The 57,671-nt window shown below is 57.2% G+C and carries 47 protein-coding genes (1 of these 47 running past the window's edge); 17 read left to right on the top strand and 30 right to left on the bottom strand.

Annotation, left to right across the window (positions count from 1 at the left end; translation table 11 throughout):
• The 6 genes from dmsA to lrp all read right to left on the bottom strand — a co-directional run.
• Positions 1-2,441 (bottom strand): dimethylsulfoxide reductase subunit A (gene dmsA, locus E0L20_RS03965; protein ID WP_131632821.1); only part of this gene is annotated, 2,441 nt, incomplete at its 3' end.
• Between the two features lie 210 nt (positions 2,442-2,651).
• Positions 2,652-3,944, bottom strand: a complete 1,293-nt coding sequence (gene serS, locus E0L20_RS03970) for a serine--tRNA ligase (RefSeq protein WP_010429208.1) — start codon at positions 3,942-3,944, stop codon at positions 2,652-2,654.
• Between the two features lie 92 nt (positions 3,945-4,036).
• Positions 4,037-5,380 (bottom strand): replication-associated recombination protein RarA, encoded by a 1,344-nt coding sequence (gene rarA / locus E0L20_RS03975; RefSeq protein WP_131632822.1) that lies wholly within the window; start codon positions 5,378-5,380, stop codon positions 4,037-4,039.
• Positions 5,381-5,389: 9 nt separating this feature from the next.
• A complete protein-coding gene (gene lolA / locus E0L20_RS03980; protein WP_131632823.1) occupies positions 5,390-6,001 on the bottom strand; it encodes an outer membrane lipoprotein periplasmic chaperone LolA in 612 nt (203 codons plus the stop codon).
• Between the two features lie 128 nt (positions 6,002-6,129).
• A complete protein-coding gene (locus E0L20_RS03985; RefSeq protein WP_131632825.1) occupies positions 6,130-9,822 on the bottom strand; it encodes a DNA translocase FtsK 4TM domain-containing protein in 3,693 nt (1,230 codons plus the stop codon).
• A gap of 135 nt (positions 9,823-9,957) precedes the next feature.
• Positions 9,958-10,452 carry a leucine-responsive transcriptional regulator Lrp gene (gene lrp / locus E0L20_RS03990; RefSeq protein ID WP_002439523.1) on the bottom strand — a complete coding sequence of 165 codons (495 nt, stop codon included), beginning with the start codon at positions 10,450-10,452 and terminating at the stop codon, positions 9,958-9,960.
• Between the two features lie 544 nt (positions 10,453-10,996).
• On the opposite strand from lrp, the gene trxB reads away from it, so the two are divergent.
• The 5 genes from trxB (at position 10,997) to infA (ending at position 16,821) form a co-directional block, all read left to right on the top strand.
• Positions 10,997-11,965, top strand: a complete 969-nt coding sequence (gene trxB / locus E0L20_RS04000; RefSeq protein WP_131632828.1) for a thioredoxin-disulfide reductase — start codon at positions 10,997-10,999, stop codon at positions 11,963-11,965.
• 114 nt (positions 11,966-12,079) lie between these two features.
• Positions 12,080-13,846, top strand: a complete 1,767-nt coding sequence (cydD, locus tag E0L20_RS04005) for a heme ABC transporter permease/ATP-binding protein CydD (protein ID WP_131632830.1) — start codon at positions 12,080-12,082, stop codon at positions 13,844-13,846.
• The gene (cydC, locus tag E0L20_RS04010) at positions 13,846-15,567 is read left to right on the top strand and encodes a heme ABC transporter ATP-binding protein/permease CydC (RefSeq protein ID WP_131632831.1); all 1,722 of its coding nucleotides are present in this window, start codon (positions 13,846-13,848) and stop codon (positions 15,565-15,567) included. The genes cydD and cydC overlap by 1 nt, the downstream gene beginning before the upstream one ends.
• Before the next feature lie 46 nt (positions 15,568-15,613).
• The gene (aat, locus tag E0L20_RS04015) at positions 15,614-16,318 is read left to right on the top strand and encodes a leucyl/phenylalanyl-tRNA--protein transferase (RefSeq protein ID WP_131632832.1); all 705 of its coding nucleotides are present in this window, start codon (positions 15,614-15,616) and stop codon (positions 16,316-16,318) included.
• 284 nt (positions 16,319-16,602) lie between these two features.
• The gene (gene infA / locus E0L20_RS04020; protein WP_002211347.1) at positions 16,603-16,821 is read left to right on the top strand and encodes a translation initiation factor IF-1; all 219 of its coding nucleotides are present in this window, start codon (positions 16,603-16,605) and stop codon (positions 16,819-16,821) included.
• A 71-nt stretch (positions 16,822-16,892) separates the two neighbouring features.
• On the opposite strand, the gene E0L20_RS04025 is transcribed toward infA, so the two are convergent.
• The 3 genes from E0L20_RS04025 to clpS form a co-directional block, all read right to left on the bottom strand.
• Positions 16,893-17,345, bottom strand: coding sequence for a hypothetical protein (locus tag E0L20_RS04025; RefSeq protein ID WP_131632834.1), 453 nt, complete (start codon positions 17,343-17,345; stop codon positions 16,893-16,895).
• A gap of 428 nt (positions 17,346-17,773) precedes the next feature.
• Entirely contained in the window at positions 17,774-20,053 is a 2,280-nt protein-coding gene (gene clpA, locus E0L20_RS04030; protein ID WP_131632835.1) for an ATP-dependent Clp protease ATP-binding subunit ClpA, read from the bottom strand.
• A 27-nt stretch (positions 20,054-20,080) separates the two neighbouring features.
• The gene (gene clpS, locus E0L20_RS04035) at positions 20,081-20,401 is read right to left on the bottom strand and encodes an ATP-dependent Clp protease adapter ClpS (RefSeq protein WP_006174393.1); all 321 of its coding nucleotides are present in this window, start codon (positions 20,399-20,401) and stop codon (positions 20,081-20,083) included.
• Between the two features lie 267 nt (positions 20,402-20,668).
• Between clpS and cspD the strand changes: the two genes are divergently transcribed.
• On the top strand, positions 20,669-20,890 hold the full coding sequence (gene cspD, locus E0L20_RS04040) for a cold shock-like protein CspD (protein WP_006174390.1): 222 nt from the start codon (positions 20,669-20,671) through the stop codon (positions 20,888-20,890).
• Positions 20,891-20,960: 70 nt separating this feature from the next.
• Here the strand turns inward: cspD and macB are convergent, their stop codons facing one another.
• Together macB and macA are read right to left on the bottom strand one after the other, a co-directional pair.
• Complete coding sequence (gene macB / locus E0L20_RS04045) at positions 20,961-22,901, bottom strand: macrolide ABC transporter ATP-binding protein/permease MacB (RefSeq protein WP_131632836.1); 1,941 nt, start codon at positions 22,899-22,901, stop codon at positions 20,961-20,963.
• The gene (macA, locus tag E0L20_RS04050; RefSeq protein ID WP_131632837.1) at positions 22,898-24,013 is read right to left on the bottom strand and encodes a macrolide transporter subunit MacA; all 1,116 of its coding nucleotides are present in this window, start codon (positions 24,011-24,013) and stop codon (positions 22,898-22,900) included. Before macA ends, macB begins: the two co-directional genes overlap by 4 nt.
• A gap of 159 nt (positions 24,014-24,172) precedes the next feature.
• Here macA and E0L20_RS04055 point away from each other — a divergent pair, with 159 nt between their 5' ends.
• Positions 24,173-25,129 (top strand): VirK/YbjX family protein, encoded by a 957-nt coding sequence (locus E0L20_RS04055; RefSeq protein ID WP_131632838.1) that lies wholly within the window; start codon positions 24,173-24,175, stop codon positions 25,127-25,129.
• On the opposite strand, the gene E0L20_RS04060 is transcribed toward E0L20_RS04055, so the two are convergent.
• Complete coding sequence (locus E0L20_RS04060) at positions 25,126-26,784, bottom strand: ATP-dependent endonuclease (protein ID WP_131632839.1); 1,659 nt, start codon at positions 26,782-26,784, stop codon at positions 25,126-25,128. The genes E0L20_RS04055 and E0L20_RS04060 overlap by 4 nt on opposite strands.
• A gap of 291 nt (positions 26,785-27,075) precedes the next feature.
• On the opposite strand from E0L20_RS04060, the gene aqpZ reads away from it, so the two are divergent.
• From aqpZ to hcr, 4 genes are all read left to right on the top strand, one after another.
• Positions 27,076-27,771, top strand: a complete 696-nt coding sequence (gene aqpZ / locus E0L20_RS04065) for an aquaporin Z (protein WP_131632840.1) — start codon at positions 27,076-27,078, stop codon at positions 27,769-27,771.
• Between the two features lie 176 nt (positions 27,772-27,947).
• Entirely contained in the window at positions 27,948-28,847 is a 900-nt protein-coding gene (locus tag E0L20_RS04070; protein WP_131632841.1) for a LysO family transporter, read from the top strand.
• A 144-nt stretch (positions 28,848-28,991) separates the two neighbouring features.
• Positions 28,992-30,644: a hydroxylamine reductase gene (gene hcp / locus E0L20_RS04075; protein WP_131632842.1), complete on the top strand. Its 1,653-nt coding sequence runs from the start codon at positions 28,992-28,994 to the stop codon at positions 30,642-30,644.
• Positions 30,645-30,654: 10 nt separating this feature from the next.
• A complete protein-coding gene (hcr, locus tag E0L20_RS04080; RefSeq protein ID WP_131632843.1) occupies positions 30,655-31,623 on the top strand; it encodes an NADH oxidoreductase in 969 nt (322 codons plus the stop codon).
• Positions 31,624-31,713: 90 nt separating this feature from the next.
• Here the strand turns inward: hcr and E0L20_RS04085 are convergent, their stop codons facing one another.
• Positions 31,714-32,148 (bottom strand): DoxX family protein, encoded by a 435-nt coding sequence (locus E0L20_RS04085; protein ID WP_131632844.1) that lies wholly within the window; start codon positions 32,146-32,148, stop codon positions 31,714-31,716.
• A gap of 152 nt (positions 32,149-32,300) precedes the next feature.
• Here E0L20_RS04085 and poxB point away from each other — a divergent pair, with 152 nt between their 5' ends.
• The 4 genes from poxB (at position 32,301) to E0L20_RS04105 (ending at position 37,728) form a co-directional block, all read left to right on the top strand.
• Positions 32,301-34,019, top strand: a complete 1,719-nt coding sequence (poxB, locus tag E0L20_RS04090) for a ubiquinone-dependent pyruvate dehydrogenase (protein WP_131632845.1) — start codon at positions 32,301-32,303, stop codon at positions 34,017-34,019.
• A gap of 154 nt (positions 34,020-34,173) precedes the next feature.
• Positions 34,174-35,175: a low-specificity L-threonine aldolase gene (ltaE, locus tag E0L20_RS04095; RefSeq protein WP_131632846.1), complete on the top strand. Its 1,002-nt coding sequence runs from the start codon at positions 34,174-34,176 to the stop codon at positions 35,173-35,175.
• Positions 35,176-35,185: 10 nt separating this feature from the next.
• A complete protein-coding gene (locus E0L20_RS04100) occupies positions 35,186-36,622 on the top strand; it encodes an SDR family oxidoreductase (protein WP_131632847.1) in 1,437 nt (478 codons plus the stop codon).
• A 92-nt stretch (positions 36,623-36,714) separates the two neighbouring features.
• Complete coding sequence (locus tag E0L20_RS04105; RefSeq protein ID WP_131632848.1) at positions 36,715-37,728, top strand: NAD-dependent epimerase/dehydratase family protein; 1,014 nt, start codon at positions 36,715-36,717, stop codon at positions 37,726-37,728.
• A 120-nt stretch (positions 37,729-37,848) separates the two neighbouring features.
• On the opposite strand, the gene E0L20_RS04110 is transcribed toward E0L20_RS04105, so the two are convergent.
• The 15 genes from E0L20_RS04110 to gspC form a co-directional block, all read right to left on the bottom strand.
• Complete coding sequence (locus tag E0L20_RS04110) at positions 37,849-39,675, bottom strand: chitinase (RefSeq protein WP_131632849.1); 1,827 nt, start codon at positions 39,673-39,675, stop codon at positions 37,849-37,851.
• A gap of 134 nt (positions 39,676-39,809) precedes the next feature.
• Positions 39,810-40,250, bottom strand: a complete 441-nt coding sequence (gene iagB, locus E0L20_RS04115; RefSeq protein ID WP_131632850.1) for a type III secretion system invasion protein IagB — start codon at positions 40,248-40,250, stop codon at positions 39,810-39,812.
• A 109-nt stretch (positions 40,251-40,359) separates the two neighbouring features.
• The gene (locus E0L20_RS04120) at positions 40,360-43,044 is read right to left on the bottom strand and encodes a glycosyl hydrolase family 18 protein (protein ID WP_131632851.1); all 2,685 of its coding nucleotides are present in this window, start codon (positions 43,042-43,044) and stop codon (positions 40,360-40,362) included.
• Positions 43,045-43,300: 256 nt separating this feature from the next.
• A complete protein-coding gene (locus E0L20_RS04125) occupies positions 43,301-44,098 on the bottom strand; it encodes a prepilin peptidase (protein ID WP_131632852.1) in 798 nt (265 codons plus the stop codon).
• On the bottom strand, positions 44,095-44,580 hold the full coding sequence (gene gspM, locus E0L20_RS04130) for a type II secretion system protein GspM (RefSeq protein ID WP_131632853.1): 486 nt from the start codon (positions 44,578-44,580) through the stop codon (positions 44,095-44,097). Before gspM ends, E0L20_RS04125 begins: the two co-directional genes overlap by 4 nt.
• Positions 44,577-45,710, bottom strand: a complete 1,134-nt coding sequence (gspL, locus tag E0L20_RS04135) for a type II secretion system protein GspL (RefSeq protein ID WP_131632854.1) — start codon at positions 45,708-45,710, stop codon at positions 44,577-44,579. The genes gspM and gspL overlap by 4 nt, the downstream gene beginning before the upstream one ends.
• Before the next feature lie 15 nt (positions 45,711-45,725).
• Entirely contained in the window at positions 45,726-46,736 is a 1,011-nt protein-coding gene (gene gspK / locus E0L20_RS04140; RefSeq protein ID WP_131632855.1) for a type II secretion system minor pseudopilin GspK, read from the bottom strand.
• Positions 46,733-47,356 (bottom strand): type II secretion system minor pseudopilin GspJ, encoded by a 624-nt coding sequence (gene gspJ, locus E0L20_RS04145; protein ID WP_131632856.1) that lies wholly within the window; start codon positions 47,354-47,356, stop codon positions 46,733-46,735. The genes gspK and gspJ overlap by 4 nt, the downstream gene beginning before the upstream one ends.
• The gene (gene gspI, locus E0L20_RS04150; RefSeq protein ID WP_131632857.1) at positions 47,353-47,733 is read right to left on the bottom strand and encodes a type II secretion system minor pseudopilin GspI; all 381 of its coding nucleotides are present in this window, start codon (positions 47,731-47,733) and stop codon (positions 47,353-47,355) included. The genes gspJ and gspI overlap by 4 nt, the downstream gene beginning before the upstream one ends.
• A complete protein-coding gene (gene gspH / locus E0L20_RS04155) occupies positions 47,726-48,211 on the bottom strand; it encodes a type II secretion system minor pseudopilin GspH (RefSeq protein ID WP_131632858.1) in 486 nt (161 codons plus the stop codon). Before gspH ends, gspI begins: the two co-directional genes overlap by 8 nt.
• The gene (gene gspG / locus E0L20_RS04160; RefSeq protein ID WP_131632859.1) at positions 48,211-48,660 is read right to left on the bottom strand and encodes a type II secretion system major pseudopilin GspG; all 450 of its coding nucleotides are present in this window, start codon (positions 48,658-48,660) and stop codon (positions 48,211-48,213) included. Before gspG ends, gspH begins: the two co-directional genes overlap by 1 nt.
• Before the next feature lie 3 nt (positions 48,661-48,663).
• Positions 48,664-49,872: a type II secretion system inner membrane protein GspF gene (gspF, locus tag E0L20_RS04165; RefSeq protein WP_131632860.1), complete on the bottom strand. Its 1,209-nt coding sequence runs from the start codon at positions 49,870-49,872 to the stop codon at positions 48,664-48,666.
• Positions 49,872-51,350 (bottom strand): type II secretion system ATPase GspE, encoded by a 1,479-nt coding sequence (gene gspE, locus E0L20_RS04170; protein WP_131632861.1) that lies wholly within the window; start codon positions 51,348-51,350, stop codon positions 49,872-49,874. The genes gspF and gspE overlap by 1 nt, the downstream gene beginning before the upstream one ends.
• A 15-nt stretch (positions 51,351-51,365) precedes the next feature.
• Positions 51,366-53,291: a type II secretion system secretin GspD gene (gene gspD / locus E0L20_RS04175; RefSeq protein WP_131632862.1), complete on the bottom strand. Its 1,926-nt coding sequence runs from the start codon at positions 53,289-53,291 to the stop codon at positions 51,366-51,368.
• Positions 53,292-53,304: 13 nt separating this feature from the next.
• On the bottom strand, positions 53,305-54,036 hold the full coding sequence (gspC, locus tag E0L20_RS04180) for a type II secretion system protein GspC (protein ID WP_131632863.1): 732 nt from the start codon (positions 54,034-54,036) through the stop codon (positions 53,305-53,307).
• Positions 54,037-54,336: 300 nt separating this feature from the next.
• On the opposite strand from gspC, the gene E0L20_RS04185 reads away from it, so the two are divergent.
• Together E0L20_RS04185 and E0L20_RS04190 are read left to right on the top strand one after the other, a co-directional pair.
• On the top strand, positions 54,337-55,902 hold the full coding sequence (locus E0L20_RS04185; RefSeq protein ID WP_131632864.1) for an ExeA family protein: 1,566 nt from the start codon (positions 54,337-54,339) through the stop codon (positions 55,900-55,902).
• Positions 55,902-56,534, top strand: coding sequence for a hypothetical protein (locus E0L20_RS04190; RefSeq protein ID WP_131632865.1), 633 nt, complete (start codon positions 55,902-55,904; stop codon positions 56,532-56,534). The genes E0L20_RS04185 and E0L20_RS04190 overlap by 1 nt, the downstream gene beginning before the upstream one ends.
• On the opposite strand, the gene E0L20_RS04195 is transcribed toward E0L20_RS04190, so the two are convergent.
• Both E0L20_RS04195 and E0L20_RS04200 read right to left on the bottom strand, forming a co-directional pair.
• A complete protein-coding gene (locus E0L20_RS04195; protein WP_131632866.1) occupies positions 56,535-57,158 on the bottom strand; it encodes a helix-turn-helix domain-containing protein in 624 nt (207 codons plus the stop codon).
• 269 nt (positions 57,159-57,427) lie between these two features.
• Positions 57,428-57,671 carry the 3' end of an N-acetylmuramoyl-L-alanine amidase gene (locus E0L20_RS04200; protein WP_131632867.1) on the bottom strand. 587 nt of this gene lie beyond the right edge of the window, so the window shows 244 of its 831 coding nt (coding positions 588-831); its start codon lies off the right edge, out of view — the gene reads right to left on this strand; the stop codon is at positions 57,428-57,430.

Consider the following 57,671-nt stretch of genomic DNA (forward strand, 5'->3'; position numbering starts at 1 on the left):
ACCTTTTCAACCTGAACGAGGTTCGTGTGGGACGGGTTGCCCTTCGCCAGAGGCGACGGACGCTGCGTGGTCAGTACGTTAATACTGCCTGCCTGGTCGATGCGGTTTGCATCCGGGCTGTACCAGGCCCCTTCCCCCAGCGCGACTACGCCAGGCATCATGCGCGGTGTAACTTTGGCTTCGATGTGCACCTCACCACGACCGTTGAAGATACGTACGCGGTCACCGTTGCTGATGCCACGCGCTTTTGCATCCATCGGGTTGATCCACATCTCCTGACGGCACGCTGCTTTCAGCACGTCAACGTTGCCATAGGTCGAGTGCACGCGCGCTTTATAGTGGAAACCGGTCAGCTGCAGCGGGAATTTGTCCGCCAGCGGATCGTTATAGTTTTCGAAGCCAGGCGTGTAGATTGGCAGCGGATCGATAACGTCCCCTTCCGGCAGCTCCCAGGTAGAGGCGATTTTCGCCAGCTCTTCGGAGTAGATCTCAATCTTGCCCGACGGCGTGGTGAGCGGATTCGCCTGAGGATCTTCACGGAACGCCTTGTACGCCACGTGATGCCCTTCCGGATCGCGCTGTTTGTACATGCCCTGCTTGCGGAAGGTATCGAAGTCCGGCAGCTCCGGAACGGCCTTACGGGAGAGTTCATGCAGATAGCGCATCCACCCTTCCTGAGTACGCCCCTCGGTAAACTGCTGTTCAACGCCAAGACGTTTTGCCAGCTCAGAGGTCATCTCATAGATGGTTTTACACTCGAAGCGCGGCTTAATGGCCTGATCGGTGAAGATGACGTAGGACATATTTCCGCAGGAGGCATCCAGGGCGAAATCCATCTGCTCGGAGGCGGTGCAGTCCGGCAGCAGAATATCGGCATATTTCGCCGAGGAGGTCATGTGGCAGTCAATCACCACAATCATTTCGCACTTCTTGTCATCCTGGAGGATGTCATGAGTACGGTTGATTTCGGAGTGCTGGTTGATAAGACAGTTACCGGCATAGTTCCAGATCATCTTGATCGGCACGTCCAGCTTGTCTTTGCCGCGCACGCCGTCGCGCAGCGCGGTCATTTCCGGGCCGCGTTCAATCGCATCCGTCCACATAAACATGGAGATGCTGGTTTGAACCGGGTTGTCCAGCGTCGGCATACGTTCAAACGGCACTTCATACGAGCCTTCGCGCGCGCCGGAGTTACCGCCGTGAACACCGACGTTGCCGGTCAGTATGGAAAGCATTGAGATAGCACGGGTCGCAATCTCGCCGTTTGCATGACGCTGCGGTCCCCAGCCCTGGCTGATATAGGCGGGTTTCGCCGAGCCGATTTCGCGCGCCAGCTGGACAATACGCTCGACCGGAATACCGGTGATAGTAGAAGCCCACTCCGGCGTTTTCGCTACGCCGTCGCTGCCCTGACCGAGAATATAGGCTTTGTAGTGACCGTTAGCCGGCGCGCTGGCCGGCAGGGTTTTCTCGTCATAGCCGACGCAGTACTTATCGAGGAACGGCTGATCGACGAGGTTCTCGGTGATCATCACCCACGCCAGAGCGCTGACGAGCGCGGCGTCCGTCCCGGGACGGATTGGGATCCACTCATCTTCACGCCCTGCACCGGTGTCGGTGTAGCGCGGATCGACGATAATCATGCGTGCGTTCGATTTGGCGCGTGCCTGTTCGAGGTAGTAGGTTACCCCGCCGCCGCTCATGCGGGTTTCGCCCGGGTTGTTGCCGAACAGTACCACCAGCTTACTGTTTTCGATATCAGACGGGCTGTTGCCGTCCGCCCAGCCGCCGTAGGTGTAGTTCAGGCCAGCGGCAATCTGCGCAGACGAATAGTCGCCGTAGTGATTGAGATAGCCGCCGCAGCAGTTCATCAGGCGCGCAACGAGCGTTTTTCCCGGCGGCCAGGAGCGGGTCAGCGTGCCGCCAAGCGTTCCGGTACCGTAGTTCAGGTAGATGGACTCGTTGCCGTACTCTTTGATCAGGCGCTGCATATTGGTCGCGATGATATCGTAGGCTTCATCCCAGCTGATACGCTCGAACTTCCCTTCCCCGCGCTTACCCACGCGTTTCATCGGATACTTCAGGCGGTCGGGGTTATAAACGCGGCGGCGCATTGAGCGCCCGCGCAGGCAGGCGCGAACCTGATGTAACCCTTCGTAGTTATCGTCGCCGGTGTTATCGGTTTCGACATATTTGATTTCACCATCCACCACGTGCATACGCAGCGGACAACGGCTGCCGCAGTTTACGGTGCAGGCGCTCCACACCACTTTTTCCGCTGCCGCAGCCGGGGACAGTGCATCCGCAGCCGACGCCAGACGAGAAAAAGGGAGCGTGAAGGCGCTGCTGGCAACAGCCAGACCGCCAATAGCCGTGGTTTTCATCAACCCACGGCGAGTGACCTCGGCAGCCATTAACGCATCAGGCGCTTTGATTTTCATAAAAACTCACTTTGGTTGCTCACAAAGAAAAGAGAGGCGGCACAGACCGCTATGTAGTTTTATATATAACGAATGAGTTCGTTATCAGATTTTTATGCTAACTTTCGTGGGAGGAAGTATTACTACTTTGGAGGGATGGGTTATTGCTTCGCATCAATTCACAGGCATAAAAAAGCGCCCTGAGGCGCTTTTTTGTTTTAAGGCAAATAATTAACCGATGAACTGCTGGCCTTTCATGTACGGGCGCAGGACTTCCGGGATCTCAATACGGCCGTCAGCCTGCTGGTAGTTTTCCAGCACGGCAACCAGCGTACGACCCACCGCCAGACCAGAGCCGTTCAGGGTATGCACCAGACGGGTTTTCTTGTCCGATTTGCTGCGGCAGCGTGCCTGCATGCGGCGCGCCTGGAAATCCCAGACGTTAGAGCAGGAGGAGATTTCACGGTAGGTGTTCTGCGCAGGCACCCACACTTCCAGGTCGAAGGTTTTGCAAGCGCCAAAGCCCATGTCGCCGGTGCAGAGCGCCATACGGCGGTACGGCAGGCCCAGCAGCTCCAGCACTTTCTCAGCGTGACCGGTCATCTCTTCCAGCGCGTCCATAGACTCTTCCGGACGAACGATCTGCACCATCTCAACCTTGTCGAACTGGTGCATACGGATCAGGCCACGGGTGTCGCGACCGTAAGAACCGGCTTCAGAACGGAAGCACGGAGAGTGTGCCGTCAACTTGATTGGCAGATCGTCTTCGTCGATGATCTCATCGCGCACGAGGTTGGTCAGCGGCACTTCCGCGGTTGGGATCAGCGCGTAGTTGCTGCTGTCGGCTTCCTCGTCCAGCGGACGGGTATGGAACAGATCGCCGGCAAATTTTGGCAGCTGGCCGGTACCGTACAGCGTATCGTGGTTAACCAGATACGGAACGTAGGTTTCGCTGTAGCCGTGCTGCTCGGTGTGCAGATCCAGCATGAACTGCGCCAGCGCACGGTGCAGATGGGCAATCTGGCCTTTCATCACCACGAAGCGAGAACCGGTCAGCTTAACCGCAGCGGCAAAGTCCAGGCCCGCGTGCATTTCGCCCAGCGTCACGTGATCGCGCACTTCGAAGTCGAACTCGCGAGGCGTGCCCCAGCGTTTCACTTCAACGTTGTCGTTTTCATCTTTGCCGACGGGTACGCTGTCGTCAGGAATGTTCGGGATAGCCAGGGCGATATCGCGAATTTCGGTCTGAAGAACGTCCAGTTCAGCTTTCGCCTGATCCAGCTCTTCACCCAGCTTGTTCACTTCCAGGCGTAATGGCTCAATATCTTCCCCGCGCGCTTTCGCCTGGCCGATGGATTTCGATCGAGAGTTACGCTCTGCCTGCAGATTTTCAGTTTGTACCTGCAGAACTTTACGACGCTCTTCAAGAGCGCGCAGCTTATCTACGTCCAGCTTAAAGCCCCGGCGTGCCAGTTTTTCAGCGACTGCGTCTGGCTCATTACGCAGCAGATTGGGATCGAGCATGCTTATCCTGTGCTTATCGAATTTAAATAGGAAAATGTGACCACAGCCTGCGGCCACAAGGATACATTGCCAACATTACCGCAACGATAGCGCTAACGGTAGCGTTTTATAGGGCTATTTTGATCCTGTCCGGCGAGCCAGGCGAGCTTTTCGCCAATCTTGCCCTCAAGACCTCTGTTTGTGGGGTGATAATAGCGGGTTTGTGCCATCTCCTGCGGGAAATAGTCCTCCCCGGCGGCGTAGGCATTGGGCTCGTCGTGGGCGTAGCGGTACTCCTGCCCGTAGCCCATCTCTTTCATCAGCTTGGTCGGGGCGTTGCGCAGGTGAACCGGCACGTCATAGTCCGGCCGGTCGCGCGCGTCTGACATCGCCGCTTTGAAGGCGGTATACACCGCATTACTTTTCGGCGCACAGGCCAGATAGACAATCGCCTGCGCAATGGCGCGCTCGCCTTCCGCAGGCCCGACGCGGGTAAAGCAGTCCCAGGCAGAGATAGCCACCTGCATGGCGCGCGGGTCGGCGTTACCCACATCTTCGGAGGCAATCGCCAGACAGCGACGCGCGACGTATAAAGGATCGCCGCCCGCGGTGATGATGCGCGCGTACCAGTAGAGCGCGGCATCCGGCGCGCTGCCGCGAACGGACTTATGCAGCGCCGAAATCAGGTCGTAAAAACGATCGCCTTTGTTATCAAAACGCGCGCTGCGTTCACCGGCAATTTCGGTAAGCAGTTCCGGTTTCAGTACCCGCTTACCGGAAGCATCTATTTCGGCCATGTCGGCCATCATTTCCAGCGTATTCAGCGCCCGGCGGGCGTCGCCGTTGACCAGCTGGGCAATCGCGAGGCGCGTTTCGTCTGGCAAAACGATATCCTGCCCACCGTAGCCGCGTGCTTTATCGTCCATCGCCTGAGTCAGTACCTTTTCGATATCCTCTGTCGTCAGCGACTTAAGCAGGTAAACGCGCGCGCGAGAGAGCAGTGCCGAATTGAGTTCGAAAGACGGGTTTTCAGTGGTGGCGCCGATGAAGAAAATCGTGCCGTCTTCGATGTGCGGCAGGAAGGCATCCTGCTGGCTCTTGTTGAAGCGGTGAACTTCATCTACAAACAGGATCGTGCGGCGCCCGGCGTTACGGTTCTGCCGCGCACGCTCGATGGCTTCGCGGATCTCTTTTACACCGGACGTGACTGCAGAAATACGTTCAACATCAGCGTTTGCATAGCGGGCGATCACTTCAGCCAGGGTGGTTTTGCCGGTCCCGGGGGGTCCCCAGAGGATCATCGAGTGCAGGTGTCCGGCCTCAATGGCGCGCGGCAACGGTTTGCCCGCAGCCAGCAGGTGCTGCTGGCCGATGTACTGGGCTAAATTTTCTGGCCGCATACGCGCGGCCAGAGGTTGAAATGCATTATCAGAAAAATCGAGCGACAGGTTGCCCACTCAGGCCTCTTACTTACGTTGGTCGTCCACCGTTACGCCCTGCGGCGGGGTAAAGGTAAATTTAGATGCATCAACAGCGCCGTTTTGCTGCGTTTTCAGCTGGTAGCTGCTGCGCTGGTCGTCCTGCTCAACGGCACCGAACTGATTGATCGTGCCGTTGCTGCTCACGTTAATGGTGAACTGCTTCAGGTTGCCGTTGCTGCCTTTCGGCGTCAGGACAAACTCATCACCGTTCTGCTTGATGTTGTACTGCTGCCAGTCGCTGGACTGGTTACGGGCAATCAGCATAAACGGCGTATTGCTTGTGGCATCTTTCAGCCAGGTCGCGGTTGCCTGCTCAACAAACGGGTTGAAGAACCACAGGGTTTTACCGTCGGACACCAGAATGCTTTCGTCCGGCTGGGTCATGTGCCAGTTGAACAGATTGGGGCGTTTTACCCACAAATCCCCCTGACCTTCCTGGACCGCGTTACCGCTGCCGTCAGTTACTTTTTGCGTGAAGCTGGCGTGGAAGCTGCTCACTTTGTCCAGTCGGCTTTTAAGGTCGCTGGCCGCATCAGCCCAGACGCTGCTGGCAACAAAACTGGAAAGTAATGCACAGGCGATGGCGATTTTTTTCATTGTTATTCCTTAAAATACGTCTTCCCGATATGGGGTTTCCGTTTCTATTCTGGACCTGCCCGGAGGCAGGCGACAGAAGAATATGCTTAATTTTGGCTGATTTACCCTTCTTTGCAATCGCTGAAAGGTTATTCGAACGGCGGTGGTGCCAGCACCTCGCGGTTACCGTTGTGCCCCTGCTCGCTGACGATGCCCTGGGCTTCCATCTGCTCGATGATACGCGCCGCACGGTTATAGCCGATACGGAACTGACGCTGCACGCCGGAGATGGAGGCTTTACGTTTTTCAGTGACGAAATTAACCGCCTGGTCAAATAACGGATCAAGCTCTTCCCCGCCGTCAAAGCCACCGCCACCACCTTCGCTTTCGGTGTCATTGGTAATGCCGTCAACGTATTGCGGGCGTCCGCGCGCCTTCCAGTCCTGCACGACAGCATGAACTTCCTCATCGCGCACGAACGCACCGTGGACGCGCACCGGCGAGGTGGAGTTCGGGCCGGAGTAGAGCATATCGCCCATCCCCAGCAGCGACTCCGCGCCGCCCTGGTCGAGAATAGTACGCGAGTCAATTTTGCTCGATACGGTAAACGCAATACGGGTCGGGATGTTGGCCTTAATCAGACCGGTAATCACATCGACGGAAGGACGCTGGGTCGCCAGTACAAGGTGAATACCCGCCGCACGCGCTTTCTGCGCCAAACGCGCAATCAGCTCTTCGACTTTTTTACCGACTGTCATCATCAGGTCGGCGAATTCATCCACCAGAACGACGATGTAAGGCAGTTTTTCCAGCACCGGATGCTGGGCATCCATGCTGTCACCCGGCTTCCAGTATGGGTCCGGAATAGGACGTCCCATACGCATCGCTTCGGCGATTTTTTCGTTATAACCGGCGAGGTTACGCACGCCCAGCGCTGACATCAGCTTGTAGCGGCGTTCCATTTCGTTGACGCTCCAGCGCAGGGCGTTGGCGGCATCTTTCATGTCGGTCACAACTTCGGTCAGCAGATGCGGAATGCCTTCGTACACCGACAACTCCAGCATTTTCGGGTCGATCATGATGAAGCGCACGTCTTCCGGCTGCGCTTTATAGAGCATGCTGAGGATCATGGCGTTTACGCCGACCGATTTACCGGAACCGGTCGTACCCGCTACCAGCAGGTGAGGCATTTTCGCCAGGTCTGCGACTACCGGATCGCCGGCGATATCTTTACCCAACACCACGGTGAGTGGAGAAGGGTTATCGCGGAACTTGGTGTTATCCAGCACTTCGCGCAGGTAGACGGTCTGCCGCTTCTTGTTCGGCAGCTCAAGGCCAACGTAAGGTTTGCCTGGAATAACTTCCACCACGCGCACCGCAACGGTCGACAACGATCGCGCCAGGTCACGGGACAGGTTAGAGATACGCGCGGCTTTTACGCCCGGCGCCAGGTTCAGCTCGAAGCGGGTGATCACCGGACCCGGAGAGTAGTTCACTACGTCTGCCTTGATGCGGAAATCTGCCAGACGGGCCTCAACCAGACGCGCCATCTGCTCAAGCGCAAAGGTATCGACCGGCTCCACTTCTGACGGCGGCGGCGTTAACAGATCCAGCGACGGCAGCGGCGTGCTCGGGCGCTGCAGCGGGCGGCTGTCACCGTTACGCATTAGCAGCGGGTGAATGAGGCTCTCCTGCGGCTTAGGTGCGGGCTGTTGGAACTGCGGCGGCTGCTGTGCCTGCTGCGGTTGCGCATAGCTTTGCGCAGAAGGCGGTTGCTGCGGCTGGGCATACTGCTGTGGCGCTGGCTGCTGCTGGCGCACCGGTTCAGCTTCCGGCATGACGCTCGGGGTGAATAACGGTTCACTCGGGCCATCGTCCACCAGATCTTTCATCGGCGAGAATTCAAAATCCGACAGTGAGAACGGGTTCGCGCCCGAAGGCTGTTCGCCGGAATAGCGCTGCTGCTGCGTCGCGGCGAACTGGCGCGCCAGTTCCGCTTCTGCTGCATCATCTTCATCTTCCTGAACGCGTTCGTCGTGCTGATATTCCTCACCGTAGCGCTGATGCTGCGTCGCGGCAAACTGGCGCGCCAGCTCATCCTGCTGCAGTTCATCGGCATCATCTTCGTAATCAGTTCCGCGCGTCTTTTCCTCAGCCATACGCTGAGAAGGCAGCTTGATACCGTAGGAGGCCAGCTCGCGACGGGTGGGTACGCGAACGCGATTAGGGCGAGGCAACTGTGGGCCAATCCCCTCTTTCACCTGAGGGCGCGGCGCACCGCCCGTAGCAAGGCTAAACACAGGTGCAGCAGCGGCGGCTGCCGCAGTGGCCTGCTTCACGCTTTCAGCCACCGGGGCCACAGCAGGCGTTGGATCAACTGGCGGTACGGAAACAGAAGGCGTTCTCACCGCAGGCTCTTGCGCGGGTTCAGGCACCGGTTGATACCAGGCGGCCAGCTGCTCGCGCTCGCGGGCACGGCGCTCTTCTACTTCTTCAAAATAATACATTGGCGGGCGAGACGGTTTCGTCTCTTCTACCACTTCAGGTTCAGGCTCAACATACGGCTGAGCCTGTTCGACCGGCTCAGGCACGTACTCCTGATAAGGCTGCGCAACCGGCTGCTGGTGTTCCTGATACCCCTGCGGCTCATACACTGGCTCAGGCTGGTAAGGCTGCTGCCAGTGCTCCTGTTGTACAGGCACGTAGCTTTCGGGCTCAGGCGCGATCGCAGGCTCCGGCGTGTGGACGCCTGGCGCAGTTTGCCATTCAACAACCGGCTGCTGGATAGCAGATTCCGGTGCGGGAACCTGCGCAGACGGCATCACGGCCTCAACGGGCGCAGCATAAGCCTGTGCCGCCGTGGTAGCAGCCGCAGCAACGGCGACGGGCTCCGCGACGGAATGACCGTTTAACAGCGGATCGTATTCGTCATAATCGCCGGGCATCGCGCGATTACCGGAGAACAGCACATCGTCAGGATCGACGGCGGCACCCGCCGCGCGGTACTCAACCTGCTCGTCTTCATCCATGCGCTTGCCGGAGAAGAGCGCCGCATCGGTTTTACGCCCAAGCGGATTGGCGAATTTTTCAGCCACGCGCTGACGACGCGCCAGCGCGCCACGCAGAATACGCGCGCGACGAGACTCACGACGCTGCACGGGCGCATCGTCTTCCTCGTCGTACTCGTCTTCATATTCGTCTTCATCGACCCACGTATCGTCGCGCCGGGTACGATTGCTGGCAAAGGTCAGGAGAGTGAGGATAAAGCTGCCAATTTTCTCGGCGATACTCACCCAGGACCAGCCGGTAAACAGGGTCAATCCGGCAGCCCAGATGCAGAGCAGCGTCAAGGTGCCGCCGCTGCTGTGAAGCATCGGCTGGAGGGCAGAACTTAACAGGCTGCCGATGACGCCACCGGAGGCAAAGTACCAGATATCGTCGGCGTTAATCGCCGCCAGCCCGCAGGAGGTCAGGATCAGCGCCAGCGCACCTATCAGGCGCAGCGACACCGCGAAGTAATCGATGTAGTCATCGTTTTGGCGATGGCGCCAGGCAAACCAGCATCCGCCAATGATAATGACGGGAATGGTGTAGGCCATCACGCCGAAAATGAAAAACAGGGTGTCCGCAAGCCAGGCACCGGGAACGCCACCGACATTATGGATAGGCTCATGCCATGCGGTTTGTGACCAGCTGGGATCTGAGGGGTTGAAACTGAGTAAAGCGGCCATCAGCCAGACGGCAAAAAGGGCAATAACAATCAGCAACGCCTCAAGGAGACGACGTCCGCTGCTTAGCTTCGATAGTGTGACTTCTTTGTCTTCAGTGTATTCCTGGCTCAAGAAAGGCTCTCCAGGTATCAGGCATATCCTGCCTGTTTGCTAAAACGGACAACAGCGCCGGGGCTCCCCGGCACTGTTGCTGTATGGATTAACAGGAGTGTAATCAAACTACACTGATTTTGCACCTGTTCCGTGTTAGCGCGTCTTAATTACCAGACGATTGCTCTGTTTAACCTCTTCCATCACCACATAGGTACGGGTGTCGTTCACGCCCGGCAGACGCAGCAAGGTTTCACCCAGCAGCTTACGGTAGGCAGACATGTCTGGTACGCGCGTTTTCAACAGGTAGTCGAAATCACCGGAAACCAGATGACACTCTTGAATTTCTTCAAGTTTTTGTACAGCGGAGTTGAATTGTTCAAACACATCCGGCGCACCACGATTCAGAGTAATCTCAACAAATACCAGAAGTGAGGCATCCAGATAATGCGGGTTAAGCAGAGCCGTGTAGCCCTGAATAAAACCCTGTCTTTCCAGTCGGCGCACACGCTCAAGGCACGGCGTCGGGGAAAGTCCCACACGTTTTGAAAGCTCGACGTTGGAAATACGCCCATCCTTTTGCAGTTCATTAAGAATGTTACGATCGATACGGTCGAGATCTTTGCCAGGGCGCTTCTTGCTATCTACCATTATTATTGTCTCTCTGTATTCCTTCCCTACTCCTGCCTGGACCCTGTGCACATCACTGTTCAGAGCCTGTACCCGTTATTCATCACATCGCCTGGTTATGTATTAGACGCGATGCGGATTCGGGTTCTGTTTGTTAAGAAGACCGTTGCCCGAAGGCAGTCACCGACATCACGTATGGCGTCTGTCCACGCCATGCGTAGATTTCATTGACCCGGTAAAAATGGCATTTCTCTGCATGCCTATGCGGCACACGAGTCATGCGGTTTTTTTCTTCCTTGAATGTTTTCGCAAAAGCGCAGGGGATTGTCAAAGCAAAACATCGATTTTTAGTACAACATGCCGGATATTCATTACGGTAGGGTATTAATCATCATTTTATTGCCTTATAAACGACCGGATTACAGTAGAAAGAGTTATGTTATAGCGATCGATTTATCGACAGCGCCTATCGCACATATCGATATCAAAATTGCTGTGCTCTTTTTTTACGGCAACAAATTCCCTACAATCCAGCCAAATGTCTGCCAACAACAATGGGGATCTCATGGGCACGGCTAAACACAGTAAGCTGCTAATTCTTGGTTCTGGACCTGCGGGATACACCGCAGCGGTCTATGCTGCACGCGCTAACCTGCATCCGGTACTGATCACCGGCATGGAAAAAGGCGGTCAGCTGACCACCACAACCGAAGTAGAAAACTGGCCGGGCGATCCGAATGACCTGACCGGGCCGCTGCTGATGGAGCGTATGCATGAGCATGCTGCCAAATTCGAAACCGAAATTCTGTTCGACCACATTAACAAGGTCGATCTGCAGAACCGTCCATTCCGTCTGACCGGTGACAGCGGCGAGTACACCTGTGACGCGTTGATTATCGCTACCGGCGCATCGGCCCGTTACCTTGGCCTGCCGTCTGAAGAAGCGTTTAAAGGCCGCGGCGTCTCTGCCTGCGCCACCTGCGACGGTTTCTTCTATCGCAACCAGAAAGTGGCGGTTATCGGCGGCGGCAACACCGCAGTAGAAGAAGCGCTCTACCTGGCGAACATCGCCTCTGAAGTGCACCTGATCCACCGCCGCGACACCTTCCGCGCCGAGAAGATCCTGATCAAACGCCTGATGGACAAAGTGGCGAGCGGCAACATCGTGCTGCACACCCACCGTACGCTGGAAGAAGTCACCGGCGACCAGATGGGCGTTGCCGGTCTGCGCCTGCGCGACACGCAGAACACCGACAACGTGGAATCACTGGAAGTGGCTGGCCTGTTCGTGGCAATCGGTCACAGCCCGAACACCGCAATCTTCGACGGTCAGCTTGAGCTGGAAAACGGCTACATCAAGGTGCAGTCCGGCATTCACGGCAACGCAACCCAGACCAGCATCCCGGGCGTGTTCGCTGCGGGCGACGTGATGGACCATATTTACCGCCAGGCCATCACCTCTGCGGGCACCGGCTGCATGGCCGCGCTGGACGCCGAGCGCTACCTCGACGGGCTGGCTGAACAAGGTAAATAATCTTTACAAGTCAGTAACAAACGTAAATAAAGGCGGCCACAGGTCGCCTTTATTTTTCCCCGCGTGTAACATGCAGTTGTCTAATTTCTTATAACGTCACCTGCAAAGTACGCAATGGAAAAAAACCGTCAACAAGAGTTAACACGCTGGCTAAAACAGCAAAGCGTTATTTCCCGCCGCTGGCTTATGATCTCCCGTCTTCTGGGGCTCATCAGCGGTCTGTTGATTGTTGCCCAGGCATGGCTGCTGGCCCGCATTCTTAATCATATGATCGTAGAGAACATTCCGCGCGAGGCGCTACTTCTGCCGTTTGTCGTTTTGATCCTGATCTTTGTCCTGCGCGCCTGGGTCGTCTGGCTGCGTGAACGCGTCGGTTTTCACGCGGGACAACATATCCGCTATGAGATCCGCCGACAGGTGCTTGACCGTCTACAGGAAGCCGGGCCAGCCTGGATTCAGGGGAAACCCGCCGGGAGCTGGGCAACGCTGATCCTCGAGCAAATTGACGATATGCACGACTACTACGCCCGCTACCTGCCGCAGATGGCGCTGGCCGTTTTTGTACCGCTGCTGATCGTGATCGTCATTTTCCCGATTAACTGGGTCGCCGCGCTGATTCTGCTGGGTACGGCTCCGCTGATCCCGCTGTTTATGGCGATGGTCGGGATGGGCGCAGCGGATGCTAACCGTCGTAACTTCCTGGCGCTGGGTCGCCTGAGCGGCCATTTCCTTGACCGTCTGCGCGGGATGGAAACCCTGCGTATCTTTGGCCGCGGTGAAGCAGAGACCGAAAACATTCGCCATGCGTCGCAGGATTTCCGCCAGCGCACCATGGAAGTGCTGCGTCTCGCGTTCCTGTCATCCGGCGTACTCGAATTCTTTACCTCGCTGTCGATTGCGCTGGTGGCCGTTTACTTCGGCTTCTCTTACCTTGGCGCGCTGGATTTTGGCCACTACGGTACGGCGGTTACCCTTTCCGCCGGTTTCCTGGCGCTGATCCTGGCTCCGGAATTCTTCCAGCCGCTTCGCGATCTGGGTACCTTTTATCATGCCAAAGCGCAGGCGGTTGGCGCAGCCGATAGCCTGAAAACGTTCCTGGAAACGCCGCTGGCACACCCGGAGCGGGGTGACGTGACGCTGAATACTAAAGACCCCGTGACCATTGAAGCGCAGGACTTTTCCATTCTGTCACCGGAAGGCAAAGTGCTCGCGGGTCCGCTGAACTTTACCCTGCCAGCCGGACAACGCGTGGTGCTGGTCGGCACCAGCGGTTCAGGGAAAAGCTCCCTGCTGAATGCGCTTTCCGGCTTTATGGCCTATACCGGTTCGCTGCGGGTTAATAAAACCGAACTGCGCGATCTTGACCCTGATGCCTGGCGTAAACAGCTGAGCTGGGTAGGTCAAAACCCGCAGCTTCCGGCCTCCACGCTGCGTGAAAACGTGCTTCTGGCGCGCCCGGATGCGCGTGAAGATGAGCTCCAGTCCGTGCTCGATCGCGCCTGGGTCAGCGAGTTTCTGCCGCTGCTTCAACAGGGCGTCGATACGGTCGTCGGCGACCAGTCTGCCGGGCTCTCCGTCGGGCAGGCTCAGCGCGTAGCAGTTGCGCGCGCGCTGCTTAACCCGTGCCAGCTAATGCTGCTTGACGAGCCTGCTGCGAGCCTGGACTCACACAGCGAACAGCGCGTGATGCAGGCATTGAATGAGGCTTCGCTGCAGCAAACCACGCTGATGGTCACCCACCAGCTGGAAGGCATTGCCGACTGGGATGGGATCTGGGTAATGGAAAACGGCCAAATCGTTGAGCAAGGCGATTACGCCTCTCTTGTTGCCGCGCAGGGGCCGTTCGCCACCCTGCTGGCGAACCGTCAGGAGGACATCTGATGCGCGCCCTGCTTCCTTATCTTGCGCTCTATAAACGCCACAAATGGATGCTGACGCTGGGCATCGTGCTGGCAATTATTACCCTGCTGGCAAGCATCGGCCTGCTTACGCTCTCTGGCTGGTTCTTGTCCGCTTCTGCCGTCGCGGGCTTTGCCGGCTTATACAGCTTTAACTATATGCTGCCTGCAGCGGGCGTACGCGGCACGGCCATTACCCGAACGGCCGGGCGCTACTTTGAGCGTCTGGTCAGCCACGACGCGACCTTCCGCGTGCTGCAGCACCTGCGTATTTATACCTTTAGCAAGCTGCTGCCCCTCTCCCCTGCCGGGCTGGCGCGTTTTCGTCAGGGCGAATTGCTCAACCGCGTGGTGGCGGATGTCGATACGCTGGATCACCTCTATCTGCGCGTGATATCGCCGATTGTCGGCGCCTTCGTGGTGATCGTGGTCGTGACGCTGGGGCTGTGCGTTCTGGACGTCCCAATCGCGCTGACGCTCGGCGGCATCATGCTGCTAACGCTCATTGTTCTGCCGCCGCTGTTCTATCGAGCGGGTAAATCCACCGGCGAAAAACTGACGCGCCTGCGCGGGGAGTATCGCCAGCAGCTAACCTCCTGGCTGCAGGGACAGGCAGAACTGACCATTTTCGGTGCCAGCAGGCGGTACCGCGCGCGTATGGAAAGCACGGAGCTGAACTGGCACGAGGCCCAGCGCCGACAGTCTGAGCTGACGGCCTTTTCCCAGGCGCTGATGATGCTTATCGGCGGCGTCGCGGTCATCGCGATGCTGTGGATGGCCTCCGGCGGCGTGGGCGGCAATATGCAGCCAGGCCCGCTGATCGCGCTCTTCGTCTTCTGTGCGCTGGCGGCGTTCGAAGCGCTTGCGCCCGTGACGGGAGCCTTCCAGCATCTTGGGCAGGTTATCGCCTCTGCCCTGCGCATTACGGACATTGCCGAGCAGGAACCCGAGGTGAAATTCGCTGCCGACCAGACTCCGGTTCCCGCTCAGGTTTCGCTGACGCTGAATGACGTCACGTTTGCCTACGATAAGCAGGGGCAGAACGCACTTGAGGGGATTCACCTTTCGGTTGGCGCGGGCCAGCGCATTGCGATCCTCGGTCGTACCGGCTGCGGTAAGTCAACGCTTTTGCAGCTGTTGACACGCGCATGGGACCCTCAGCAGGGACAGATCTTGTTTAACGAGATGCCGCTGGCTGATTTCAGCGAGCAGGCCTTACGCAAGACCGTCAGCGTAGTTCCGCAGCGCGTGCATCTCTTTAGCGCCACCCTGCGCGACAACCTGCTGCTTGCCGCGCCGAAAGCATCTGATGATGAACTAAGCGCGATGCTGGAACAGGTTGGGCTGCATAAGCTGCTTGAGGACGAAGGACTGAATAGCTGGCTGGGTGAAGGCGGTCGTCAGCTCTCCGGGGGCGAACTGCGTCGTCTGGCCATTGCCCGTGCGCTGCTGCACGATGCGCCGCTGATGCTGCTCGACGAACCCACCGAAGGGCTGGACGCGACTACCGAAAGCCAAGTCCTTGATTTACTCGCTAAGGTTATGGTCGGTAAGACGGTATTAATGGTCACGCACCGCCTGCGCGGGCTGGCGAGTTTCGATCAGATAATTGTGATGGACAACGGACACATTATTGAGCAAGGTAATCACGCAGAACTGTTGGCAAAACAGGGTCGCTACTACCAGTTTAAACAGCGTCTGTAGACTATATTTGTACCGATCCTTACTCGCGTATTGGAGTTCCGCTGTCATGCGCCTGGTCCAGCTTTCTCGTCATAATATTGCGTTCCCCTCTCCGGAAGGGGCGCTGCGTGAACCTAATGGGTTGCTGGCTCTGGGCGGCGATCTCAGTCCTGCGCGTCTGTTGATGGCCTACCAGCGAGGAATATTTCCGTGGTTCTCGCCCGGCGATCCGATTTTATGGTGGTCACCCGATCCCCGTGCCGTACTGTGGCCAGCGCAGTTTCACCTGAGCCGCAGCATGAAGCGCTTCCATGCAAAGTCACCCTACCGTGTCACCCTGAATCATGCCTTTGGTCAGGTTATTGAAGGCTGTGCTGAAGATCGTCACGAAGGGACGTGGATCACCCGCGATATCATCACCGCCTATCATCAGCTGCATGAGCTTGGCTACGCGCATTCTATCGAGGTATGGGAAGGTGAAGCGCTTGTCGGCGGTATGTACGGCGTAGCGCAGGGGACCTTGTTCTGCGGCGAATCGATGTTTTCCCGCGCGGTTAACGCTTCAAAAACCGCGCTGCTGGTTTTTTGCCAGGCCTTTGCCCATCGCGGGGGACAGCTGTTAGATTGCCAGGTGCTCAATGAGCACACGGCTTCACTCGGCGCCGTTGAAATCTCCCGTCGGGATTACATTGAGCGCCTCGATAATTGCCGCCAGGAGAAGCTCCCGCGCGACTTCTGGGTGCCGCGTACACTCTTTCTGCCCAATGCCTAAATGTTTTCCGCATATTTTTTATGAGGGTGTTATAATTACGCCGCAGAGTAGCTTCTGCCTGTTGCCCCGCCGCCGTTTGGGACCCTCGCTTCAGATAACGTCCTGACGTTTATCCTGTTGTCTCCCCTTTACGAATGCGCTTCCTGTTCGGTTGTACCGTGACGCTTGGGCAATGCGCTGAAACTGTTTTGCTGCGTTTTAATCGCGCAATTCTTTACTTAATTGATGAATTTCGGCATTATCTTGCCGGTTCAAAACTTGGTAGTGATACCCCAGAGGATTAGATGGCCAAAGAAGACAATATTGAAATGCAGGGTACCGTACTTGATACGTTGCCTAATACCATGTTTCGCGTAGAGCTGGAAAACGGTCACGTGGTAACTGCGCACATCTCCGGTAAAATGCGCAAAAACTACATCCGCATTTTAACGGGCGACAAAGTGACTGTTGAACTGACCCCGTACGACCTGAGCAAAGGCCGCATTGTCTTCCGTAGTCGCTAATTGTTTTCGCCTGTAATGGCAGATGAATATTTAAAAGGTCGGGATAATCCCGGCCTTTTTTATTTATGGCTTTAGTGCTGCTGCGTTGGAAGATGTATTGTCATCCAGGGTTGTACAGGAGCGATTAAATCCCCCGCCATAGAATGAGCCATTTCGTGGAGTAATCCCGTCAGGTGCGGCAGCATATCGCGGTCAAAATGCGACACCAGCAGCACATGGTTTAACGCCCGGCAGTAGTCGCATTTCGTTTCTGTATCTTCAAGCAACCACTCTTTTTGTCGCGGCTGTACCGCTTCGTCCTCAAATTCCACCACCTGAAAATCACGCATGGATTCTGTGAGGCCGGATTTCACCTCTTCCAGGTAAGCTCCGAGACAACGGCAAACAGGCTGCGTTTGCGGGAGTGATTTGCAGTCGAGGAGGATTTCGGTGAGCAGCTTGCAGCGCTCGGCTAGAGTTGGGAGATCGGAGTTGAGGGAGAGTTCGGTGTAGAGTTGGGAGATAGACTGGTTTTCCATATTCATAATTTCCATATTAAGAGCTGAAAACTACCACCAGAAACGCCAACTTCGGGTGGCAGACTGAACCGGTTTGGCGTACCGACCATATGGAAAATCGGCGCTTCAAAAGAAGCCCCGGTTCAGCCCACCATATTTGAAGATACGGATTATACCGCAGCTAAAAAAAGAGTGAACGAAACCAGTGACGTTGCGTGAGCAACATCTTTCCATATGTGTGTAATCAGGACGCCAATCCCGGCACCTGATTTTGCAGGTGCGCCGCCATTTTATTACTGTGGATTTATCCAGCAACTGACTTCGAAAGAAACTGGAAAGCGCCTCGCAAAATTCCTCTGCGGCCTGTTGCCCTCACCCCAGCCCTCTCCCACAGGGAGAGGGAGAAAACCAAAAAAACGGCAACCGAAGTTGCCGTTTTGCTTTTACCTTACAACTCAGTGAGCCGCTTCCGGCTTGTGCTTCGCCGCACTCTGGAAATCGTACGTCAGTTCGTTCTTCGCCTGGTCCAGCGCCACGGTCACCTGACCGCCGTCCACCAGCGAGCCAAACAGCAGCTCGTTCGCCAGCGGTTTCTTCAGGTTGTCCTGAATCACGCGCGCCATCGGACGGGCACCCATCGCACGGTCGTAGCCTTTCTCGGCCAGCCAGTTGCGGGCCTCCTGGCTCACTTCCAGCGACACGCCTTTCTGATCCAGCTGAACCTGCAGCTCGACGATGAACTTGTCCACCACCTGATGGATCACCTCGGTAGACAGGTGATCGAACCAGATAATGTTGTCCAGACGGTTGCGGAACTCCGGCGTGAAGGTCTTCTTGATCTCCTCCATCGCATCGGTGCTGTTATCCTGGTGGATCAGGCCGATGGATTTACGCTCGGTTTCACGCACCCCGGCGTTGGTGGTCATCACCAGCACCACGTTGCGGAAGTCCGCCTTGCGCCCGTTGTTGTCGGTCAGCGTCCCGTTGTCCATCACCTGCAGCAGGATGTTGAACACGTCCGGGTGCGCTTTCTCGATTTCATCGAGCAGCAGGACCGCGTGCGGATGCTTGATCACCGCGTCGGTGAGCAGGCCGCCCTGGTCAAAGCCCACGTAGCCAGGAGGCGCACCAATCAAACGGCTGACGGTGTGACGCTCCATATACTCGGACATATCAAAGCGCAGCAGCTCAATGCCCAGCGCTTTGGAGAGCTGAACCGTCACCTCGGTTTTCCCCACGCCGGTTGGGCCAGCGAACAGGAAGGAACCGACAGGCTTGTGGTCATGCCCCAGCCCGGCGCGGGCCATCTTGATCGCTTCGGTTAAGGCCTCAATGGCTTTATCCTGACCAAAGACCAGCATTTTCAGGCGATTGCCGAGGGTGCGCAGCGTGTCGCGGTCGCTCTGAGAAACGCTCTTCTCAGGGATACGCGCGATGCGGGCCACCACGGACTCAATGTCCGCCACGTTAACGGTTTTCTTACGCTTGCTGGCCGGCATCAGGCGCGCACGCGCACCCGCTTCATCAATCACGTCAATCGCCTTATCCGGCAGATGACGATCATTAATGTATTTAACCGCCAGCTCCACCGCCGCACGTACCGCTTTCGCGGTGTAACGCACGTCGTGGTGCGCTTCGTACTTGGTTTTCAGGCCGTTGATGATCTGCACCGTTTCGTCCACGGACGGCTCGGTGACGTCGATTTTCTGGAAGCGGCGCGCCAGGGCACGATCTTTCTCAAAGATGTTGCTGAACTCCTGGTAGGTCGTGGAGCCCATCACGCGGATCTTGCCGCTGGAGAGCAGCGGTTTGATCAGATTCGCCGCATCCACCTGGCCACCGGAGGCCGCACCTGCGCCGATGATGGTGTGGATCTCATCGATAAACAGGATGCTGTTGGTGTCCTGCTCCAGCTGTTTTAACAGCGCCTTGAAGCGTTTTTCAAAATCACCGCGGTATTTCGTGCCCGCCAGCAGCGAGCCGATATCCAGCGAGTAGATGGTGCAGTCGGCAATCACTTCCGGCACGTCGCCCTGCACAATGCGCCAGGCAAGCCCTTCGGCAATCGCGGTTTTACCCACGCCGGACTCGCCCACCAGCAGCGGGTTGTTCTTGCGGCGACGGCACAGCACCTGGATCGCGCGCTCCAGCTCTTTATCGCGGCCAATCAGCGGATCGATACCGCCAACGCGAGCAAGCTGGTTAAGGTTGGTGGTGAAGTTTTCCATACGATCCTCCCCGCCTGCTTGCTCTTCATTGTTATTGACCTGATTGCTGGGATCCGATGCCTGGTTAGGCTCGTCTTTGCGCGTTCCGTGAGAGATAAAGTTAACCACGTCAAGGCGGCTGACTTCATGTTTACGCAGCAGGTAGGCAGCCTGTGACTCCTGCTCGCTGAAGATGGCGACAAGGACGTTTGCGCCAGTCACTTCGCTACGTCCGGAAGACTGGACGTGGAATACCGCGCGCTGCAGCACGCGCTGGAAGCTGAGCGTCGGCTGCGTGTCGCGCTCTTCTTCACTGGCTGGCAGCACCGGTGTGGTTTGTTCGATGAAGGCTTCGAGTTCCTGACGCAGCGCCACCAGATCCACGGAGCAGGCTTCCAGCGCTTCGCGGGCAGATGGGTTGCTAAGCAGTGCGAGCAGTAAATGCTCGACGGTCATAAACTCATGTCGGTGCTCACGCGCTCTGGCGAAAGCCATGTTTAAACTGAGTTCCAGTTCTTGATTGAGCATAGGCACCTCCCCCAATTTTATGCCTTATCAGGCCTTTTCCAGCGTACACAGCAACGGATGCTCGTTCTCCCTTGCATAGTCGTTCACCATCGCCACTTTGGTTTCCGCGACTTCGGCAGTAAAGATGCCGCAGATCGCTTTGCCTCGATAATGAACGGTAAGCATCAGTTGCGTTGCACGTTCTACATCATAAGAAAAGAACTTTTGTAGCACGTCAATAACAAATTCCATCGGCGTGTAATCATCGTTCATTAACATAACTTTATACATAGATGGCGGTTTTAGCGCGTCGCGCACTTTATCTTCCGCCAGCTGGTCAAAATCCAGCCAGTCGTTGGTCTTACCCATTATGCATAACCACTTTGAATCTACCTCAGATGTTAGATAACAATCATCTATTACTGTCATCCGCGATGTCTGTCACAAACTGTTGCAATAGCGTTAACTGCTTCAAATTTTGGTTGATTATTGTCCCAACTCCAGCGCCAAATGCTTGACGGCATCTTTCGTTTATCTAAATTGTACAAGCGTGAGTTGGCGAGGTTTTGAACAGCCCCCACTCCACCACCGGTTCATTCCATCTTAATTTATAAGATTTACGAAGGATGTCGAAGCATGGAAATGGGTACTGTTAAGTGGTTCAACAACGCCAAGGGGTTTGGCTTCATCTGCCCCGAAGGCGGCGGCGAGGATATCTTCGCTCACTATTCCACCATTCAAATGGATGGTTACAGGACGCTCAAAGCCGGGCAGTCCGTTCGGTTCGATGTACACCAGGGGCCAAAAGGCAATCACGCCAGTCTGATCGTCCCCGTTGAAGCAGAAGCAGTCGCATAGCTCTCTGATTCATTGTGTACACCCCGCAGGCAAAATGCCAGCCCGATCGGCTGGCATTTTTATTTTCGGGTTATTCCCGCGCCAGCGCATCCACCGGGTCCAGCCGCGCCGCGTTGCGTGCCGGCAGCCAGCCAAACAAAATCCCGGTGAAGGTCGAACACAGAAACGCCGTGAGGATCGCCACCGGCGAGAAGCCGATCTCCCAGCCCGGTAGAAAGATCTGCAGCGCAAAGGCGATCATCATCGAAAGCGCAATGCCCATCGCTCCGCCCACCAGACACACCAGCACCGCCTCAATCAGAAACTGCTGCAGCACGTCGCTGGCTCTGGCCCCGACCGCCATGCGGATACCGATCTCCCGGGTGCGCTCGGTTACCGACACCAGCATGATATTCATCACCCCGATGCCGCCAACGACCAGCGAAATCACCGCCACCAGCGTCAGGAACATCTGAAGAGTACGTGTGGTCTTTTCCGCCGTTTTCAAGAGGCCGTCCATGTTCCAGGTGAAGAAATCCTTCTTCCCGTGGCGCAGGGTTAATAGCCGCTCAAGCTGCTGTTCGGCCATGGCGCTGTCGTAGCCCTCCTTCACGCGAACGGTGATGGAGTTGAGCCAGGACTGGCCCATTATGCGCCCGGAAATGGTGGTGTACGGCAGCCAGACGCGCAGGATCTTGCTGCTGCCAAACATCGACTGCTTCTCTTCCGCCACGCCGATCACCGTCGCAGGCATGTTGCCGACGAGGATCACCTCGCCCACCACGTTCGTTTTATTCGGGAAGAGCTGCCTGCGCGAGTTGTCATCTAACACCACGACCTGCGCCCTGCCCGCCAGCTGTTCGGCATTGAACGTCGCGCCCTGGCTAAAGGTCATGCCGTACACGTTAAAATAATCGCCGCTCACGCCGTTCGCGCTGGCCGCCACGTCAATGTTGCCGTAGCGCAGGCGCAGGTTTTGCGAAACCGCAGGCGTGGCGGAGTTCACCCACGGCTGCTTCTGGATCGCCGCCAGATCGTCGTATTTTAGCGCCTGCTGATTCTGCGGCTCGTCGTCGCCGAAGTCTTTGCCGGGATAGACGTCGATGGTGTTGGTGCCGATGGCGCGGATATCTGCCAGCACCAGCTGCTTCGCCGCGTCGCCCACCACCACAATCGACACCACCGAAGCGATGCCGATGATGATGCCGAGCATCGTCAGCAGGGTGCGCATTTTGTTGGCCGCCATCGCCAGCCAGGCCATGGTGAGCGCTTCACGAAAGCCGCTGGAGAACTGTCCCCAGCCGGTCGCTGCCGGGAGCGCCTCTTTCGGCGCCGCCGCTCTGGACTCACGCGGCGGCGGGTTGCTGACCAGCTCGCCGTCGTGGATCTCAATAATCCGTTCGGCCTGCGCCGCTACCTGCGGATCGTGGGTGACGATAATCACCGTATGACCCTGATCGCGCAGCTGATGGAGGATCGCCATGACCTCTTCACCGGAGTGGCTGTCGAGCGCGCCCGTCGGTTCATCCGCGAGGATCACCTGCCCGCCGTTCATCAGGGCGCGGGCAATACTCACGCGCTGCTGCTGGCCGCCGGACAGCTGCGACGGCTGATAGTCCACCCGCTCCGCCAGCCCAAGGCGCGTGAGCAGCGCCTTCGCGCGCTCAAGCCGCTTTTTCCGCTCCACGCCCGCATAGACCGCGGGCACTTCCACGTTTTGCGCCGCGCTCAGGTGCGAGAGCAGATGGTAGCGCTGAAAGATAAAGCCGAAGTGTTCCCGGCGCAGCTTCGCCAGCGCGTCGCTGTCCAGCGTGGAGATATCCGTTCCCGCCACGCGATAGGTGCCGCTGGTCGGCTTATCCAGGCAGCCGAGAATGTTCATCAGCGTCGATTTACCGGAGCCCGACGCCCCGACAATCGCCACCATCTCGCCGGCCTCCACGCGCAGGGAGATCCCTTTCAACACCTCCACCGGGCCGTCGCCGGACGGATAGCTGCGACGAATGTCATTCAGCTCAAGCAGCGCCGTCATTTGGCGGCTCCAGGCAGGCTTTCGCTGGTGACAACCTCCTCACCCTCTTCCAGCCCTTTCACCACCACCACGTCGGTGTCGTTCCGTGCGCCTATCACCACTTCACGCTCGCGCGTTTCGCCGCTGCGGAGCACTTTCACCTTGTAGCGATTGCCGCCAGCGGATTCGCCCAGCGCAGAGAGCGGAATGGTCAGCACGTTCTTCACGCCGGTCAGCTGAATGTGCACCTGCGCGGTCATGTCCAGACGCAGCACGCCCTGCGGGTTCGGCACTTCAAAACGCGCATAGTAGAAGATGGCATCGTTCACTTTTTCCGGCGTCGGCAGTATGTCCTTCAACACGCCCTCATAGCGGGTCTGCGGATCGCCGAGCACGGTAAACCACGCGTTCTGCCCCGGCTTGAGGTGAATGACATCCGCCTCTGAGACCTGGGCTTTCACCAGCATGGTGCTCATGTCCGCCAGCGTCAGGATATTCGGCGCCTGCTGCGCGGCAATCACCGTCTGCCCCTGCAGCGTGCTGATTTGCGTCACCTCACCGGCCATCGGCGCAACGATTTTGGTGTAGTCGAGGTTGGTTTTTGCCGTATCTAGCGAGGCCTGATTACGCTTTATCTGCGCGTCGATGGTGCCAATCTGCGCCTGCTTCACCGCCAGCTCCGTTGCGGCAGTATCCAGATCCTGCTTCGAAATCGCCTGCGTTTTGGCCAGCGCCTGCTGGCGCGTCAGCGTCACCTGCGCGAGGTTTCTCTCCGCCTGCGCCTGCGCGCGCTGGGCGCGCAGCTCCATCAGCGTCGCTTCCACTTCGCGGATCTGGTTTTCGGCCTGTTCGGGGTCGATAACGCCAAGCAACTGGCCTTTTTTGACTTTATCGCCAATTTCGACCGACAGCGTTTTCAGCTGGCCGCTGACCTGCGCGCCCACGTCGACCTTGCGCAGCGCGTCCAGCTTGCCCGTCGCCAGCACGTTTTGCTGCAGCTCGCCCGGGCGCACGATTAACGTTTGATACTGCGGCACAGGAGCGTTGAGCACCTGCCATACCCAGTAACCACCGACCAGCACGACTACCACCAGCAGCAGAAACAGCTTTCTGCGTTTTCCCTTCAGGTTCATATAAATTCCAATTAATTATTCTGGCTATCATCACGGCTGATTTTATCTAAACGACTCTTCAACGAAACCCCTGTTTCCCTAAATCGTCACAATTTGTTTACGAGACGTTGATAGTTCGCCTGCTGAAATAGAGAAATTCCACAAGAAGCAGGATCTATCATGTCTTCCATCGTCGATACACCTTATTCACACCTGCCACAACCTAAATCCGGCTGGCAACTGTTCAAAAACCTGGCATTCGGGAAAATCACCCCCGGGCTTGCGTGGCAAAACCCGGCCTATCGACGCAAGTTTATCCTGCGCTCGCTGGCGACACCGTTCAGTACGGCGCGCCTGCTGGCAAACCTGGCAAAACAGCCCCGCCTGATGCAAATGCTCCAGGTGCAGCCAGGGCTTCCCTGCCGCCTGCATCGCCCGTGGCTGACCGTGAATATGGATCGCCAGCACGCGCTGGAATCGCTTAACTGGCACTATCAGACGATGAACCGCACGCTTCCGGCGACCTTGCTAAACGGCTATCTGTCCAAACAGGGGATCGCCCTGCTTACGTTAACCGGTAAAGATGAACGGCAGTTTACCGTTCGCCTGTGCGCAGACGCGTTCCTGGATAAAGAAGGTGAAGCCACCCTCTCCTTCTGCGACGAACAGAACACGGTGCTGGCGGAAATGACCTTCACGCTGTGCCAGTTTGAAGGGAAAACCACGCTCTTTATCGGCGGCTTGCAGGGCGCGAAAGCGCATGTTCCCCATGAGCTGATCCAGGGCGCGACCAAAGCGTGCCACGGCCTGTTCCCGAAACGCCTGCTGGTTGAAGCCGCCATGACGCTCGGCGCGGCGTTCCCGGTTGAGCAGATTGTCGCGGTGAGCAACGCCACGCACATCTACCGCAGCTGGCGTTACCGCAAGAAAAAAGAGGGCAAACTGCTGGCAGATTACGACAGCTTCTGGCTCTCTATCGGCGGTGAAAAGCAGGACAACGGTAACTTCGCGCTGCCGCTCACCATGCCGCGCAAACCGATGGAAGAGATTGCGAGCAAAAAACGCTCTGAATATCGCCGTCGCTATGAGCTGCTGGATAGCCTGATTGCTCAGGCAGCCCGGGCAGCCCGCGGCTAATCGGCTCTCCCGCGTGCCAGCCAGAGCACGCGGGAGAACATTTTACGCAGCAGCGTGGGCACGGACTCCACGCCCCGCCTTCCCGCTTCCGTCGCCACTTCTATCGCTAAATCCGGTTTTGACGAACGATGAATGGCCTTGGCGATGACCCGCCGCATATTCATCGGCACATCCACGGGGATCATCGCCACGCGATGAAAGACGTCGTCGAATCCCTGGCGGTACATGAAGTGCTCCATGTCCATCGCGGGCAGAATGGTCAGATGCTCACGTTCCTCTTCCCGATCGTTGTTGAGCAAGCCGCGCACGGTCGCGGCATACTTTTTACCGGCCTCATCACCGTCTACCAGCACGTGCCACTCAATGCCCATCCTGCGGGCGAACTTGATCAGCGGCTTTAAGCCCGACTGCGCAAACTCGATAACCTTAATCCCTTCCGCATCAAAGTGGTGTCCGCACTGGCGCGCCAGCTCGTTGATCACCCAGGTTTCGGTCTCTCCCTCCACCAGCAGCCAGCAGCGGGCAAACAGCGACGACGCCCGGTTAAAGCGAATATGAAACGCGATGCGGCGTCCGTCTTCCGCGCTCAGGCCCCCCGGCCCGAGCCGGAAAGCAGAGACGCGGGACGACTCGCGCACCAGACGACAAACATATTCCACCGGCGTGAGCGATAGCAATTCACCTGAATTGGTGGTCGTGATGCGCTGGAGCGGGAGCAAATTAAGCAGATGCCAGGCCACGGAAAGCATAATCGGGTGCAGGCGCGTTTCCGGGTCCTCCACCAGCAGCAGCGGGCGCGCATCGCGATCCAGCCGAACGGTGCCCTTAGCCTGCAGCAGCGTGGAGAAGAGCCCAAGCAATATCACCCGATGGGTGCGCCCTCCTGGCCGGTCGATCATCCGGTTAATGATGTCGAGATAGCGCCAGCTTCGCTGTTCATCGTGAGAGCGGCGGCGCATCAGGCGATGGCGTGACTGCCCCGTTCCCTGCTCGGAAAAGTAATGTTCCAGCAGCTGTACCATCGCGGAAAGCCCCTGACGGATCTGGCCGTCAGTCAGATTCTGCGGGCGCGACACCAGTTCCCGTGCAAGAAAATCCAGCTCGCGGGCGGTAACCTCAACATCCGGCATATTGGGCACCGTACCGTTACGAATACGACGCATAAAGCGCGCATCACGCAGGCGCAGTACGGGCGACAGGCGAATTAAATGCCGGGCCAGGTCGTCAATATCATCCAGCGGGATGGGATTGCCTTTCTCATCAAGGAATTCGCGCAGGGTGAGTACGCCTTCGTTTTCGGCCATCTCCCCTTCGAGACGATAGAAAATGCGATGATAATCATCATCGCACGGCACCCAGCACGGCGACATTGGCCGGAAGCGGCGCACGCGATGACGCCCCGGCTCAGACTCCCGGAAGGTAAGAATGATGTGCAGGTGCTTCTCGCGCCCGTTGACGTCGCCCGGCGGAAACCAGAAGTCATCATGGACGAAGTGGTACAAATCTTCTTCGGGGGAAAGCAGGAGCGTCAGCGCGTCGAGCAGGCTGGATTTCCCCCACGCGTTTTCCCCGATCAGGACGTTGTTCTGCTCCAGCTGCAGCGACAGGCGGTTGATACCGCGAAACCCGACAATTTCCACACGTTCGAGAAGCATATATCCCCCGCGAGATGAGCACTTTTTCCTTTAAGTTATCAGCAGTATAGCGGCAGGATGTGGGGTACGACAGTAGAATATACGACCACCTTATATTTGGACTATGCTCTATTTACCTCCTGATTGAACAAGGAATAACATCACATTGCCTTAAATCAAATTAAACGAATTTATTTAAGTGGCGAAGGGATGTTGTTGGTTTCAAAATAATGGCTCTTTGAGTCGTCATCCCTTTATGGCGATACAGCCCGTGCGCGGGAAAGCGTGCGGAAGTTTATTATTGAGGTGGTTATGTTTAGAAAATTAGCGGCAGAATGTTTTGGTACATTCTGGCTGGTGTTTGGCGGCTGCGGTAGCGCAGTACTGGCAGCAGCGTTTCCGGAATTAGGCATTGGTTTCGTCGGCGTCGCGCTGGCGTTCGGGTTAACGGTCTTAACCATGGCATTCGCGGTAGGACATATTTCCGGCGGTCATTTTAACCCTGCTGTGACGCTGGGCTTATGGGCGGGCGGTCGTTTCCCGCTGAAAGACGTATTAGGCTATATTATTGCCCAGGTTATTGGCGGCATTATTGCTGCGGCGGTTCTGTACGTGATTGCCAGCGGCAAAGCAGGCTTTGACGCCGCGGCCAGCGGCTTCGCCTCTAACGGCTTCGGCGAACACTCTCCTGGCGGCTACTCCATGCTGTCTGCCATCGTGATTGAAATTGTGCTGACCGCAGGCTTCCTGCTGGTGATCCACGGCGCAACCGACAGGCACGCGCCGGCGGGCTTTGCGCCAATCGCGATTGGTCTGGCGCTGACGCTGATCCACCTGATCTCCATTCCGGTAACCAATACCTCCGTCAACCCGGCGCGCAGCACCGCGGTTGCTATCTTCCAGGGCGGCTGGGCGCTTCAGCAGCTGTGGCTGTTCTGGGTGATGCCCATCATCGGCGGTATTCTGGGCGGCGTGCTCTATCGCACCCTGCTGGAAAAACGCGATTAATTAAGTGCGGCCTGTAATGTCGGGTGGCGCTAACGCTTACCCGACCTACGTGAGAGTGCACTTGTAGGCCGGGTAAGGCGTAGCCGCCACCCGGCTTTTTTTTGCCGCTTTACTGAACAGCCTTTATTGGGTAGTGTCTCTGGCGCTTAACAGATACTCACAAGGACCGGCTGTTCATGTTTTCAGGACTCCTCATTATTCTGCTGCCCCTGATCGTGGGCTACCTTATCCCGCTGCACCGTGAATCCGCATTGAGGCTCATCAACCGTTTTCTCAGCTGGATTGTCTACGTCATTCTTTTTTTCATGGGGATAAGCCTGGCCTTCCTGGATAACCTGGCCGCAAATTTATTGTCCATCCTGCATTATTCTGCCGTCACCGTGGCGGTTATTTTGCTCTGCAATATTGCCGCGCTGTTTTGGCTAGAACGTACTATTCCGTGGAAAAATACGCACCATCAGGAAAAACTGCCTTCGCGTATTGCGATGGCGCTGGAATCCTTAAAACTGTGCGGCGTTGTGGTACTCGGCTTTCTTCTTGGACTTACCGGATGGGCATTTTTGCAGCACGCCACGGAAGCCAGCGAATATACCCTGATCTTCCTGCTGTTCTTGATTGGTATTCAGCTGCGAAATAATGGCATGACGCTAAAACAGATTGTCCTTAATCGTCGGGGAATGATGGTAGCCGTTGTCGTGATCGCCAGTTCGATGGTCGCCGGGATAATAAACGCCTTTATTCTCGATTTGCCGTTGAAAACAGGCCTGGCGATGGCGTCCGGGTTTGGCTGGTACTCGCTTTCCGGTATTCTGCTGACCGAATCCTTTGGCCCGGTGATTGGCAGCGCCGCCTTCTTTAACGATCTGGCGCGCGAGCTGATTGCCATCATGCTGATCCCGGGGCTGGTGCGCCGCAGCCGCTCTACCGCACTGGGCCTGTGCGGCGCGACGTCCATGGACTTTACCCTGCCGGTACTGCAACGCTCCGGCGGCCTGGAGATGGTGCCTGCCGCCATCGTACACGGCTTTATTCTGAGCCTGCTGGTTCCCGTTCTGATGGCGTTCTTCTCCGCCTGATACCCCTCTGGCGGTAGGTTTCCTGCCGCCAAAATTGCGCTAAATCAATATCCCTCTATTTTGTAGAAGAAAGGTCTTTTCACCGTTCTGGCACAGGCATAATCTTAAACATGTATATCAAATATAACTTTAACAGGTGTGATTATGTTTTGTGTGCAATGTGAACAAACCATCCGTACCCCGGCAGGCAACGGCTGCTCTTACGCACAGGGTATGTGCGGTAAAACCGCAGAAACGTCAGACCTGCAGGATCTGCTGATTGCCTCCCTGCAGGGTCTCTCCGCATGGGCATTCAAGGCCCGCGAATTCGGCATTGTTGACCACTACGTCGACAGCTTCGCCCCGCGCGCATTTTTCTCAACGCTGACCAACGTTAACTTCGATTCTCCGCGTATTGTCGGCTACGCCCGCGAGGCCATTGCCCTGCGTGAAGCGCTGAAAGCCCAGTGCCTGAACGCCGATGCGAACGCACGCGTAGAAAACCCAATGTCAGAGCTGCAGCTGGTGAGCGACGACCTGGGCGACCTGCAGCGTCAGGCGGCAGAATTTACCCCGAACAAAGACAAAGCGGCGATTGGCGAGAACATTCTCGGCCTGCGCCTGCTGTGCCTGTACGGCCTGAAGGGTGCCGCGGCCTATATGGAACACGCGCACGTGCTCGGTCAGTACGACAACGACATCTACGCCCAGTACCACAAAATTATGGCGTGGCTGGGCACATGGCCTTCCGATATGAACGCGCTGCTGGAGTGTTCAATGGAGATCGGCCAGATGAACTTCCGCGTGATGAGCATTCTGGATGCCGGCGAAACCAGCACCTACGGCCACCCGACGCCAACGCAGGTCAACGTGAAAGCGACCGAGGGCAAGTGCATCCTGATTTCCGGTCACGATCTGAAAGATCTCTACAACCTGCTGAAGCAGACCGAAGGCACCGGCGTTAACGTCTATACCCACGGTGAGATGCTGCCCGCGCACGGCTACCCGGAGCTGCGTAAATTTAAGCATCTGGTCGGTAACTACGGCAGCGGCTGGCAGAACCAGCAGGTTGAATTCGCCCGCTTCCCTGGCCCAATCGTGATGACCTCCAACTGCATCATCGACCCAACCGTAGGCGCGTACGATGACCGCATCTGGACCCGCAGCATCGTCGGCTGGCCGGGCGTGAGCCACCTCGAAGGCGACGATTTCGGTCCGGTTATCGCTCAGGCGCAGCAGATGGCCGGCTTCCCGTACAGCGAAATCGAACACCTGATCACCGTCGGCTTCGGTCGCGAAACCCTGCTGGGCGCTGCCGATTCCCTGATTGACCTGGTGAGCCGCGAAAAACTGCGCCACATCTTCCTGATTGGCGGCTGCGACGGCGCGCGCGGCGAGCGTAACTACTTCACCGACTTCGCCACCAGCGTACCGGACGATTGCCTGATCCTGACCCTGGCCTGCGGCAAATACCGTTTCAACAAGCTGGACTTCGGCAACATCGAAGGGCTGCCGCGTCTGGTGGATGCCGGTCAGTGTAACGACGCTTACTCTGCCATCATTCTGGCCGTCACCCTGGCAGAGAAGCTGGGCTGCGGCGTGAACGATCTGCCGCTGTCGCTGGTGCTGTCATGGTTCGAGCAGAAAGCAATTGTCATCCTGCTGACCCTGCTCTCCCTGGGCGTGACCAACATCGTCACCGGCCCGACCGCGCCAGGCTTCCTGACGCCGGACCTGCTGGCGGTGCTGAACGAGAAATTTGGTCTGCGTTCCGTGACCAACGTTGAAGACGATATGAAGCAGCTGCTGAGCGCGTAAGGAGAGAGTCATGACCATGCCAACCTCACAATGTCCGTGGCGGATGCAGGTTCATCACATCCATCAGGAGACGCCGGATGTGTGGACGCTGTCGCTGCTGTGTCACGACTACTATCCGTACCGTGCAGGTCAATATGCGCTGGTCAGCGTCCGCAACGCTGCGGACACCCTGCGCGCCTACACGATCTCCTCCACGCCGGGCGTGAGCGAGTACATTACGCTGACCATTCGCCGCATTGATGACGGTGCAGGCTCTCAGTGGCTGACCCGCGACGTGAAGCGTGGAGACTATATCTGGCTGTCCGACGCGCAGGGTGATTTCACCTGTGACGATAAAGCAGAGGATAAATTCCTGCTGCTGGCGGCGGGCTGCGGCGTAACGCCGGTGATGTCGATGCGCCGCTGGCTGGCGAAGAACCGTCCGCAGGCTGACGTGCAGGTGATCTTCAGCGTACGCTCGCCGGAAGACGTTATTTTTGCGGAAGAATGGCGCAATTATCCGGTGACGCTGGTGGCGGAAAACAATGCGACGCACGGTTTTGTGCCCGGCCGCCTTAGCCGCGAGCTGCTGCAGAGCGTGCCGGATATTGCGAACCGCACCGTGATGACCTGCGGCCCGGCGCCGTACATGGATATCGTCGAGAAAGAAGTGAAGGCGCTTGGCGTGACCCGCTTCTTCAAAGAGCAGTTCTTCACGCCCGTGGCGGAAGCGGCAACCAGCGGGATTCAGTTCACCAAGCTGCAGCCTGCCCAGACCTTCTTTGGCCGCGTGGGCACCACGCTGCTGGAGGCGCTGGAAAGCAATAAGGTTCCGGTGGTGGCAGCCTGTCGCGCCGGCGTGTGCGGCTGCTGTAAGACGAAGGTGGTTTCCGGTGAGTATACGGTCACCAGTACCATGACGCTGACCGAGGCTGAAATCGCCGAGGGTTATGTGCTGGCGTGTTCGTGCCATCCGCAGGGCGACCTCGTCCTTGCATAAGCGTTAAACGTTCGATCGTAGGCCCGGTAAGCGTCAGCGCCACCGGGCTTTTTGTCGGGTGGCACTGCGTTTACCCGACCTACAATCACCCTACCGCCATGCGGGCGCTTTACCCAGCGCAAACCGCCCTGCCCCTAAAAACGCCACTGCCAGCGCGCCGATAAAGAAGTACACCAGGCTTTCAATGGCCCATGCGCCCACGGCATCGAGCGCAAAGGTTTTGCCCGTTCCGACCATCAGCCACGCGACAATCATCGTAAACGCCAGCACCAGCGCGGCCGGGCGCGTAAAGAGCCCGATAACAATCAGGATCGGCGCGACCACTTCGCCAATCAATACGCCATAGGCGATAAACCCCGGCAGTCCCTTTTCCACCAGCATGCCGCTGATAAATTCCACCCCGCCAAATAACTTATGCAAACCGTGAAACAGCATCAGCCCACCGACGGCAAGTCGTAACAAGAGTTTGCCAAGATCGTCGCACGTTAGCTTTTCATTAACAGCAATTAACAATGATTTAACCATTTGAAATGATTCCTGTTTTCACCCGAGGTATCACCAGATTATGCCGAATAATTGCGCGTGAAAAGCACCTTTTAATTGGGGGTATTTGGCGGGCAATACGCAGACTTTCTTCTAAGCTTGTAAGCGATATCACAAAAAGGAGAAGGACACCCATGAAACAAACCGTGGCTGCATACATAGCAAAAACCCTCGAACAGGCTGGCGTTAAGCGTATCTGGGGCGTAACCGGCGACTCGCTGAATGGACTGAGCGATAGCCTCAATAAGATGAAAACCATCGAGTGGATGCCCACACGCCATGAAGAGGTGGCCGCGTTCGCCGCGGGTGCCGAAGCGCAGCTTACGGGCGAGCTGGCCGTTTGCGCCGGCTCCTGCGGGCCGGGAAACCTGCATTTAATTAACGGCCTTTTCGACTGCCATCGTAACCACGTGCCGGTGCTGGCCATTGCCGCCCACATTCCCTCATCCGAAATCGGCAGCGGCTATTTTCAGGAGACGCATCCGCAGGAGCTGTTCCGCGAGTGTAGCCACTACTGCGAGCTGGTTTCATCGCCAGAGCAGATCCCGCAGGTGCTGGCGATTGCCATGCGCAAAGCCGTGCTGAACCGCGGCGTTTCGGTCGTCGTTATCCCCGGCGACGTCGCGCTCAAGGCCGCACCTGAAGGGGCCAGCAGCCACTGGTATCACGCCCCGCAGCCCGTCGTGACGCCTGCGGAAGAGGAGCTGAAAAAGCTGGCGCAGCTGCTGCGCTACTCCAGCAATATCGCCCTGATGTGCGGCAGCGGCTGCGCGGGGGCACACAAAGAGCTGGTGGAATTTGCGGGCAAGCTAAAAGCGCCGATCGTCCACGCCCTGCGCGGCAAGGAGCACGTGGAGTACGACAACCCGTACGACGTGGGCATGACCGGCCTGATCGGGTTCTCCAGCGGTTTTCACACCATGATGAATGCCGACACGCTGATCCTGCTCGGCACCCAGTTCCCGTACCGTGCCTTCTATCCGTCGGATGCCAAAATCATCCAGATCGACATTAATCCCGGGAGCATCGGCGCGCACAGTAAAGTGGATATGGCGCTGATCGGCGACATCAAATCCACCCTCGCCGCCCTGCTGCCGCTGCTGGAAGAAAAAACGGACCGCAAGTTCCTTGATAAGGCGCTGAGCGACTATCGCGACGCGCGCAAGGGGCTGGACGACCTCGCCAAACCGAGCGACAAAGCCATTCACCCGCAGTATCTGGCGCAGCAAATCAGCCACTTTGCTGACGACGACGCCATCTTCACCTGCGACGTCGGCACGCCAACCGTCTGGGCGGCGCGCTACCTGAAGATGAACGGCAAACGCCGCCTGCTCGGCTCGTTCAACCACGGCTCGATGGCGAACGCCATGCCGCAGGCGCTGGGCGCGAAAGCCACCGCACCGGAGCGTCAGGTGGTAGCAATGTGCGGCGACGGCGGCTTCAGCATGCTGATGGGGGATTTCCTGTCGGTCGTGCAGATGAAGCTCCCTCTGAAAATCGTGGTCTTTAACAACAGCGTGCTGGGCTTCGTGGCGATGGAGATGAAGGCCGGCGGCTACCTCACGGACGGCACCGAGCTGCACGACACCAACTTCGCGCGCATCGCCGAGGCCTGCGGCATCACCGGCATTCGCGTCGAGAAAGCCTCCGAGGTGGATGAAGCCCTGCAGCGCGCCTTCTCCATTGACGGTCCGGTGCTGGTGGATGTCGTCGTCGCCAAAGAAGAGCTGGCAATCCCGCCGCAGATCAAGCTCGAGCAGGCTAAAGGCTTTAGCCTGTATATGCTGCGCGCCATCATCAGCGGGCGCGGCGACGAAGTGATCGAACTGGCAAAAACCAACTGGCTCAGGTAAAAATATCCTTTTAAAGTCATACGCAAAACCATTCATGTCGCATCAAGGCGGTAAGCCCGAAAATCCCCAGGAGCATAGATAACTATGTGACTGTGGTTTGAGGGCTAAGCCAACGCCGAGGCGGCGTGAAGGGTGAAGCGTATAAGGATATGACATGATTGATTTACGTAGTGATACCGTAACCCGCCCGAGCCGCGCCATGCTCGAAGAGATGATGGCCGCCCCGGTCGGGGACGACGTCTACGGCGATGACCCGACGGTCAACGAGCTGCAGCGCTATGCGGCAGAGCTGAGCGGCAAGGAGGCGGCCCTGTTCCTGCCAACCGGTACGCAGGCTAACCTGGTCGCGCTGCTCAGCCACTGCGAGCGCGGCGAAGAGTACATTGTCGGCCAGGGCGCGCATAACTACCTGTATGAAGCGGGCGGCGCGGCGGTGCTCGGCAGCATTCAGCCCCAGCCGATTGACGCCGCGCCGGACGGTTCCCTGCCGCTGGATAAAGTCGCGGCAAAAATCAAAGCCGACGATATTCATTTCGCCCGCACAAAACTGCTCAGCCTCGAAAACACCCACAACGGCAAAGTGCTGCCGCGCGAGTACCTGAAAGCAGCGTGGGACTTTACCCGCGAGCGCAGGCTCGGCCTGCACGTTGACGGCGCGCGCATTTTTAACGCCGTGGTGGCGTACGGCTGCGAGCTGAAAGAGATTACGCAATATTGCGACTCGTTCACCATTTGCCTCTCTAAAGGTCTGGGCACGCCGGTGGGCTCTCTGCTGGTGGGTAACGCAGACTACATCAAGCGCGCCAACCGCTGGCGCAAGATGACCGGCGGCGGCATGCGTCAGGCCGGTATTCTGGCGGCTGCCGGGCTGTATGCCCTGAAAAATAACGTGGCGCGCCTGAAGGACGATCACGACAACGCCGCGTGGATGGCTGCGCAGCTGCGCGAAAGTGGTGCCGAAGTAATGCGTCACGACACCAACATGCTGTTCGTGCGCGTCGGTGACGAGCACGCCGCCGCGCTGGGCGAATTTATGAAAGCACGCGGCGTGCTGATCAACGCCTCACCTGTTGTGCGCCTGGTGATGCATCTCGACGTGAGCCGCGAGCAGCTGGCGGACGTGGTGAAACACTGGCAGGCGTTTTTACAGCGATAAGGAGCATCACGTGCCGCAACGCATTCTGGTGCTCGGCGCCAGCGGGTATATCGGTCAGCATCTCACCGCAGCGTTAAGCCAGGAGGGACATCAGGTGCTGGCAGCGGCACGCAGCACGGAGCGCCTGCAAAAGCATCGTTTGCCCGGCGTGACCTGCCACAACGTCGATCTCAACTGGCCGAAGGCGCTACCCGCCCTGCTGGAAGGGGTCGACACCCTTTACTACCTTGTGCACAGCATGGGCGAAGGCGGGGATTTTATCGCCCACGAGCGTCAGGTGGCGATGAACGTCCGCGATGCCCTGCTGCAAACGCCGGTGAAGCAGGTGATTTTTTTAAGCTCGCTACAGGCCCCCGAAAGCGAGCAGTCCGATCACCTGCGCGCCCGTCAGCTCACGGCAGATACCCTGCGCGGCGCGAACATTCCCGTCACCGAACTGCGCGCCGGGATCATCGTCGGGGCCGGTTCCGCCGCCTTCGAAGTGATGCGCGATATGGTTTATAACCTCCCGGTGCTTACGCCGCCGCGCTGGGTGCGCTCACGCACCACGCCGATTGCGCTGGAGAACTTGCTCCACTATCTGGTGGCCCTGCTGGATCACCCGACAGACCAGCACCGCGTGCTGGAAGCCGCTGGCCCGGAAGTGCTGAGCTACCAGGAGCAGTTTGAGCATTTTATGCGCGTCAGCGGCCGCCGACGGTGGCTGGTTCCCGTCCCCTTCCCGACCCGCTGGATCTCGGTGTGGTTTTTAAACGTCATTACGTCGGTACCGCCGACCACGGCAAAAGCGCTGATTCAGGGGCTAAAACACGATCTGCTGGCCGACGATCGCGAACTGCGGGCGCTGATCCCGCAAAATTTGATCCGCTTCGACGACGCCGTACGCAATACGCTGAAAGAAGAGGAGAAGCTGGTGAACTCCAGCGACTGGGGCTACGACGCGCAGGCCTTTGCCCGCTGGCGGCCGGAGTATGGCTACTACCCGAAACAGGCGGGCTGCACGGTGAAAACGTCCGCAAGCCTTGCAGACCTGTGGGAGGTCGTGAATCAGATAGGCGGAAAAGAGCGCTACTTCTTTGGCAATATTCTCTGGCAGACGCGCGGCGCGCTCGATCTGCTGGTAGGCCATCGTCTGGCGAAAGGTCGCCCGGCCGCCCCGTATCTGAACGTGGGCGATACGGTAGACAGCTGGAAGGTGATTATCGTTGAGCCAGAGAAACAGCTGGCGCTGCTGTTCGGCATGAAAGCGCCGGGGCTGGGCCGGCTCTGCTTCACGCTGAAAGACAAAGGCGACCACCGGGAACTCGACGTCCGCGCCTGGTGGCATCCCCACGGAATGCCCGGCCTGTTCTACTGGCTGTTGATGATCCCCGCCCACCTGTTTATCTTCCGCGGAATGGCAAAACGTATCGCGCAGCTGGCAGAACAAAAGACGGAAAAGAAGTAAATAAAACTCTTATTCTTTCACCTTTCCCATTGCAACACGTCGTAATTCACGAAAGAATGCGCACGAAATTCTTTTCAACACAGTGGATTGATATGAAGGTACTGGTTACCGGGGCGACCAGCGGCTTAGGCCGAAATGCGGTCGAGTTTCTGCGCAACAAAGGCATCAGCGTCAGGGCCACCGGTCGCAACGAAGCGATGGGTAAGCTGCTGCAAAAAATGGGCGCAGAATTTGTCCATGCCGACCTGACGGAGCTGGTCTCCTCTCAGGCCAAGGTGATGCTCGCCGGTATCGATACGCTGTGGCACTGTTCCAGCTTTACCTCTCCGTGGGGAACCCAGGAAGCCTTTGACCTCGCCAACGTGCGCGCCACGCGCCGTCTGGGCGAATGGGCGGTTGCCTGGGGCGTGCGTAACTTTATTCACATCTCCTCCCCGTCGCTCTATTTTGACTATCACCACCACCGCGACGTTAAGGAAGATTTCCGTCCCGCGCGGTTTGCCTGCGAATTTGCCCGCAGCAAAGCCGCCAGCGAGGAGGTTATCGACCTGCTGGCACAGTCGAACCCGCATACGCGTTTTACCATACTGCGCCCGCAGAGCCTGTTTGGGCCGCACGACAAAGTATTTATCCCGCGCCTGGCGCAGATGATGCACCACTACGGCAGCGTGCTGCTGCCGCGCGGGGGCGATGCGCTGGTGGATATGACCTACTACGAAAACGCCGTGCACGCGATGTGGTTGGCGAGCCAGCCGGACAGCGACAGGCTGGTGTCAGGCCGTGCCTATAACATCACCAACGGCGAACCCTGCACCCTGCGCAGCATTGTGCAGCGCTTAATTGACGAGCTGCAGATAGACTGCCGCATCCGTTCCGTCCCTTATCCAATGCTGGATATGATCGCCCGCAGCATGGAGCGCTTTGGCAGTAAGTCCGCCAGGGAGCCCGCGCTGACGCACTACGGCGTGTCGAAGCTGAATTTTGATTTCACGCTGGATATTTCGCGCGCGGAGGCTGAGCTGGGGTATAAGCCGATTGTGACGCTGGATGACGGGATTGTGCGCACGGCGGCGTGGCTGCGGGATCACGGGAAGCTTCATCGCTAGCCTTTTTGCCCGGTGGCGGCTTCGCCTTACCGGGCCTACAACTGCACCGTACTGTCCCCTCGCCACTTTGGAGAGAGGGTGCAAATACTAAAACGGCAACCCGAGGGTTGCCGTTTGCTTTTACAGAGCTGTCCAGGCATCAGCCCATGCCAGGCCTGCGCCCGGTTCATAGTATGCCGGGGCGCTGTTACACCAGCCGCTGTACGGGAACGGTTTGCACTGGAACAGCTTACCGTGGTTGTTCACAATATCCCCCGCGTTGTATTTGCTGTTCGCGCTCCACGCCGCATAAGACGCGTCGTCCTGAGATGGCGTAGCCGCTTTGGCCTTCACGTTCAGGAGATAGGACGTGGTGCTGCTCAGCTCGCCGTCGCTGACGGTCAGGCTAACTTCATACTGCTGAGCCGTTGCAGACTCTGGCGCCGTAAAGGTCACAACCGCTTTGTCTTCACCGGACACCGTCTGGCCATCCTGGGAGCGCCAGGTATAGGTCAGCTTGTTGCCGTCTGCGTCAGTGGAACCTTCCGCGCTCAGTGACACCTGCGCACCTGCGTCAACGGCACCGATTGGGCCTGCAATCTGCGCCACCGGAGCGTGGTTTGGAATCACTGGCTCTGCCGGGGTTTCATCCGGCGTTGGCGCTGGCGCAGGGGCCGGCGTTTCATCTTCGGCTGGGGTTGGCGCTGGCGTTACCGGGGTTTCATCCGGCGTGGTGGCAGAACCGTCGTCGTTCACGATGTTAACCTTGAAGAACTTCTGCACGCACTTGCTGTAATCACCCTCTTTGAACGCGCTGAATGGCGTCTGGTAGCCCACCAGCTGGCAAGAGTAGGTTTCACCGCTCGGCGTATCCGCGCTCCATCCCCAGTCCTGTTCCCAGTAAATCTTCAGGGCACCGGCGCCGCCTTCGTCGAACTGCTTCATGTTCGCGCAGCCCAGCACTTCATTTGCCGGAACGGGCACCTTCAGATAGTTCGCGAACTCTTTGTAGTATTTGATACGGTTCTGAGACTGCGCGATTTCAGTCGGACCGCCGCACTCTACGCCGCCGTTGATGATCTGGGTGGTCACGCCAAAGCCCGGTACCAGACCGTTGGCCTTATCGTGATCGTTCGGCTGCCACGTGCCGTCGATAACCTGCAGCATGCTAGGTTTTGGCGGCTGCGGGTAGGCGAAGAAGAAGATCGCGCTCGCCAGGTTCAGCCAGGTGTCCGCCACCAGCTCAGGTTTGTCGAGCAGGGTACGCACGTCGCCGTACATCGCTTCAGAGAACGGACCGTAGTTGTAGTTGTAGGACAGCTGCTTCGCCCCGCGGCCGAAGTAGCTCAGGAAGTCACCGTCTTTGTCTTTGCCGCACGGCCAGGTCTGACCCTGCCAGACGTCCGGGTTACATTCGCCGTTATAGCCGCCCTTCTGGCCTTCGCTCCAGCCCATTTCACGCACGTGAACCAGCGCCTGACGCCATTCGCCTTCCGGACGCCAGCTTTCGTGGCCGCCGGTTTCCTGCGCGAAGTGAGCAAACATGGTTGCCAGCTCTTTACGGCAGATGGCGTCGCTGTCGCGACCGTCGTTGTAGGTCTTACACAGCGCCGGGAATTTACCCACCGCTTTCAGGAAGTTGCTGTAGGTGTACGCCTGCGCGCGCAGCGGGAACAGGTATTCCCAGTCGCTGGCCTTCACGATCCCTTCAACGCGCTTCACGTTGTCCGGGTTCGCCGCACGGCCTGGCTCAATCATTTCTACCTGCGCATTGTCCAGCGTCTGGATGGTCTCTTTTACCGAGGCCATCAGCGGGAAGCTGGTCAGTTCCTTCTCTTTTTTCGCCAGATCGCTGGCTTTCATGGTGTACGGCTCGCTGGTGGTTGCCTGCAGCGAGGCGGCCTGCGCCATAAACGGTGCAACGCACGCACCCGCAACCAGTACACTCAGTAACGTCCTTTTGTTCATTTCAGTATTCCTGTTAATAGAAGTTTAAATATAGAATCCCGGCTTATGTATTAATCCATTAATAAATAAACCACAGACAGCGGTTTTCACTTTTCGAAGAACACCCTTGAGGAATTCTTCAAAAATAAAAAACCTTAATATTGCGCCGCTAATTTCAACTGCTGATATTTTTTCCAGACCTTGTGGGCATACACCATTCGCTGCGGATAATTCTCTTTTTTTAATCCGGCGTTATACGCGCCGACTGCCTCCCAGTTATAGCCATACACCTTTATCATCCCGGAGAGGATGGATGCCCCGACCATGATGGAGGTACAGGGTTCAGTCATCAGCCGATATTCATCGATGCCTCTGCTTTCAAGTTCGGTAAAGTGCGAGCTATTGATCTGCATTAACCCAACATCACGCGTGCCATCGTGGTTTTGCCCCACCGCATACGGATTCATTCCCGATTCAACATTGGCGATCGCGTACAATAAATAGGGATCGACATGATAATAGTGCGCGGCTTTATCCCAACAGTTTGCCAGTGCGCTTTGGCTTATTATCAACAACATCAAAATTAATTTTTTCATTTATACCCTCTGGCAGTTTCGGTTATTTCTCCTTACCCACATCCTGTAAAATGAATTTTGAATTGCTCACCACTCCCAGACGGGAATGGTGAGCGTTTATCGGGTTAGATTATTTGCAGTCTGTTGCTGCGCCTTCTTTCACCCATACGTCGCTGCTAGCCGGGTTATCACCACGGGTCCACCATTTGGCACGGTAAACGTTGCCCTGGTAGGTGGTGGTTTCGCCGCCGTTGTAAACCAGGTCAGAACGCCAGTTCATCTTCACGTTGCTCACCAGTTCCCATGCTTCGGCACCGAAGCCAGGCTGGTTACCCTGCGTCCAGTACTTCGCTTTCCACACCAGATGGTCGAAGCTCACGGTATCGCCATTGTTGTAGATTTTGCTGGAATCCCACGCGGCATATTTGCTGGCGTTAGCATCCACAGGCGCGTCGCAGCTGCCGGTTGCTGTGCCTTCGTCAGACGGCGGAGTGACGTCATCAGAGGGTGGCGTCACGTCGTCAGCAGGCGGCGTGACGTCTGCTGGCTTCGGATTCACCGTTACCTGCACGTTAGACTGCACGCTGGTTTTGCCGTCGGTCACAATCACGCTCAGGGTGTAGGAAGAGGCATTGTTGACCTCTGGCGCAGTGATGCGAACGTTGGCGGTATCGGTACCCGTTGCGTTCATATCAGCCGGTACGCTCCAGCTGAAGGTCAGCGCGTCACCATCGGGATCGGAGGCCTGCGCATGCAGGGAGATCGACTCACCGGATTCAACGGTCACGGCTTCCATGGCATTGATCACCGGCGCCTGGTTGGCTTTCGGCGCTTTGTTGACAACCTGGACGTCGATAGCGTTGCTCAGCCCTTTAGCGTCGGTCACGGTCAGGCGGAAGACCAGGTTCTGGTCGCTGGTCACAGCCGGAACGCTAAAGCTGGCTTTCGCTTTGGTGCTATTCGCGAGGGCGACGGTAGAACCGGAAACCTGCGTCCATTTGTACGTCAGCGCATCGCCGTCCTGGTCACTGGAAGCAGAGCCGTCCAGCGTCACGGTTGCCGGCCCGGTCACGTTCTGATCGGCTGCGGTGGCCACTGGCGCATGGTTAGTCACAACCGGTTCAACCGGCGTTGAGCTACCGCCCAGCAGGCCTTCGTTCATGGCGTTCAGGATATCGCCGTTATCAGACTCGATAGACCATGCGAACAGACCACCGAGGTTTTTGTTCAGCACGTATTTGCCTTTCGCCAGCACCGAGCGGGCGTTGTCATACGTCACCAGCTCGCCGGTGGACTTGTTAAAGACGTACGGCGCTTCGGCCGCTTCGTCATATTTGTATTCCCAGCCTGGTTTGCCCAGCATCTGGTTCACAATCTGACGGTAGTCAACGATGCCATTTTCCCAGGTACCCGGGATTGGGCCCGTTGCGGTGCCGGTGAACGGATTATCGCCGGTGTAACCGTGAACGCCGGTCCAGCCGCGGCCGTACATGCCTGCACCCACCACGATCTTGCCAGGCTTAACGCCCTGCTCCAGCATCGCTTTCACCGCGTTGTCGGTGGTGTAGTTGGTGTCCGGTTTCCAGGACGCACCGTACAGCGCGGTCTGGTGGCCCAGGTCGGTATTGCTCCACGCGCCGTAGAAGTCATAGCTCATCAGGAAGATATGGTCGATGTACTGCTGCGCGGTGTTGTAGTCCACGTCTTCGATCTTATCTTTGCCCGCACCGATGGCTGTGGTCAGCTCGTAGGTGCGGCCCGTTTCTGCAGACAGCTCGTTCAGCATCTGGCGCAGGTCGTGCATCAGGGCGGTGTAGGTCGCTTTATCGGTCTGCGGATTGCCCAGCTTGGCGTTTTCACCGCCGCCGCCCGGGAATTCCCAGTCGATATCCACCCCGTCGAACACCTTCCAGGTGGTCAGGAAGTCCTTCACGGACGCAACGAAGCGATCGCGCAGCACTTTGTTATCCATCTGATAGAACGGATCTGACAGGGTCCAGCCGCCTACGGATGGCAGAATTTTCAGGTCAGGATGGGCTTTTTTCATCGCCATCAGCTGGCCGTAGTTGCCTTTGTACGGGTCGTCCCAGTTGCTGACGCCCTGCTGTGGTTTCTGCAGCGCAGCCCACGGGTCATGGATCGCCACGGTGTAGTCCTGACGGCCCTGGCAGGCGCGCTTCAGGGATTCCAGCGCGCCGGAAGATTTGGCGCTGTCGTTAATGCCGTCGCCGCCGCAGATTGGAATGAAGCCGTACAGCAGGTGGTTAATGTTGGCGACGGGAATTTTGTCCGCAGAGAAGTTACGGTCATACACACCCCACTCCGGGAAGTAAGCGCCAACGACTTTGTCAGTGTGCTGCGCGAAGGTTTTGTTGTTCTCCAGCAGCGGCGTGCTCAGCGGCAGCAGGTGGCTACCGTCGGTATCCGCAACGATAATCAACTTGCTGGCGCTTTTGGTGCAGCCGCTGTCGTTGCAAAGCTCAACCTGCTCCTGGTAACGGCCGCCTTTTTTCACCTTAAAGGTCGCAGAGCCTGCTGCGCTGCCTGCCCCGGTCCAGACTGTCTGGCCATCGAGCAGCACTTTTGCAGACGTCGGCGCGTCGCCGCTCCAGACGTTCCACTCAACCTTCACATCAACGCCGTCTTTATGGACTTTGATAAGGTTGTTATAGTCCTGCGCCGCCTGATCAACTTCCACCAGCGCAAATTTGTCATTGCCCGATGTAATAGAAGGCGTACCCGGTGCCGCTGCAAATACTGAGCTTGTTGCGGCTGCAACAAAAAGCGCCAGATATTTAGGCTTCATAAATTTCATTTTTATTTCCTGATAAATTTATTCGTAACGTTAATAACCCATGTCTTCCATGAGAACATGGCGTCTTTTCGCGTAATGCGTATTTAACCAACCTGAAAGCCGTGACCAAATAACTTCTTGCTGCGTTGTATTCCTCCATAAAAAGATACAAGCCTAAAATCCGTGTAGCTTATATCCCTTACGATACACCGGGCGCAAAGAGACGTCCTTCTCTTCCACCGTCGAAAAAATTTATAAAAAAACTTGACCGAAATATTTAAAATGTGAAAGCAAACTGCTGCCCAATAAACACCACTATTCCAGCAAATGAGAGGTAAGGTCCGAAAGAAATAGTGAGGTTATTTTTATTTAAATTATTTAACGCGAAATAGCCGATAATACCGCCTAGCGCGGCGATTAATTCCAGCGAGGGTAATGCCTGCCAGCCGCACCAGGCGCCTAACGCCGCCAGCAGCTTAAAATCACCGTATCCCAGCCCTTCGCGTCCGGTGCACAGGCGAAACGCCCAGTAGAGCATCCAAAGCGACAGATAGCCGGCCACCGCGCCAAACAGGGCGTCGCGTAAGGGCAACGACGTTCCCATAGCATGGATTAATAACCCCGCCCACAGCAGCGGCTGCGTCAGGCAGTCCGGCAGCAGCTGGTGCTGCCAGTCGATCATCGCCAGAGGCAGTAAAAATGCGGCCAACAGCCACAGGGCGAGCAGCGTCTCGAGGGTGGGCATACACCAGGCGGTGACGCCAAAAAACAGCCCGCTAAAAAGTTCGACCAACCATACGCTGAGAGGAATAGCGCTGCCGCACCGGCTGCAGCGACCGCGCAGGCAAAGCCAGCTGACCAGCGGGATATTCTCCCAGACGGCAAGCCTGTGCTGACACGCCGGGCAGTGCGAGGCCGGAAAGAGCAAATTACCGCTCCCCTCCTCCTCCATCACCATGCCCGGAACGCGATCCGCAACCACGCCCAGGAAACTGCCGATGATTGCCCCGAAGACGCCGCTCATGACGGCGAACCCGGCGGGATAGCTCTCCCTGACCAGCATCAGGGCGTTCATACCACTTTTTTCCAGGTCAGCTGGATCTCCGCTTTCACGTCGCTAAGGTGGTCCACCGGCGTGAGGTTCATCTTCTCCAGCCTGACCCCGGATGCCAGGTTCATCTCCCGCAGCCAGTTTTTTAATTCATATACGTTGACCCGATTCACCACGAACGCCAGGGTCTGACCATCCTGACGCACGTCGGTCAGCGTTAAATTAATCTCATGTGCGCTATTTTCAACGACGCTGCGGGGATTATCGGTTTTCACCTGCATTACCGGGAGGTGGTTTTTATCAATTTCCGCCTCCATCCAGCTTAATGTTTCCGTTTGTCGCTTAAGGGTCATTTGGCTATTTTTAATCATATTATCCAGGGGAAGCATCCCACCGTAATAAATTGCGGCACAGCACAGCGCCGCAGCACACGCTTTTAATATGTTTTTTTCTCGCGCACTGTAATTCTGATAACGTGCCTTGAGCTGCAACACTTTCTCTTTCATTTATATTTCCCTGCGATCATAGCGGTATAAGGCGCGTCCTTCGAGATTGGCTGCAACGATAATTCAAAGTTCGGACTGGCCTGGCGAATAAATTCCTGTAATGCCTGCGCGTTTTGGGCACTCACGCTCAGGGTTAACGCGCCCTCGGCGCTATCAAATTCAAACAGATTAATTTCCATTGCCGGAACCGACTGTCTGGCCTTCTCAAGCTCATCAAGCTGGAGGAACACGCCTTTAGCCTGTTTCTTCATGTTCTGGCCAAAGTGATATTTGATGTTGGTCTGATGGCGCATGCTGGGGAAATGGTGCTGGTAAACCTGCACGATTTCCTGCTGGACCTGATTTTCCTGTTGAACCAGCATCCAGGCCATCGCGATGCGCGGCCCCAGCAGCAGGCCGAGAGACAACAGACCCGCCGTCACCATCGCCGCCTTCAGGCCTTTGGCTGCCCGACCGTTCCCCGCCTTCGGGCTAAATTCACCGTGCAGCACGTTGACGCGACAGCCCTGCCACCGGGGCTGGATGAGTACCAGCGGATGCTGCCAGGGGTGCAGGACGTCCACGCTGACGCCGTCCGGCGCGTCGCCATAGCAGCACACTTCACCTCCACCCGCTTTGTGCATCAGCAGCGGCAGCAGGCTCGCCTCCATTTCCCCGGCGGTATGTGGGGATAAACGCAGCCAGTAGCTCTCATCCTGCGCGACAAGCGTGCTGCCGCCAGCCGTCACCGGCAGCAGCCAGGCATCCGGTAGCGCCTGAATGACTTTTAGCCCGGCCTCCTGAAAACGGTTTAACCAGCCGCGCAGGACGCTGGCGTCGATCGCGACGGCATCGACCTCGGCGCCCTTTTTGTTGAGCACCGTCCAGTGAAGGTTATCAACGTCGCCAATCAGCGTCTCCTCGGCCATCCACGAGAACGCCATCGCCTGCGAGGCCACTTTTTTCGGCAGCGTAAAGTGGCGAAAGATCATATTGCTGGCGGGCAGCAGTAAACAGACGCGGGCGGCAAGCGGGTGGTCCGCCAGCGCGTCGAGGTTCTCAAGCACGCCAGCCTGCTGGCTGCCGGACTCACACCACATTATTTTCCCGCCCTCGCGGCTGTCGGGACGAACAAAAAGGACCTGTTTCATAGCGTTCTACTTTTCTTATTCACTCATTCGGTAACGACGTTGCCACGTCACGATCTCACCCGCTTCGTTATTGACCTGAAGCTGGCTCACCACGCGAAGCGTTAATTCATCGGTATTGCCGGTGTAGTTCACGCGGAAGTAGCGGCTATTGATCGATAACAGCTCGGCCACCTGCGGAAGTTCATCTTTTAACTGCGGGAAGGTCTGCTCCAGCACCTTGCTGAAGGTTTCCATATCCTCCCAGCCCCCTTCCGGACGCGCATCAATCAGGCGAACGGCATCATCTTCGGTGAGTTTCCCCGGGAACAGGGCGGCCAGTAAGGCGGCCTGCTCCGGTTTCAGGGTATTCACATCCACCTTGCTGGCGGTGTCCGGTAATGCGCATAACAGCTTGCTCACCTTTGGGTAAGCGGCAGCCGGAAACGCAGGCAGCAGCTTGATCTCGGCAAGCGTTCGCATCATCTGATTCGCCGGCTGCCGGGCGGGCACCACGCCTGCCCAGGCATCCGTCTCCGCGCCCTCTTTCGCCGTCGTGGTATCGCCGTCGAGATAATCCACCAGCTGGAGATAGACCTCTTCTGCCGCGGCATGGCTTACGCCGCTGTCGGTCAGAAGCTGTTCAACAATCTGCTGCTTGCGCGGTTTTTCCACGACAGCAGGCGCATCAGGCGCCTGTGCTGTTTTCTCAGCGGCCAGCAGGTTGTTGACGTTAAAGCAGTTCTGCGCGTCCTCAACCTGGCTCACCACCGTATAATCCTCGCCCTGGGTTTCCAGCGGCTGGTGCCAGTCGCCGTCGGGCGCGAGCGCTTTGCTTTCGCCGCTGGCGTCGTTTTGCAGCCGATCCTTGACCACCTTCTCCTGCGCCTGCATCGCCCAGCGCAGCTGCTGCTGGCTGACCTGATAATGGGTTTTCTGCAGGTTGCGGCAGAACTGCTGGCTGATTTTGGCGGCCAGCGCCGACATCATGACCAGCAGGATCAGCACCACCAGCAGGGCAACGCCTTTCTGTTTCTTTAACTGGCTCATGGCTTCACTTCCGGCGTCAGCGGCGGCGCGGGCGTGGCCTCCGGCGCTGGCGCAGCGGCCTCAGGCAGATCGCCCGGTGTGGTAAACACCCAGCGCCAGGTGTCGCCGTTTTTCATGGTCAACGTCATCTCTACGCCGTCCGGCAGATGGGCCGGATCGCTCCAGCTTTTCTGCCAGCCCTGGCGGTAAAAGCGCCACTCCAGCGATTTCACGTCGCTGACAATCGGCACGTCGTCGGGTCTGGCGTCCGCCGGGCCGTCAATCACCGGCCAGACGTCGCGAAACAGCCGCCCCTCTTCCAGCCGCCAGCGCACGCGCTCCAGCTGCACCGTTCCGCTCACGCCGTTCAGGGTGGTTAACTCAACGGCATCGTCGCTCTCGCGAAACAGATCCGGCTCGTTGCGCGGCGCGCGCGCCTGCAGCTGGTAGAAATCACGCTCCATCAGGCTCCAGGCGCGCTGCAGCTGGTTAAGCTTTGCCGCGCTGGCATCGGTGGCTGAACTGGTGCGCATCGCGCCGTCCAGAATTTGCCAGGCCAGGGTGCTGATCACCGCAAAGATGGTCAGCGCAATCATGATCTCCAGCAGGGTAAATCCGCGCTGGCGTCGGGTGTTCTTCACTTGCTTTCTCCCGGCGGAATGATTTCCAGCGAAATAACCGGCTGGCTTTCATCGCCTTCCGCATAGACGCGGATCGCATTCGCCCAGCCGTTGTGAGCGGTTTTAACCCGCTGCTTGCGCCAGTCCCAGCTGCGCCCGCCCATGATTTCGGTTCCCTGCTGCTCTGCATCCGGGAAATCGGTTTTCGTGAGCTGCGCTTCTGCCAGCTGGTTCTCGGCTACCCAGCTCGCCTGCAGCGTGTCAGCCAGACCGTGGGTAAACCGCACGTTCAGGGAGACCGAGTTCATCAGCGCCAGCGCGGCGGTGGAGAAGATCACCAGCGCGACCATCACCTCCAGCAGCGTCATCCCCTTTTGCTTAACCTTGCCTTTAGCCATCGTTCTCTACCGATACCGGGGCCGCGCCCTGCGACACCACGCGGAAATGGTGCTGTTTGTCGTAGCTTTGCAGCGTCAACGTAAAGCGGCTGATTTCACCGTCCGGCAAAAAGAGCACCTGCGGCTCGGACGCCACCGTGGCGGCAAGGCGCTGGGGCGAGAGCGAAACGTGCATCTCCTCCGGGAAATCACCTTTAGTGGTAATGCGGCCCGCGGATAACGGCGCCCAGCGGCGCTCGCCGTTTTTATCTTCGAGCGTCACCAGCTGATAGCTATTCGTTGTGATGACCAGCCCCACGATATTCCCGTCCATTACCGCACGGTCTGAACCATAATCAACGAGGGCTTTCAATTGCTGGCCAAATATATCCGCACCGCTGCGCGAGGGTATTGTTGACACCACCATCATGGCGCAGCTGGAAAATATCACCAGCGCCAGAATAATTTCCAGCAACGTAAAGCCGCGTTGATGTTTCATTATTTCTCGTTCTTATCCAGAGACCAGTTCGTAATATCGTCGGCGGTATTAGCTTCACCGTCCGGACCGGCAGAGAATACATCTACGGCACCGTGTTCACCCGGGCTCACCAGAATGTAATCTCCGCCCCACGGGTCCTGCGGCAGGCGGCGGATATAGCCGTCGGCGCGGTAGCCGTTCGGAATAGGCGCGATCTCAGGCTTGGTCACCAGCGCCTGCATCCCCTGTTCGGTGGTCGGGTAGCGGTGGTTATCCAGCTTGTACATATCCAGCGAACCTTCGAGCGCGACAATATCGCTGGTCGCTTTTTGCGTATCCGCTTTTTCTTTATTGCCCATTAAGTTTGGCACCACCATACTCGCTAAAACGCCGAGAATAACGATCACCACCATTAATTCGAGCAGCGTGAAGCCCGCCTGGCGAGCCAGGTGTTTTCTTTTCATAGCCATGATTTAACCTACCATATTATTAAGTTGCAGAAGCGGTTGTAATATTGACAGAACGATGAATAAAACAATCGTCGCCATGGAGACCACCAGCGCCGGTTCAAATACCGACAGCGTTAACGTAATGCGATGTTGTAATGCCGATTCCTGGTTTTCCGCCGCGCGGTCCATTAAATTGCCTAATTCCCCGCTCTCTTCGCCGGAGGCGATCATATAGAGCATGGTGGGCGGAAATAATTTCGCCTGCTCCAGCGCCGCATAAAGCGATGCCCCCTGGCGCACGGTATCCGCCGCCTGCTCCAGCACCTGCCGGGCATACAGATTCTCGATACCGTCCATCGCGATATACATTCCCTCCAGCAGCGGCACGCTGCTGGCCTGCAGAATGCTCAGGGTGCGGATGTAGCGGGCGCTGTTGATGGCGCACACCAGCTTTTTAATCGGCGAACCGTTTACCAGCCAGCGGTTCCAGCGAAAGCGGTTTTTGGCATTTCTGAGCCAGGTTTTGAAACCGACAAACCCACCGCTAAGGATGCCCACAATATAAATGCCGTACGCCTGCAGGAAATCGCTCACCGCAATCAGCGTGCGGGTGGTGATCGGCAACTGCTGCTTCATGTGGGTGAACTGCTCGATCACCTGCGGCACCACCGCCACCAGCAGAATGCTGATCACCGCGATAGCGACCACGGTCAACGTAATCGGGTAGACCATCGCCTGCGTCAGCTTGCTTTTCATCTTCTGACGCTGCTCGTTGTACTCCGCCAGCTTCTCCAGCACGTCGCCCAGATGGCCGGTCTTTTCCCCGGCCATCACCAGCGTGCAGTAGAGCTTGTCGAAGGTGCGCGGAAACTGGCTGAAGGCGTCAAAGAGCGTGTGCCCTTCCACCACCTTCTCGCGAATTTCCACCACCATCGCCGCCAGCTTTTTGTCTTCCGTCTGCTTCGAGATGGCCTTCAGCGCGCTCTCCAGCGGCAGCGCGGCGTTGACCAGCGTGGAGAGCTGGCGGGTAAACATCGACAGCACCGGCGTGGAGAGCTTTGCCCCGGTCTTTGCCTTACCGGACGCCGCCGCCTCGCGGGTTTCGGTGATGCTGACGGGCATCAGCTTTTGCTCGCGCAGCATCTGGCGAACCTGCTTTTGCCCCTCGGCCTGCAGGGTGCTGTGCTGGGTTTTGCCCGCCGCATCCGTCGCCGTCCAGGCGTAGAAGGCCATTACGCATCCCCCCCGCGCTCGGCGGTGACGCGCATCACCTCTTCCAGAGAGGTTACGCCGCTAATCACCTTTAGCAGCCCGTTTTCGCGCAGGCTGTAGGCCTGCTTAAAGAGCTGCGTTTCGATGGACATTTCGTCTTTGTCTTCATGAATGGCGCGGCGCATGGTGCTGTCCACCACCAGAAATTCATGAATACCGGCGCGGCCCTGATAGCCGCTCTGGCGGCAGTGCTCACAGCCCACCGCGCGATAGATCGCTTTTGGCGGTGCGTCCATAAAGCTGAACAGCGCTTTTTCATTGGCGTCCAGCGGACTGGTGGTACGGCAGTGGCTACACAGCCGACGCACCAGACGCTGGGCAATGACACCGAGCAACGATGAACCGATTAAAAAGGACTCCAGCCCCATATCCCGCAGGCGGGTTATCGCCCCTGCGGCGCTGTTGGTGTGCAGCGTAGACATGACCAGGTGACCGGTGAGCGACGCCTGCACCGCAATTTGCGCGGTTTCACCGTCACGGATTTCCCCGATCATCACCACGTCCGGGTCCTGACGCAGAATGGCGCGCAGCCCGCGGGCAAAGGTCATGTCCACGCGCGGGTTAACCTGTGTCTGCCCCCCCCCTTCCAGCTCGTATTCAATCGGGTCTTCAACGGTCAGGATGTTGCGCTCGTGCCCGTTCAGCGCCGAAAGAATGGCGTACAGGGTGGTACTTTTACCGGAGCCCGTGGGCCCGGTGACCAGGATAATGCCGTGCGGGCGGTCGATCAGCCCTTTTAACTTCTCCAGCTCTTCATCAATCAGGCCCAGCTTGTTGATGTCGGGCTTCAGGTTGCTTTTGTCGAGCAGGCGCATGACCACGCGCTCGCCGTACTGGGACGGAATGGTCGAGACGCGCACGTCGATCGCCTTGCGGCCAATGCGCAGGGAGATGCGGCCATCCTGCGGCAGGCGTTTTTCGGCGATGTCGAGTTTTGACATCACCTTGATGCGCGACACCAGCAGCGGCGCGAGCTTACGCGCCGGCTGCAGCACCGGGCGCAGCACGCCGTCAACGCGAAAGCGGATGCTCAGCGTGCGTTCGAAGGTTTCAATATGGATATCCGACGCGCCGTCTTTCACCGCCTCGCCGAGAATGGCGTTGATCAGGCGGATCACCGGCGAGTTTTCGTCGTTATCGAGCAGATCCTCGTTGTCCGGGATCTCCTCGGTTAACGCCATCAGATCGATATCCGCGTCCATGTCGTCCACCAGCTGCTGCGACACGCCGCTGCTCTGCTGCCAGATTTTGGCCAGCAGCTCGTCAAAGGCTTCCGGTGCCAGGGTGACCGGGACAAACGCGCGTCCCAGCACCCGGCGCACCTCCAGCAGTGCAGATGCCGGGGTATCTTCACGGATATAGACGTCATTGTTGTAAAACAGAACGCCGTTATCTTTTGCGTAGCTGCTGCTGCACAGCGCTTTACTCAGTTCGTCCACGTTTGCCCCTCCGCCTTACTGTTTAAACGGATTGCGTGACGCGCTGGCGCTGGTCTTCACCGGTGCGGCGCTGGCGTCGACGGGGAACGCGGGCAGAACGGCGTTATCCGCTGGCTCAATAATGCCGAGCTTTTTCTCTTCCACGCGCTGCTGCTGGCGGGCGCGGATCTGATCGTATTTCTCTTTCGACGCCGCGCTGTAGTTGTCGTCGTCACGCAGGACGGTGGTATGGATAAACACCATCAGGTTACGCTTGGCCGAATCCTGCGAGGTGTAGCGGAACAGCTGGCCAACCAGCGGGATATCGCCGAGCAGAGGCACTTTGGAAACCGACTGCTTGGTCACGTTTTCCATCAGGCCGCCGAGCACCACCGTCTGCCCGCTGTGCACCATCACTTCGTTATTGATGGTGCGCGTGTTGAAGGTTGGGCCGAGGCTGGCGTCTTCCGTGGCGCTGTTGTCAACGCTGGAGACTTCCTGCTCAATCTTCAGGTGGATCATGTCGCCGTCGTTAATCTGCGGCACAATTTTCAGCTTGGTACCGACGGTCTTACGCTCCACGGAGTTAAAGACGTTGTCGCCGCTGGTGGTCTGGGAGCCGGACAGTACCGGCACGTCCTGCCCAACGTTAAACGACGCCTCTTTGTTATCCAGCGTCACGACGCTCGGCGTAGAAAGAATGTCGTTTTTGCCGTCGGTGGAGAGCGCGGTCATCAGCGCGCCAAAGTCGCCGTTGAAGAAACCGGTCGCCAGGCCGGTGAAGCTGGCCCCTTTCATGGTGCCGTTCTTAATCTGGCTGATAGGCAGGCCGGTTGAGCCGAACTGCACGCCGCCGTGCTTGCCGGTCCACTGCACGCCGAGATCCAGGCCGTTACCGTCCTGCACTTCAGCAATGATCGCTTCCACCAGCACCTGCGGACGACGGATGTCGAGCTTGTCGATCACCTTCTCAAGCGAGTTCATCACGTTAGGCTGGGCGGTGATCACCAGCGAGTTGGTCGACTCGTCGGCGGTAATGTTCAGATCCGTCGAGGCGCTCGCGGTTTTCGCCTTTGCGGTACCCGGCTTGTCCTTCAGCTGTTCGCCTATCCCGGTCAGCACCGGCACCACCTTCGTGGCGCTGGCGTATTTGAGATAGAAGACGCGGGTATTGCCCTCGTTGTTCTGCTCGCGATCCAGCTGATGGATCAGGGAGCGGGTACGCATGCGCGCATCCTCCGAGCCGCTGATCACCAGGCTGTTGGTTTCGTCATCCGCGACCACTTTGGTCGCCAGCTGCGGCGCGTTCTGCCCCTTCTGCTCTTCGTTGTTGAGGTTGTTCAACATGTCCGAGAGATCTTTGGCGGAGGCAAAGCGCAGCGGCACGATCTCGCGACGCTGGATGCCGTCTTTATCCACGCGCTGCACCAGATCCACCAGGCGGTTCACCACCGAGGCTTTACCGGTCAACAGCAGCACGTTGGAGGGCTCGAAGTGCACCACATTGCCGATGCCGGTGGCGTCGTTGAGCTGGCGCAGCAGCGGGGCAAGTTCGCGCACCGGCACGTTTTCCATGCGCACCACGCGGGTGATGATCTCATCGCCCTTGCCCGGGTTTTTGCTGTCCGCCAGCGGCGCGCCGGCGGTGCGGGCGACGCTTGAGCGCACCACTTTGACCATGCCGTTGTCCATCGGGATCACCGACAGGCCGTACAGGTCCAGCACGCTCAGGAAGAACTGGTAGTACTCATCTTCCGTCAGCACGTTGTAGGTTCGCACCGACACCGAGCCCTGAACGGACGGGTCGACGAGAATGGTTTTGTTAAGGTTGCGGCCTACCGTATCGATAAACTCGCGAATATCGGTATTTTTAAAGCTCGCGCTAAAGTTGGCTGCAAGCAGCGAACTGGAATATAACGACAATGCGGTCAGCGCCACGCACGCCCAGGGAAATTTCTTCATGTCTGTACACTTGTTAATTGTTTAGAACATTAACCCGAATATTTTCCAGGTGAGCGTGGCGCCTGACGACGACCTCCGCTTCTTTCATTTTTGACCAGCTGGCAATAACGCTTTTTGCATCGCCCTCATTGGTCATATCGACAGAGTTCACTTTTACAGCCACGTCACCTTTTTGCAGCCCTGAATGGCTAAAGAAGGAGGAGGCATTCCTTGGATTAATGTTGTAGCCTTCCAGCTGGCCTTTTTCGATTAGCGGTTTTAACACCAGATAATCATCCAGATGCAAACTGTCCGCGCCTGCATCTTTCGTCGATTTGGCTACCGGGCCGCTATCAACGCCGCCCTTAAAATAGTCGGGTTTATTTAACGCCAGCACCTGCGTAGCGCCTTCGTAATTAACCACCACGTTGTCTTTGTTAATTTCCTGAATAAAGGCGTCGTTAAAACCGGTCAGCGCCTCGCCCTCGCGATAGCTTTTTTGACCGCCCGGCGTTTTGATGACCGCAAAGGACAACCACGCGTCATCGCTGCTCACGATCCCTTCGATTTCCGCCGCCAGCGGGGCTTTTACCGCCGTCGGAACGTTGTCCTGGCGAACTGCTGCGGTAAAAAGCGTGAATGTCTTTTCATCACGGCGGTTTTTAAGCGGCTGCTCATCTGAATTAGCCAACTTATTCGTAACTTTTTTATACTCTTTAAACGTCAGATACCCTTGCTGGCCGCAAAAAATTAACAGCACAAACATAATGCAAGGCGTTATCCACCGTGACAGAAATGAGAACCTCATTTTTCATCTGGCCTTTAGCAAAGCGAAAATAAGCAGCGTCGTACTGCGCCAATAGGTGTGAAAATAGTAATTATCTGGCGCAAATACGACCACTGACTTTGCCACTAACTTTAATAAAGAAAAATATTGACCGTATAAAATCCAGATGTTAGACCCTGAGAGCAGGATATTTTTACCCTGTACGTAAATTGACCCTTAAGTAGCGTTGCCTTACTTTCTCGTCCTGTTGCTATTCCTAATCAGAGACGGTAAGTCGTTATGTATCAGAGCCACTTCAATTTTAAAAACCCGCCCTTTCGGAAGATAACCCGCCTGTCCGGGGATTTTCTGGTGCCTTATCATCAGGACGTGTTCAACCTGCTGAAAGAGAAAACGCAGCAGGCGGGAATTATGGGGCTCTTTAGCGACGACGCCCAGCTGCTGGCCCAGCTCAGCGAGGGGCTGAAGTCCGGCACCGGTTCCGTGCTCGCCATCAATGCGTTTCCAAAACTGAGCGCCAGTAGCCTGCTGTACAAGCTCAGCCCGGGAACGAAAGAGAGCAAGAACCGTATGCAGGCGGTTGATGCCGTGCTGCGTCAGTGGCAGGAAGGGAAAGCAAAAGCCAAAGTGTTGGCGATCGCCCATACCGAAGCGATGAAAGACAGCTGCCGGGAAGTGCTGGCGATGCTGCTCACCCGCGCTCAGGAGCTGGACTTCCGCCTGTCCGTCGTGCTGATGGGCGCGGCGGCTCAGGATGCGGTGCTGATGCAGCAGCCTGAACTGCGCGAATACATTCATACGCATCACGTTATACGCCCCCTGACCTGTCGCGAAACGCTCGACTACGTGCAGGCGCAGTGCGAAGAGCATGGGTGCGAGACGTCGCCCTTAACGCCGGCCCGCGTGCGTAAAATGCATGCCCTGACAAAAGGGAATATCGGCAGGCTGAACGAACTGGCGCACCTGTCACTGTTGGCGGCATGGACAGAGCGCGCCGCTCAGGTTAGCCCTCGTCATTTGCGCCTGGCGGCAGGTGAGATCCTGCCGGCGAAAAAACACGGTAAGCGCCTGGCAGCCGTGGGATTGTTCGCATCGGTGCTGTTCGCCGCCTGCGGCTGGTATTTGACCGCCTCTGTTAATGCACGCCTTCCGGTTCAACTCCCGGTTCCCGTCAGCTGGAAGCAGCAGACGCCAAAAGTTCAGGCACCTGCTGTGCCGGTTATCGATAATGAGATGGTGAATCAGCCGGACGCCATGCACCAGCTGTATCTGATGTGGGGCTATGACGCGTCGGCGGAAGATGCCCTGTGCCAGAACGCCGCTAAGGTCAACCTGATGTGTAAACAGGGCAACGCCGCACCGGATGCCCTGGCGCATGAGGGCTATCCGTGGGTCAGCGAGCTGAGAACCGGCAATCACCTTAACTACGCCGTGGTCGCCCGCGTGGGGGATACGTCTCTCGATCTGCTGATGAACAACCGCACCTGGCAGGTGAGCCGCAGCTGGTTCAACCAGCATGCCACCGGAAACTACACGCAATTGCACCGGCTGACGCCGGAAGGCAAAGACGCCATTAGCGCCGCCAGCGACGCAAAAGATCTGGGCTGGCTCGACCAGCAGTTGAGCCAGGCGCTGGCCCAGCCTGAAACGCATTCACAAACCTGGACCGCAGAGATGATGAAACGCACGCGTGAATTCCAGCAAAAAATGAATCTGCACGTGGACGGCATTCCGGGCGAGGATACGCTGATGCAGCTGATGCGTGAAACCAACACCACGCCGAGCGTATTGATCCAGGCCTCCCGTTCGACTCCGGACGTGAAAAAGCAGGAGAAGCATTCCTAATGTCTACCATCTGTCTTGCGGCCCAGCGCAGCTACACTTCCGGGGAGGCGGTCTGGTTTTCGTACCGCGTCCCGCGTCTGAAAAACGTTCTCGGCAAAAGCCTTTTATGGATGCTGGGACTCTGCGCCATGCTGATAGCGGGAGTGTATGCGCATATTTACTGGAACCTGCGCCACCCTGCCCCCGTGCCGGTAAAAGTGAGCGTGGCCAAACCGGACACGCAGCTGTCGGATATGCATTATGTGTACGTGAGTAAACCGTTCCCGCATCCGCACCCGAAACCCGCTCCGGTGCAGATCCCCGCTGACGTGCCGGCCATGCAGGATCTGCCGATTAACAGCGACGATGCCGACTGGCAGCAGGCCCCCGATAGCGCAGTTCCGCACGATACGTCGCGGGATACCTTGCCCGGCACCGAGGCGCATGAAGATGCCCGCGACGGGGCAGGCAATGACGATTCATCGCTAACCGCGTTATTTAAGCAGGCGTTAAAGGAACAAGAGCAGGATTATTCTCAAGGCAAAATTCCCGCGCCGCCCGTAGACGAAACGCAGGATAATTCGCAAAGCAGTGTTCTACATAAAGATAATGTGCGGTCTCCGCTATCGATAAAAGGAGACCGGCTGGAGTAATCAATATTTTTCTGGCAGCGCGGTGAGATTAAGAAGTCGACCTTTTTCCACCACAATATATTGCCCTTTCTTTAGATCGGAGAGGATTTTAATAATGGTGCTGCGAGCCAGGTTAGTGTATTCCTGAATATAATCATAGATGTTGATATCACGCTGATGATGAACAATCAGATCGTTAATTTCGTACAGGAATTCGCGCACGACGGCGTAGGCGCTGCGGGCAACCAGGACATCGTCACGCTTGCTCAGCATGCAAACATACCAGGAAAGCACTTTGGTCAGTTGCGGCCACAGATTATGCTCGGTCAACATCTGGACGAAGGTCTCTTTTTTGATGGAGCGAACAACCGTGTTAGCGCGCACGAGGCCGTACATATGTGTTGAGCTGTAATACATAGAAGAGAGGCCAAAGACGCACGACCCTTGCGTGGTGAACATGCAGAGTTCGTCCGATTCACGGCGGAACTCAACTTCACCGCTGACAATAATATGGATATATTGTGAATCACTGGTCGAAATTTTCTGCCATTTTTTTAACGTCTTCTCTTCAAAACCTGACGTTGCAGCAATAATCGCGTTCATTTCATTTTGCGGACGTAATTTTTTTGCATAGATGCTTAACATTGTTATACCCGATTTAAGATGTGAAATTTAAAAGACAGAATTTAGGCGAGCGGGCCTGAATTCCTGAATATTTTCCTGATGAAAACATTAAAGAGAAAAAATAAAATCAGCGTTTTTTAAATTTGTTTGCTTCATTACTTAGCAAGCTATGTGTCCATCTTAAATCCGGATAATTTTAAGTCAATTAACTAAAAATGAATTGAGTTTTTACTTAAGATTAATCTTAACGAAAGCAGCCTAAAAATACTCATTCGGGGGTAACCGAAGGATTACCCCTGCCCGTATTTTTCTAACAGCGCTTCTGCAATTGCCAGGGTTTCAACATCCGCGACGCCGCTCCACACCGCGGGCCGGAAGTGCATCTGGAATGCGGTTATCACCCTCTTCTGCTGCTGCTCCGTCGCGTTGTCGGGCACCTCGTAGCCATAGCGCACCAGCAGATCGAGCAGCGCTGCGCGGTCTACCTCCTGATAGCGTGGGCGTCCGTTGAGATAGAAATTCACGCGATCGGCA

The sequence above is a fragment of the Enterobacter wuhouensis genome, from assembly GCF_004331265.1.
Classification (GTDB): Bacteria; Pseudomonadota; Gammaproteobacteria; order Enterobacterales; family Enterobacteriaceae; genus Enterobacter; species Enterobacter wuhouensis.

Bases quoted from the DNA above. Each gene is read 5' to 3' on its own strand.
- clpS (WP_006174393.1), bottom strand. From the start codon at position 20,401: ATGGGTAAGACCAACGACTGGCTGGATTTTGACCAGCTGGCGGAAGAT.
- lolA (WP_131632823.1), bottom strand. From the start codon at position 6,001: ATGAAAAAAATCGCCATCGCCTGTGCATTACTTTCCAGTTTTGTTGCC.
- serS (WP_010429208.1), bottom strand. From the start codon at position 3,944: ATGCTCGATCCCAATCTGCTGCGTAATGAGCCAGACGCAGTCGCTGAA.
- E0L20_RS04085 (WP_131632844.1), bottom strand. From the start codon at position 32,148: ATGGTTAAATCATTGTTAATTGCTGTTAATGAAAAGCTAACGTGCGAC.
- E0L20_RS04110 (WP_131632849.1), bottom strand. From the start codon at position 39,675: ATGAACAAAAGGACGTTACTGAGTGTACTGGTTGCGGGTGCGTGCGTT.
- gspK (WP_131632855.1), bottom strand. From the start codon at position 46,736: ATGAGCCAGTTAAAGAAACAGAAAGGCGTTGCCCTGCTGGTGGTGCTG.
- macA (WP_131632837.1), bottom strand. From the start codon at position 24,013: ATGAACCTGAAGGGAAAACGCAGAAAGCTGTTTCTGCTGCTGGTGGTA.
- trxB (WP_131632828.1), top strand. From the start codon at position 10,997: ATGGGCACGGCTAAACACAGTAAGCTGCTAATTCTTGGTTCTGGACCT.
- aat (WP_131632832.1), top strand. From the start codon at position 15,614: ATGCGCCTGGTCCAGCTTTCTCGTCATAATATTGCGTTCCCCTCTCCG.
- macB (WP_131632836.1), bottom strand. From the start codon at position 22,901: ATGACGGCGCTGCTTGAGCTGAATGACATTCGTCGCAGCTATCCGTCC.
- gspH (WP_131632858.1), bottom strand. From the start codon at position 48,211: ATGAAACATCAACGCGGCTTTACGTTGCTGGAAATTATTCTGGCGCTG.
- gspD (WP_131632862.1), bottom strand. From the start codon at position 53,291: ATGAAGAAATTTCCCTGGGCGTGCGTGGCGCTGACCGCATTGTCGTTA.
- E0L20_RS04195 (WP_131632866.1), bottom strand. From the start codon at position 57,158: ATGTTAAGCATCTATGCAAAAAAATTACGTCCGCAAAATGAAATGAAC.
- gspC (WP_131632863.1), bottom strand. From the start codon at position 54,036: ATGTTTGTGCTGTTAATTTTTTGCGGCCAGCAAGGGTATCTGACGTTT.
- E0L20_RS04125 (WP_131632852.1), bottom strand. From the start codon at position 44,098: ATGAACGCCCTGATGCTGGTCAGGGAGAGCTATCCCGCCGGGTTCGCC.
- E0L20_RS04060 (WP_131632839.1), bottom strand. From the start codon at position 26,784: ATGCTTCTCGAACGTGTGGAAATTGTCGGGTTTCGCGGTATCAACCGC.
- E0L20_RS04070 (WP_131632841.1), top strand. From the start codon at position 27,948: ATGTTTTCAGGACTCCTCATTATTCTGCTGCCCCTGATCGTGGGCTAC.
- ltaE (WP_131632846.1), top strand. From the start codon at position 34,174: ATGATTGATTTACGTAGTGATACCGTAACCCGCCCGAGCCGCGCCATG.
- poxB (WP_131632845.1), top strand. From the start codon at position 32,301: ATGAAACAAACCGTGGCTGCATACATAGCAAAAACCCTCGAACAGGCT.
- E0L20_RS04185 (WP_131632864.1), top strand. From the start codon at position 54,337: ATGTATCAGAGCCACTTCAATTTTAAAAACCCGCCCTTTCGGAAGATA.
- cydC (WP_131632831.1), top strand. From the start codon at position 13,846: ATGCGCGCCCTGCTTCCTTATCTTGCGCTCTATAAACGCCACAAATGG.
- gspI (WP_131632857.1), bottom strand. From the start codon at position 47,733: ATGGCTAAAGGCAAGGTTAAGCAAAAGGGGATGACGCTGCTGGAGGTG.
- hcp (WP_131632842.1), top strand. From the start codon at position 28,992: ATGTTTTGTGTGCAATGTGAACAAACCATCCGTACCCCGGCAGGCAAC.
- gspM (WP_131632853.1), bottom strand. From the start codon at position 44,580: ATGAAAGAGAAAGTGTTGCAGCTCAAGGCACGTTATCAGAATTACAGT.
- iagB (WP_131632850.1), bottom strand. From the start codon at position 40,250: ATGAAAAAATTAATTTTGATGTTGTTGATAATAAGCCAAAGCGCACTG.
- gspF (WP_131632860.1), bottom strand. From the start codon at position 49,872: ATGGCCTTCTACGCCTGGACGGCGACGGATGCGGCGGGCAAAACCCAG.
- clpA (WP_131632835.1), bottom strand. From the start codon at position 20,053: ATGCTCAATCAAGAACTGGAACTCAGTTTAAACATGGCTTTCGCCAGA.
- E0L20_RS04025 (WP_131632834.1), bottom strand. From the start codon at position 17,345: ATGAATATGGAAAACCAGTCTATCTCCCAACTCTACACCGAACTCTCC.
- aqpZ (WP_131632840.1), top strand. From the start codon at position 27,076: ATGTTTAGAAAATTAGCGGCAGAATGTTTTGGTACATTCTGGCTGGTG.
- E0L20_RS04055 (WP_131632838.1), top strand. From the start codon at position 24,173: ATGTCTTCCATCGTCGATACACCTTATTCACACCTGCCACAACCTAAA.
- cspD (WP_006174390.1), top strand. From the start codon at position 20,669: ATGGAAATGGGTACTGTTAAGTGGTTCAACAACGCCAAGGGGTTTGGC.
- E0L20_RS04120 (WP_131632851.1), bottom strand. From the start codon at position 43,044: ATGAAATTTATGAAGCCTAAATATCTGGCGCTTTTTGTTGCAGCCGCA.
- E0L20_RS04190 (WP_131632865.1), top strand. From the start codon at position 55,902: ATGTCTACCATCTGTCTTGCGGCCCAGCGCAGCTACACTTCCGGGGAG.
- hcr (WP_131632843.1), top strand. From the start codon at position 30,655: ATGACCATGCCAACCTCACAATGTCCGTGGCGGATGCAGGTTCATCAC.
- infA (WP_002211347.1), top strand. From the start codon at position 16,603: ATGGCCAAAGAAGACAATATTGAAATGCAGGGTACCGTACTTGATACG.
- E0L20_RS04105 (WP_131632848.1), top strand. From the start codon at position 36,715: ATGAAGGTACTGGTTACCGGGGCGACCAGCGGCTTAGGCCGAAATGCG.
- cydD (WP_131632830.1), top strand. From the start codon at position 12,080: ATGGAAAAAAACCGTCAACAAGAGTTAACACGCTGGCTAAAACAGCAA.
- lrp (WP_002439523.1), bottom strand. From the start codon at position 10,452: ATGGTAGATAGCAAGAAGCGCCCTGGCAAAGATCTCGACCGTATCGAT.
- gspL (WP_131632854.1), bottom strand. From the start codon at position 45,710: ATGAAACAGGTCCTTTTTGTTCGTCCCGACAGCCGCGAGGGCGGGAAA.
- gspG (WP_131632859.1), bottom strand. From the start codon at position 48,660: ATGGCTATGAAAAGAAAACACCTGGCTCGCCAGGCGGGCTTCACGCTG.